Annotated in this window: 50 protein-coding genes, 2 tRNA genes and 1 riboswitch (1 of these 53 only partly in view); of the genes, 14 read left to right on the top strand and 38 right to left on the bottom strand. The window is 60.9% G+C overall.

All coding sequences use genetic code 11. From position 1 onward, the window contains the following. The 8 genes from K0H47_RS05970 to rnr all read right to left on the bottom strand — a co-directional run. A protein-coding gene (locus K0H47_RS05970) for a YgiQ family radical SAM protein (protein WP_026078089.1) crosses the window boundary here: on the bottom strand, positions 1–1,306 show its 5' portion. Its footprint begins 998 nt before the window's first position; 1,306 of the gene's 2,304 nt are visible here — the first part of the coding sequence; the start codon lies at positions 1,304–1,306; its stop codon lies off the left edge, out of view. Between the two features lie 99 nt (positions 1,307–1,405). Then, a complete protein-coding gene (dnaB, locus tag K0H47_RS05965; RefSeq protein WP_003217484.1) occupies positions 1,406–2,800 on the bottom strand; it encodes a replicative DNA helicase in 1,395 nt (464 codons plus the stop codon). Between the two features lie 135 nt (positions 2,801–2,935). Next, complete coding sequence (rplI, locus tag K0H47_RS05960; RefSeq protein WP_003171376.1) at positions 2,936–3,382, bottom strand: 50S ribosomal protein L9; 447 nt, start codon at positions 3,380–3,382, stop codon at positions 2,936–2,938. 18 nt (positions 3,383–3,400) lie between these two features. Further along, a complete protein-coding gene (locus K0H47_RS05955) occupies positions 3,401–4,288 on the bottom strand; it encodes a hypothetical protein (protein WP_063033381.1) in 888 nt (295 codons plus the stop codon). 36 nt (positions 4,289–4,324) lie between these two features. Continuing rightward, positions 4,325–4,555: a 30S ribosomal protein S18 gene (rpsR, locus tag K0H47_RS05950; RefSeq protein ID WP_002551829.1), complete on the bottom strand. Its 231-nt coding sequence runs from the start codon at positions 4,553–4,555 to the stop codon at positions 4,325–4,327. A 28-nt stretch (positions 4,556–4,583) separates the two neighbouring features. Next, positions 4,584–5,006, bottom strand: a complete 423-nt coding sequence (gene rpsF, locus K0H47_RS05945) for a 30S ribosomal protein S6 (protein WP_003217491.1) — start codon at positions 5,004–5,006, stop codon at positions 4,584–4,586. 314 nt (positions 5,007–5,320) lie between these two features. Further along, on the bottom strand, positions 5,321–6,076 hold the full coding sequence (gene rlmB, locus K0H47_RS05940; RefSeq protein WP_003217493.1) for a 23S rRNA (guanosine(2251)-2'-O)-methyltransferase RlmB: 756 nt from the start codon (positions 6,074–6,076) through the stop codon (positions 5,321–5,323). Continuing rightward, positions 6,073–8,706 carry a ribonuclease R gene (rnr, locus tag K0H47_RS05935; RefSeq protein WP_093202344.1) on the bottom strand — a complete coding sequence of 878 codons (2,634 nt, stop codon included), beginning with the start codon at positions 8,704–8,706 and terminating at the stop codon, positions 6,073–6,075. The genes rlmB and rnr overlap by 4 nt, the downstream gene beginning before the upstream one ends. A 224-nt stretch (positions 8,707–8,930) precedes the next feature. Between rnr and K0H47_RS05930 the strand changes: the two genes are divergently transcribed. The 4 genes from K0H47_RS05930 to K0H47_RS05915 all read left to right on the top strand — a co-directional run bounded on the left by K0H47_RS05930 (position 8,931) and on the right by K0H47_RS05915 (position 12,043). Beyond that, a tRNA-Leu gene (locus K0H47_RS05930) sits at positions 8,931–9,017 on the top strand. Positions 9,018–9,195: 178 nt separating this feature from the next. Continuing rightward, positions 9,196–9,282 (top strand) — tRNA-Leu (locus tag K0H47_RS05925). Between the two features lie 170 nt (positions 9,283–9,452). Next, on the top strand, positions 9,453–10,478 hold the full coding sequence (locus tag K0H47_RS05920; protein WP_063033383.1) for an extracellular solute-binding protein: 1,026 nt from the start codon (positions 9,453–9,455) through the stop codon (positions 10,476–10,478). Further along, a complete protein-coding gene (locus tag K0H47_RS05915) occupies positions 10,478–12,043 on the top strand; it encodes an iron ABC transporter permease (RefSeq protein ID WP_177069970.1) in 1,566 nt (521 codons plus the stop codon). The genes K0H47_RS05920 and K0H47_RS05915 overlap by 1 nt, the downstream gene beginning before the upstream one ends. Before the next feature lie 107 nt (positions 12,044–12,150). Here the strand turns inward: K0H47_RS05915 and K0H47_RS05910 are convergent, their stop codons facing one another. The 12 genes from K0H47_RS05910 to K0H47_RS05855 all read right to left on the bottom strand — a co-directional run bounded on the left by K0H47_RS05910 (position 12,151) and on the right by K0H47_RS05855 (position 26,510). Continuing rightward, positions 12,151–14,085, bottom strand: a complete 1,935-nt coding sequence (locus K0H47_RS05910) for a methyl-accepting chemotaxis protein (protein ID WP_063033385.1) — start codon at positions 14,083–14,085, stop codon at positions 12,151–12,153. A 139-nt stretch (positions 14,086–14,224) separates the two neighbouring features. Next, positions 14,225–15,514 (bottom strand): adenylosuccinate synthase, encoded by a 1,290-nt coding sequence (locus K0H47_RS05905; RefSeq protein ID WP_003217505.1) that lies wholly within the window; start codon positions 15,512–15,514, stop codon positions 14,225–14,227. Between the two features lie 54 nt (positions 15,515–15,568). Beyond that, the gene (locus tag K0H47_RS05900; RefSeq protein WP_219272175.1) at positions 15,569–16,756 is read right to left on the bottom strand and encodes an ATP phosphoribosyltransferase regulatory subunit; all 1,188 of its coding nucleotides are present in this window, start codon (positions 16,754–16,756) and stop codon (positions 15,569–15,571) included. Between the two features lie 301 nt (positions 16,757–17,057). Beyond that, positions 17,058–17,924, bottom strand: coding sequence for a protease modulator HflC (gene hflC, locus K0H47_RS05895; RefSeq protein ID WP_017478342.1), 867 nt, complete (start codon positions 17,922–17,924; stop codon positions 17,058–17,060). Beyond that, on the bottom strand, positions 17,924–19,102 hold the full coding sequence (gene hflK / locus K0H47_RS05890; RefSeq protein WP_177025908.1) for an FtsH protease activity modulator HflK: 1,179 nt from the start codon (positions 19,100–19,102) through the stop codon (positions 17,924–17,926). Before hflK ends, hflC begins: the two co-directional genes overlap by 1 nt. Positions 19,103–19,198: 96 nt before the next feature. Further along, positions 19,199–20,500 carry a ribosome rescue GTPase HflX gene (gene hflX / locus K0H47_RS05885; RefSeq protein WP_219272174.1) on the bottom strand — a complete coding sequence of 434 codons (1,302 nt, stop codon included), beginning with the start codon at positions 20,498–20,500 and terminating at the stop codon, positions 19,199–19,201. Positions 20,501–20,512: 12 nt separating this feature from the next. Then, complete coding sequence (hfq, locus tag K0H47_RS05880; protein WP_003217515.1) at positions 20,513–20,776, bottom strand: RNA chaperone Hfq; 264 nt, start codon at positions 20,774–20,776, stop codon at positions 20,513–20,515. Positions 20,777–20,870: 94 nt separating this feature from the next. Next, positions 20,871–21,842: a tRNA (adenosine(37)-N6)-dimethylallyltransferase MiaA gene (gene miaA / locus K0H47_RS05875; protein ID WP_219272173.1), complete on the bottom strand. Its 972-nt coding sequence runs from the start codon at positions 21,840–21,842 to the stop codon at positions 20,871–20,873. After that, complete coding sequence (gene mutL, locus K0H47_RS05870; RefSeq protein WP_219272194.1) at positions 21,842–23,740, bottom strand: DNA mismatch repair endonuclease MutL; 1,899 nt, start codon at positions 23,738–23,740, stop codon at positions 21,842–21,844. Before mutL ends, miaA begins: the two co-directional genes overlap by 1 nt. A gap of 14 nt (positions 23,741–23,754) precedes the next feature. Further along, complete coding sequence (locus K0H47_RS05865) at positions 23,755–25,188, bottom strand: N-acetylmuramoyl-L-alanine amidase (protein WP_202948682.1); 1,434 nt, start codon at positions 25,186–25,188, stop codon at positions 23,755–23,757. A gap of 3 nt (positions 25,189–25,191) precedes the next feature. Continuing rightward, positions 25,192–25,662 carry a tRNA (adenosine(37)-N6)-threonylcarbamoyltransferase complex ATPase subunit type 1 TsaE gene (gene tsaE / locus K0H47_RS05860; protein ID WP_063033391.1) on the bottom strand — a complete coding sequence of 157 codons (471 nt, stop codon included), beginning with the start codon at positions 25,660–25,662 and terminating at the stop codon, positions 25,192–25,194. Then, positions 25,650–26,510 (bottom strand): NAD(P)H-hydrate dehydratase, encoded by an 861-nt coding sequence (locus tag K0H47_RS05855; RefSeq protein ID WP_219272171.1) that lies wholly within the window; start codon positions 26,508–26,510, stop codon positions 25,650–25,652. Before K0H47_RS05855 ends, tsaE begins: the two co-directional genes overlap by 13 nt. 62 nt (positions 26,511–26,572) lie before the next feature. On the opposite strand from K0H47_RS05855, the gene queG reads away from it, so the two are divergent. Beyond that, on the top strand, positions 26,573–27,655 hold the full coding sequence (gene queG, locus K0H47_RS05850) for a tRNA epoxyqueuosine(34) reductase QueG (protein ID WP_063033392.1): 1,083 nt from the start codon (positions 26,573–26,575) through the stop codon (positions 27,653–27,655). Here the strand turns inward: queG and K0H47_RS05845 are convergent. Further along, positions 27,634–28,251 (bottom strand): trimeric intracellular cation channel family protein, encoded by a 618-nt coding sequence (locus K0H47_RS05845; protein WP_172834585.1) that lies wholly within the window; start codon positions 28,249–28,251, stop codon positions 27,634–27,636. The genes queG and K0H47_RS05845 overlap by 22 nt on opposite strands. Positions 28,252–28,456: 205 nt before the next feature. Then, positions 28,457–28,999, bottom strand: a complete 543-nt coding sequence (gene orn / locus K0H47_RS05840; protein WP_003217529.1) for an oligoribonuclease — start codon at positions 28,997–28,999, stop codon at positions 28,457–28,459. A gap of 106 nt (positions 29,000–29,105) precedes the next feature. Here orn and rsgA point away from each other — a divergent pair, with 106 nt between their 5' ends. Then, a complete protein-coding gene (rsgA, locus tag K0H47_RS05835; RefSeq protein WP_063033394.1) occupies positions 29,106–30,137 on the top strand; it encodes a small ribosomal subunit biogenesis GTPase RsgA in 1,032 nt (343 codons plus the stop codon). A 300-nt stretch (positions 30,138–30,437) separates the two neighbouring features. Next, positions 30,438–30,818 carry a type II toxin-antitoxin system PemK/MazF family toxin gene (locus K0H47_RS05830; protein ID WP_219272170.1) on the top strand — a complete coding sequence of 127 codons (381 nt, stop codon included), beginning with the start codon at positions 30,438–30,440 and terminating at the stop codon, positions 30,816–30,818. Between the two features lie 60 nt (positions 30,819–30,878). Here K0H47_RS05830 and motB read toward each other — a convergent pair whose 3' ends face one another. Next, entirely contained in the window at positions 30,879–31,901 is a 1,023-nt protein-coding gene (motB, locus tag K0H47_RS05825; RefSeq protein ID WP_063033395.1) for a flagellar motor protein MotB, read from the bottom strand. Between the two features lie 3 nt (positions 31,902–31,904). Next, positions 31,905–32,756, bottom strand: coding sequence for a flagellar motor stator protein MotA (motA, locus tag K0H47_RS05820; RefSeq protein ID WP_003217532.1), 852 nt, complete (start codon positions 32,754–32,756; stop codon positions 31,905–31,907). A gap of 166 nt (positions 32,757–32,922) precedes the next feature. Here motA and K0H47_RS05815 point away from each other — a divergent pair, with 166 nt between their 5' ends. The 3 genes from K0H47_RS05815 to asd are packed head-to-tail and all read left to right on the top strand — an operon-like array spanning position 32,923 to position 36,209. Continuing rightward, positions 32,923–34,458 (top strand): HDOD domain-containing protein, encoded by a 1,536-nt coding sequence (locus tag K0H47_RS05815; protein WP_219272168.1) that lies wholly within the window; start codon positions 32,923–32,925, stop codon positions 34,456–34,458. Positions 34,459–34,516: 58 nt separating this feature from the next. After that, positions 34,517–35,332, top strand: coding sequence for a thiosulfate sulfurtransferase (gene rhdA, locus K0H47_RS05810; RefSeq protein WP_219272167.1), 816 nt, complete (start codon positions 34,517–34,519; stop codon positions 35,330–35,332). A 16-nt stretch (positions 35,333–35,348) separates the two neighbouring features. Next, the gene (asd, locus tag K0H47_RS05805; RefSeq protein WP_063033398.1) at positions 35,349–36,209 is read left to right on the top strand and encodes an archaetidylserine decarboxylase; all 861 of its coding nucleotides are present in this window, start codon (positions 35,349–35,351) and stop codon (positions 36,207–36,209) included. Between the two features lie 144 nt (positions 36,210–36,353). Here asd and serB read toward each other — a convergent pair whose 3' ends face one another. Continuing rightward, positions 36,354–37,568: a phosphoserine phosphatase SerB gene (serB, locus tag K0H47_RS05800; RefSeq protein WP_003217536.1), complete on the bottom strand. Its 1,215-nt coding sequence runs from the start codon at positions 37,566–37,568 to the stop codon at positions 36,354–36,356. Between the two features lie 134 nt (positions 37,569–37,702). On the opposite strand from serB, the gene K0H47_RS05795 reads away from it, so the two are divergent. Beyond that, entirely contained in the window at positions 37,703–39,235 is a 1,533-nt protein-coding gene (locus K0H47_RS05795) for an AhpA/YtjB family protein (protein WP_063033400.1), read from the top strand. 188 nt (positions 39,236–39,423) lie between these two features. On the opposite strand, the gene K0H47_RS05790 is transcribed toward K0H47_RS05795, so the two are convergent. The 9 genes from K0H47_RS05790 to K0H47_RS05750 all read right to left on the bottom strand — a co-directional run bounded on the left by K0H47_RS05790 (position 39,424) and on the right by K0H47_RS05750 (position 48,676). Further along, positions 39,424–40,131: a membrane integrity-associated transporter subunit PqiC gene (locus tag K0H47_RS05790; RefSeq protein ID WP_026078082.1), complete on the bottom strand. Its 708-nt coding sequence runs from the start codon at positions 40,129–40,131 to the stop codon at positions 39,424–39,426. 177 nt (positions 40,132–40,308) lie between these two features. After that, positions 40,309–42,573, bottom strand: coding sequence for a DNA topoisomerase IV subunit A (parC, locus tag K0H47_RS05785; RefSeq protein WP_003217539.1), 2,265 nt, complete (start codon positions 42,571–42,573; stop codon positions 40,309–40,311). Positions 42,574–42,583: 10 nt separating this feature from the next. Next, a complete protein-coding gene (locus K0H47_RS05780; RefSeq protein ID WP_063033402.1) occupies positions 42,584–43,105 on the bottom strand; it encodes a TIGR02281 family clan AA aspartic protease in 522 nt (173 codons plus the stop codon). After that, positions 43,102–44,097, bottom strand: a complete 996-nt coding sequence (locus K0H47_RS05775; RefSeq protein WP_017478324.1) for an esterase-like activity of phytase family protein — start codon at positions 44,095–44,097, stop codon at positions 43,102–43,104. Before K0H47_RS05775 ends, K0H47_RS05780 begins: the two co-directional genes overlap by 4 nt. Further along, the gene (parE, locus tag K0H47_RS05770; RefSeq protein WP_219272165.1) at positions 44,097–46,001 is read right to left on the bottom strand and encodes a DNA topoisomerase IV subunit B; all 1,905 of its coding nucleotides are present in this window, start codon (positions 45,999–46,001) and stop codon (positions 44,097–44,099) included. The genes K0H47_RS05775 and parE overlap by 1 nt, the downstream gene beginning before the upstream one ends. Before the next feature lie 44 nt (positions 46,002–46,045). After that, entirely contained in the window at positions 46,046–46,654 is a 609-nt protein-coding gene (locus K0H47_RS05765) for a YqiA/YcfP family alpha/beta fold hydrolase (RefSeq protein ID WP_177025904.1), read from the bottom strand. A gap of 49 nt (positions 46,655–46,703) precedes the next feature. Continuing rightward, positions 46,704–47,519 carry a 3',5'-cyclic-AMP phosphodiesterase gene (gene cpdA, locus K0H47_RS05760; protein WP_219272192.1) on the bottom strand — a complete coding sequence of 272 codons (816 nt, stop codon included), beginning with the start codon at positions 47,517–47,519 and terminating at the stop codon, positions 46,704–46,706. Positions 47,520–47,618: 99 nt separating this feature from the next. After that, the gene (locus K0H47_RS05755) at positions 47,619–48,068 is read right to left on the bottom strand and encodes a DUF1249 domain-containing protein (protein ID WP_003209507.1); all 450 of its coding nucleotides are present in this window, start codon (positions 48,066–48,068) and stop codon (positions 47,619–47,621) included. Continuing rightward, positions 48,059–48,676 carry an NUDIX domain-containing protein gene (locus tag K0H47_RS05750; protein WP_063033405.1) on the bottom strand — a complete coding sequence of 206 codons (618 nt, stop codon included), beginning with the start codon at positions 48,674–48,676 and terminating at the stop codon, positions 48,059–48,061. The genes K0H47_RS05755 and K0H47_RS05750 overlap by 10 nt, the downstream gene beginning before the upstream one ends. A gap of 211 nt (positions 48,677–48,887) precedes the next feature. Between K0H47_RS05750 and K0H47_RS05745 the strand changes: the two genes are divergently transcribed. Then, positions 48,888–49,634 carry an RsiV family protein gene (locus K0H47_RS05745; RefSeq protein ID WP_063033406.1) on the top strand — a complete coding sequence of 249 codons (747 nt, stop codon included), beginning with the start codon at positions 48,888–48,890 and terminating at the stop codon, positions 49,632–49,634. Here the strand turns inward: K0H47_RS05745 and cytX are convergent. Continuing rightward, positions 49,603–50,892: a putative hydroxymethylpyrimidine transporter CytX gene (gene cytX, locus K0H47_RS05740; protein ID WP_219272164.1), complete on the bottom strand. Its 1,290-nt coding sequence runs from the start codon at positions 50,890–50,892 to the stop codon at positions 49,603–49,605. The genes K0H47_RS05745 and cytX overlap by 32 nt on opposite strands. Positions 50,893–51,028: 136 nt before the next feature. Further along, the gene (thiC, locus tag K0H47_RS05735; protein ID WP_008439122.1) at positions 51,029–52,933 is read right to left on the bottom strand and encodes a phosphomethylpyrimidine synthase ThiC; all 1,905 of its coding nucleotides are present in this window, start codon (positions 52,931–52,933) and stop codon (positions 51,029–51,031) included. 145 nt (positions 52,934–53,078) lie between these two features. After that, positions 53,079–53,184, bottom strand: a riboswitch (TPP riboswitch). Positions 53,185–53,380: 196 nt separating this feature from the next. On the opposite strand from thiC, the gene K0H47_RS05730 reads away from it, so the two are divergent. Beyond that, positions 53,381–54,820: a TolC family outer membrane protein gene (locus tag K0H47_RS05730; RefSeq protein ID WP_177071120.1), complete on the top strand. Its 1,440-nt coding sequence runs from the start codon at positions 53,381–53,383 to the stop codon at positions 54,818–54,820. Positions 54,821–54,938: 118 nt separating this feature from the next. Here the strand turns inward: K0H47_RS05730 and waaA are convergent, their stop codons facing one another. Both waaA and K0H47_RS05720 read right to left on the bottom strand, forming a co-directional pair. After that, on the bottom strand, positions 54,939–56,216 hold the full coding sequence (waaA, locus tag K0H47_RS05725; RefSeq protein ID WP_219272162.1) for a lipid IV(A) 3-deoxy-D-manno-octulosonic acid transferase: 1,278 nt from the start codon (positions 56,214–56,216) through the stop codon (positions 54,939–54,941). Between the two features lie 23 nt (positions 56,217–56,239). Next, positions 56,240–57,130, bottom strand: coding sequence for a LysR family transcriptional regulator (locus K0H47_RS05720; RefSeq protein WP_063033410.1), 891 nt, complete (start codon positions 57,128–57,130; stop codon positions 56,240–56,242). 102 nt (positions 57,131–57,232) lie between these two features. On the opposite strand from K0H47_RS05720, the gene K0H47_RS05715 reads away from it, so the two are divergent. Beyond that, positions 57,233–57,568 carry a multidrug efflux SMR transporter gene (locus K0H47_RS05715; protein WP_003209492.1) on the top strand — a complete coding sequence of 112 codons (336 nt, stop codon included), beginning with the start codon at positions 57,233–57,235 and terminating at the stop codon, positions 57,566–57,568. Positions 57,569–57,671: the final 103 nt, after the last annotated feature.

Genomic DNA, 57,671 nt, shown 5'->3' with positions numbered 1-57,671 from the left:
CGGTCGGGCCGCCGAGGTCGGAGATGACGCCGGTGAAGCCTGGCACCTTGTCGCGGATCTCTTCGATTTCGCGAATGATCGACTCTTCGGAACGGTTCTGGATGATCCGGCCTTCGTGCTCGGTGATCGAGCAGAAGGTGCAGCCGCCGAAGCAGCCACGCATGATGTTCACCGAGAAACGGATCATGTCGTAGGCCGGGATCTTTTCCTTGCCGTACGCCGGGTGTGGAACACGGGCGTAAGGCATGCCGAACACGTAGTCCATTTCTTCGGTGGTCATGGGAATGGGCGGCGGGTTGAACCACACGTCCACTTCGCCGTGCTTCTGGACCAGCGCGCGGGCGTTACCCGGGTTGGTTTCCAGGTGGAGCACGCGGTTGGCGTGGGCATACAGCACTGAGTCGCCACGGACTTTTTCCACGGACGGCAGACGAATGACCGTCTTGTCACGGGTCATGCGCGGGCTGGCCAGGATCTGTACGACCTTGGCCTCTTCCGGGTCTTCAACCGGGCCTTTTTCCTGCTCGATGGCGCAGGCCTGGGTGTCCTGGGTGTTCACGTACGGGTTGATGATCTTGTCGATCTTGCCCGGACGGTCGATACGGGTGGAGTCCACCTCGTACCAGCCTTCAGGCGTGTCACGGCGAATGAACGCAGTGCCGCGCACGTCGGTGATGTCTTCGATCTTGTGGCCCCACGACAGGCGCTGGGCGACTTCGACAATGGCCCGCTCGGCGTTGCCGTACAGCAGGATATCGGCGCAGGCGTCGATCAGGATCGAGTTACGAACGCGATCCTGCCAGTAGTCGTAGTGGGCGATGCGGCGCAGGGACGCTTCGATGCCGCCGAGTACGATCGGCACGTGCTTGTAGGCTTCCTTGCAGCGCTGGCTGTAGACCAGGCTCGCGCGGTCCGGACGTTTGCCGGCCATGCCACCGGGGGTGTAGGCGTCATCGGAACGGATTTTCTTGTCGGCGGTGTAGCGGTTGATCATCGAGTCCATGTTGCCGGCCGCGACGCCGAAGAACAGGTTCGGCTCGCCGAGCTTCATGAAGTCGTCTTTGGACTGCCAGTTGGGCTGGGCAATGATCCCGACGCGAAAGCCCTGGGACTCCAGCAGCCGGCCGATGATTGCCATGCCGAACGACGGATGGTCCACGTACGCGTCACCGGTGACGATGATGATGTCGCATGAATCCCAGCCAAGCTGATCCATCTCCTCCCTGCTCATGGGCAGGAATGGCGCAGGACCGAAACATTCGGCCCAGTACTTGGGATAGTCAAATAACGGCTTGGCTGTTTGCATGACGGTGACCGGTGTTGAGATGAAAAATCGCGGGCGCGGAATATAGCACAAATTTTGACCAATTCCGACCTTTGCAGTCGGAATTGGCGGGACGGCTTTTTACTCGTCTTCGAAGTTGTAGCTGCCCGGCGCCAGGTTTTCGAAGCGGGTGTATTTACCGATAAAGGCCAGGCGCGTGGTGCCAATTGGCCCGTTACGCTGCTTACCGATAATGATTTCAGCAATGCCTTTATGCTCGGTTTCCGGGTGATACACCTCGTCCCGGTATACGAACATGATCACGTCAGCATCCTGCTCGATCGCTCCGGATTCCCGCAAGTCGGAGTTGATCGGGCGTTTGTTCGGGCGTTGCTCCAGGGACCGGTTGAGCTGCGACAGGGCAACCACCGGGCAGTTGAATTCCTTGGCCAGGGCTTTCAACGAGCGGGAAATCTCGGAAATCTCGTTGGTCCGGCTGTCGCCGCTGGAACCCGGGATCTGCATCAACTGCAGGTAGTCGATCATGATCAGGGCAATGTCGCCATGCTCACGCACCAGGCGTCGGGTACGCGCGCGCATTTCCGAGGGGCTGATGCCCGCGGTGTCATCGATAAACAGCTTGCGGTCGTTGAGCAGGTTGACCGCCGAGGTCAGGCGCGGCCAGTCGTCGTCTTCCAGGCGACCGGCACGCACCTTGGTCTGATCGATGCGCCCCAGGGACGACAACATACGCATGATCAGCGATTCACCTGGCATCTCCAGGGAGTAAACCAGTACGGCCTTGTCGCTGCGCAACACGGCGTTTTCCACCAGGTTCATGGCGAAGGTGGTTTTACCCATGGACGGACGGCCGGCGACGATGATCAAGTCCGCAGGCTGCAGGCCGCTGGTCATGCCGTCGAGGTCGGTGTAGCCGGTGGACAGGCCGGTGATGGCGTTGTCGGTGTTGAACAGGGTATCGATACGGTCGATGGCCTTGGTCAGCAGGTCGTTGACGCTGACCGGGCCACCGGTTTTCGGCCGGGCCTCGGCGATCTGGAAGATCTGGCGTTCGGCTTCGTCGAGAATCTCTTCAGCGGTACGGCCTTCCGGGTTGAACGCGCTGTCGGCGATCTCGGTGGCGATGCCGATCAGTTGGCGCAACGTGGCCCGCGCACGGACGATCTGCGCATAGGCCTTGATGTTGGCGACCGATGGCGTGTTTTTCGCCAGCTCGCCCAGGTAACCCAGGCCGCCCACTTGGGACGTCTGGCCTTCCTTGTCCAATTGCTCGGCCAGGGTCACCACGTCGATCGGTGAGTTCTGGTCGGCCAACTTGGCAATGGCGCGGAAGATCAGGCGGTGGTCATGACGGTAGAAATCGCCGTCCGAGACTTGATCCAGCACGCGCTCCCAGGCGTTGTTGTCCAGCATCAAACCACCGAGCACGGCCTGTTCGGCCTCGATGGAATGTGGCGGCACCTTCAGGGCGGCGGTTTGCAGGTCATATTGCTCAGGTGCGGAGATATCGTTCATGGCCACTTGGAATAGTTGGAGAATCAGGGGCTACAGAAAAACAAAAGCCAGAAAAACAAAAGGCACGACCTGTGAACAGGATCGTGCCCGATGTTAACCGCCCGGCACGCGAGGTGCCAGTCAGTTAGGTGCTGCTTAAGCTGCTACCACAACAACGCGTACGGTTGCTTCGACTTCAGCGTGCAGGTGCACAGCTACATCGAATTCGCCAACGTTGCGGATGGTGCCGTTCGGCAGACGAACTTCGCTCTTCTGCACTTCAACGCCGGAGGCGGTCAGTGCATCAGCGATGTCGTGGGTGCCGATCGAACCGAACAGCTTGCCTTCGTCACCGGCGGTGGCAGTGATAGTCACTTCCAGCTCAGCCAGTTGGGCAGCGCGAGTTTCGGCCGAAGCTTTTTTGTCTGCTGCTGCTTTTTCCAGCTCAGCACGACGCTCTTCAAACGCAGCCAGGTTGGCAGCGGTTGCAGCGGTGGCTTTGCCGTATGGCAGCAGGTAGTTACGACCGTAGCCGGCCTTAACGTTCACTTTGTCGCCCAGGTTGCCCAGGTTGGCGACTTTTTCCAGAAGGATCAGTTGCATGTGAAAATCCTCTAACTTTTAACCTTCACCGTTCGCGTTATCGGCGTCTTTCGGCGCCAGACGACCGCGAAAATCAATCAGGCCGTCGACAATGGCCAAGACCACGAGTAACGGATAGATCAGCTGCATGAACAGCAACAGCGTCACGTACAACCCCACCAGCCAGAATCTGCCCAGTCGCTTTTGCGCCACCAGCCCATGAATCAGGGATAGCCCGGCGAATACCAGCGGTACGCTGCACAACGGCACCAACAGCGCCAGGCCAAACGTCGGCCCGACCACCATGAACGCCAGCAGCAACATCGCCGGTCCAGCGGGGATTCTGATACTGCGAAATTCGCGACCAAAACCACCCGGGTTATACAACAACGCCTGCCAGTAACGCCCAAGAATCAGGCTCAGCACGCTGACAATCTGCAACAGTGCCGCTATCAGGCCGGTCAGCATCGGTGCAACCACTGACGCGAAGCGCGCTCGCTCCTCTACCGATAACTGCTGGTAGAGATCCCCGAGGGCCAGCGGCAGGATCTTTATGATCTCCTGCGCCAGCGCCTCGATTTGCGGGCGGAAAGCCGCGCCAAGCGCCAGTGAATACACCAACCCCAATGCCACGCTGACCAGCAGCGTACGGACCCAGGACTCACTTGCGCGTAAAACCAACGCAAGGGTCGATGAACCGAGCAGTACCAGAAGTACCCGTGGATCATCGAATTTCAACCACCAGACCAAGGCCGGCAGTATTCCCAGGGCAAGAACGCCAAGGGCGTCCTTCAAACCGCGCCGCAGGAGCACAAGGCAACCTGCGGCAGCACCCAACCAATACAACAACGGCAATGCTGCACATCCAGCCACTACCAGAGTGGCCTGCACACGACCGCGCATGATGAACTCAGCTAAGGCGCGCATGCATTCAATCCCTTACTACTTGTCGACTGCCCGGTCTCAGCGGCCGTGGCTGTCGGTGTAGGCCAGCAGGGCCAGGAAGCGGGCGCGCTTGATAGCGGTGGCCAGCTGACGCTGATAACGAGCTTTGGTACCGGTGATGCGGCTTGGAACAATTTTGCCGGTCTCGGATACGTAGGCTTTCAGAGTGTTGAGATCTTTGTAATCGATCTCCTTCACGTCTTCAGCGGTGAAGCGGCAGAATTTACGACGACGGAAGAAACGTGCCATTTGATAGGCTCCTTAAAAGGTCCGTGGATTACTCGTCAGCGTTATCGCTGTTGTCGCTGTCATCACTATCAGCGCTTTCAGCGCCTTCGTGCTCAGGACGGTCGCGACGCTCACGGCGCTCACTGCGGTTTTCTTCAGCCTTGAGCATCTCGGATTGGCCGGTAACGGCTTCTTCGCGACGGATGACCAGGTTACGGATCACTGCATCGTTGTAGCGGAAGTTGTCTTCCAGCTCGGCCAGGGCCTTGCCAGTGCATTCAACGTTCAGCATCACGTAGTGAGCCTTGTGAACATTGTTGATTGCGTAGGCCAGTTGACGACGGCCCCAATCTTCCAGACGGTGGATTTTGCCGCCGTCTTCTTCGATCAGCTTGGTGTAACGCTCTACCATGCCGCCGACTTGCTCGCTTTGATCCGGGTGGACCAAAAAGATGATTTCGTAATGACGCATGAATGCTCCTTACGGGTTGTAGCCTGCCGCTCAAAAACGGTCAGACAAGGAGTGAATGACACTTATGGATCTTGCCGAAGGGAGGCACATGCGTGCCTGCCATGAAGGCAAGGGGCGCAATTGTAGAGAAGGGGGAGAAAGGGCGCAAGGTGATTGGTGATTATTTGAACAACGCAGAATCAAGGCAAACACAAAACAAATGTGGGAGCTGGCTTGCCTGCGATGACAATGGCACAGGCAACATCTCTGCTGACTGACACACCGCCATCGCGGGCAAGCCCGGCTCCCACAGGGTCTTGCGTCGCTCTTATGCCTTATTTCTTGGCTTTAGCCTTGGCGCCGCGCTGGCGCTGGGCTTCGAACAGGCAGACGCCCGTTGCGACTGAAACGTTGAGGCTGCTGACGCTGCCGGCCATCGGCAGGTGCACCAGGTAGTCGCAATGCTCGCGGGTCAGGCGGCGCATGCCCTTGCCTTCGGCACCCATGATCAGGATGGTCGGGCCGGTGAGGTCCTGGTCATAAATGCTGACCTCGGCCTCCCCCGCCGTCCCCACAACCCACAGGCCACGCTGCTGGAGTTTCTCCAGGGTGCGCGCCAGGTTGGTCACGGCCACCAACGGAATCACTTCCGCCGCACCGCAGGCGACTTTACGCACCACAGGCGTCAAGGTTGCCGACTTGTCTTTGGGCACAATCACCGCCAACGCACCGGCAGCATCCGCCGAACGCAGGCAGGCGCCGAGGTTGTGCGGATCGGTCACGCCGTCGAGCACCAGCAACAGCGGCGCGCCTTCGGTGCGATCGAGCAGCTCGTCGAGCATCGCTTCGCCCCATACCTGGCTCGGGCTTACGTCCGCTACCACGCCTTGGTGAACGCCTTCGACCCAGACGTCCATCTCACGACGCTCGGCCTGGCCGATGGCAACTTTGTTCTGATTGGCCAGCTCGACCAGCGCTTGAACGCGCGGCTCACTGCGGCCTTCAGCCAACCACACCTGCTTGACGCGTTTCGGGTGGTGACGCAGCAATGCTTCTACAGCGTGTACGCCGTAGATTTTTTCCAGACTCATGACTTGGCCTTAGGTTTGCGCGACCCGCCGCTCTTCGCGGGGGCCGAACCCGCTTTTGGCGGGCCTTTACGGTGTTTACTCGGCTTGCTCGACGGCTTTTCCGCCTCGCGGGACTTTCCCCCAGACGCCGCTTTACCACCGCTTTTGGCTTCGTTGAGCAACTGCTGCTTCAACTCGCGGCTCTTGCGCAGCTCGGCGTTTTTCGCCGCAGCATCGCTTGGGCGGTAGGCTTCGGGGGCCTTGTCCTTGGCAGACGAACGACGAGCAGGCTTGGCTGGCGCAGGCTCGGCGACCGCTGCTTTCGCAGGAGCACCTTTGCCTTTGCTGGCCGGCGCAGTCGTTTCGCCGCCACGTTTTTTACGGCCAGTCGGCTCCGCTGGCTTGTCGGGCATACCGAAGTCGATCTTGCGCTCGTCGAGGTCGACGCGCATGACCTGCACTTCCACGGTGTCGCCCAGACGGAAGCTGCGACCGGTGCGCTCGCCCGCCAAGCGGTGATGCACAGGGTCGAAGTGGTAGTAGTCACCCGGCAAGGCGGTGACGTGCACCAGGCCCTCGACGTAGATGTCGGTCAACTCGACGAACAGGCCAAAACCCGTCACGGCGGTGATCACACCCGGGAACGACTCGCCCACGCGGTCTTTCATGAACTCGCACTTGAGCCAGTTCACTACGTCGCGGGTGGCTTCGTCGGCACGGCGCTCGCTCATGGAGCACTGCTCGCCCAACTGTTCCAGGGCCGCTTCGTCGTACGGATAGATCCGTGCTTTCGGAATGGTCATGGCACCGGCGCGCTTGACGTGCGGGGTGTTCTGCTTGGAATGGATCACGCTGCGGATCGCCCGGTGCGTGAGCAAGTCCGGGTAACGGCGAATCGGCGAGGTGAAGTGGGTGTACGCCTCGTAATTCAGGCCGAAGTGGCCCTGGTTATCGGCGCTGTACACCGCCTGGCTCAGGGAGCGCAGCATGACGGTCTGGATCACGTGGTAATCCGGACGGTCCTTGATGCTCGCGAGCAGAGCCTGGTAGTCCTTCGGCGTCGGGCCGTCCTTGCCTTTGTGCAGGGACAGGCCGAGCTCACCGAGGAACGCGCGCAGCTTCTCCAGACGCTCCGGCGGCGGGCCGTCGTGCACCCGGTACAAGGCCGGAATCTCGTGCTTTTTCAGGAATTCTGCAGTGGCCACGTTGGCCGCCAGCATGCATTCCTCGATCAGCTTGTGAGCATCATTACGGGTGGTCGGGGTGATCGCGGCGATCTTGCGCTCGGAACCGAAGACAATCCGGGTTTCCTGAGTTTCAAAGTCGATCGCGCCACGCACGTGACGAGCGCCCAGCAGCACTTTGTACAGCGCATAGAGCTGCTTGAGGTGCGGCACGACATGGCCGTACTCACCGCGCAGGGCTTTGGCTTCGCTGGTTTTCGGCTGTTCCAGGATGGTGCTGACCTTGTTGTAGGTCAGGCGCGCCTGGGAGTGGATCACCGCTTCGTAGAACTGGTAGTCGGTCATTTCGCCGGTTTTCGAGATGGTCATCTCGCACACCATGGCCAAACGGTCGACTTTCGGGTTCAGGGAGCACAGGCCGTTGGACAGCTGCTCAGGCAGCATCGGGATGACGCGCTCAGGGAAGTACACCGAGTTGCCGCGCACCTGGGCTTCGTTGTCCAGGGCCGAACCAATCTTCACGTAGCTGGACACGTCGGCAATCGCGACGAACAACTTCCAGCCGCCGGAGAACAGGCGCAGTTTGCCAGGCTTAGCTTCGCAGTAGACCGCATCGTCGAAGTCGCGGGCATCTTCGCCGTCAATGGTGACGAACGGCAGATGGCGCAGGTCGATGCGTTTTTCTTTGTCTTTTTCTTCAACTTCCGGCTTGAGCTTGGCGGCTTCTTTGAGCACAGCCTCAGGCCAGACGTGAGGGATATCGTAGGTGCGCAGCGCAACATCGATTTCCATGCCCGGCGCCATGTAGTTGCCGACCACTTCGACGATATCGCCCTGCGGCTGGAAGCGCGCAGTTGGCCAGTGGGTGATTTTCACCTCGACGAACTGGCCGACCTTGGCGGCGCCATTGCGCCCCGGGGTGATCAGCACTTCCTGCTGGACCTTCGGGTTATCCGGCACGACAAAGCCGATGCCGCCTTCTTCGAAGTAACGGCCAACAATGGACTCGTGGGCACGGGACACCACTTCGACGATCACGCCTTCGCGGCGACCGCGACGGTCGAGGCCGGAAACGCGCGCCAGGGCACGGTCGCCATCGAACACCAGGCGCATTTGCGCCGGGCTCATGAACAGGTCGTCGCTGCCATCATCCGGGATCAGGAAGCCGAAACCGTCACGGTGGCCGGCAATACGACCGAGGATCAGGTCGAGCTTGTCCACCGGCGCGTAGGTGCCCCGGCGGGTGTAGATCAACTGGGCATCGCGCTCCATGGCGCGCAGGCGGCGACGCAGGGCTTCGAGTTGGTCTTCGGTGGTCAGACCGAATTCTTCAACCAACTGCTCGCGGCTAGCAGGCGAACCCCGATCGGCGAGATGCGCCAGGATCAGTTCACGGCTAGGAATAGGGTTTTCATATTTTTCCGCTTCACGAGCGGCCTCGGGATCGAGGGACTGCCAATCGGCCATTAGAGAGTTTTCACCTTGTCTATATGAGGGTTAGTTTGGCATACGCGTATTGAAACGGGAAATTTCAGGTGTCAACAAGCCCGTAAAAGCACTTTGTAGCCCTCGGAATGCACCTTGCGCGACCGCCCGCGAAATTTTCCAGGCTTTTTTGATAACTGGGCTTTACAGCGCAAAAAGTGGTCCGTATAGTGCGCGCCATCGACGACGGCAACGTTGACGATGCTGCCCAGATGGTGAAATTGGTAGACACGCCAGCTTCAGGTGCTGGTGACCGCAAGGTCGTGGAAGTTCGAGTCTTCTTCTGGGCACCAATTCCAAACTTGAGGTTTCAACCTTGAGTCTCACAAAAACCCGCGAAAGCGGGTTTTTGCGTTTCAGGTCTTTGATTTTTAACCATAAAGTTGATTTATAAAATCAAATCAGGGGTTTACAGATCAAAAAGCCCTCCGTATAGTTCGCTCCATCAACAGCGGCAACGTTGCTGATGCTGCCCAGATGGTGAAATTGGTAGACACGCCAGCTTCAGGTGCTGGTGACCGCAAGGTCGTGGAAGTTCGAGTCTTCTTCTGGGCACCAATTCTAAACTCAAGGTTTTAACCTTGAGTCTCACAAAAACCCGCGAAAGCGGGTTTTTGCGTTTCCGGGGTCTGAAAACTTCCAGACCGATTTGCCCCATGACCGCACCTGAGAAACTTTATCGTTTATCCTAGCAACGATTTGTTGCACTCAAGTGAGGAACACCCCGGATGATGATCCGCGATACCCGTCTCAAGACATCCCTTCTGCGTGGCCTGACCATCACTCTGCTCGGCCTGACCCTGCTCTCGCCCGCCGCCTATTCTGCCGACAAGGTTGCACTGACCTTGTACAACGGCCAACACAAGGAGGTCGGCGATGAACTTGCCAAGGCCTTCGAAGCCAAGACCGGCATCCACGTGAATGTGCGCAAGGGCAGCAGCAACCAGCTGGCCAGCCAGGTCGTCGAAGAAGGTGACCGCTCCCCTGCCGACGTGATCTACACCGAAGAATCACCGCCGCTGAATAAACTCGGCGAGCAAGGCCTGCTGGCGACCATCGACGCCAGCACCCTCGACGTTCTGCCCAAGGAATACGTGGCCGCCAACGGTGCCTGGATGGGCGTGACCGCACGCACCCGCGTCGTAGCGTTCAACCCGAAACTGATCGCCGAGAAAGACCTGCCCAAGTCAGTACTGGATTTCGCCGGCCCTGAATGGCAAGGCAAGGTCGGTTTCGTACCCACCAGCGGCGCATTCCAGGAACAGGCCGTGGCGATCATCAAGCTGCACGGTCGCGAAGCCGCTGAAGAATGGCTGACCGGCCTGCGCGCCTTCGGCAAGGTCTACAGCAACAACATGGTTGCGCTCAAGGCCGTGGAAAATGGCGAAGTCGCCACCGTCCTGGTGAACAACTACTACTGGTTCGCCCTGAAGAAAGAAAAAACCAACCTGGATTCGCAGCTGCATTACTTCACCGACGGTGATGCCGGCGGCCTGATCACCGTGTCTGCCGCTGCGGCGCTGAAATCCAGCAAGCATCCAAAGGAAGCCCAGCAATTGTTGGCCTTCATGGCCAGCGAAGAAGGCCAGCGGGTGATCACCAACACCTCCGCCGAATACCCGTTGCGCAAGGGCATGGAATCCAACCGCGGCCTCAAGCCTTTCAGCGAGCTGCAACCGCCGAAAGTCACCCCTGCCGACCTGGGCAACGCCGAAGAAGCCCTGGAACTGGAACGTGACGTTGGCTTGAACTGATGAACCCATCGCTCCCCGCCCCCGCCTTGCGCGGGGGTTTTACGCCGAGACGCAAACGCCCTTCGATCTGGTTGCTGCTACCAGTCCTGCTGCTGGTAGGCCTGAGCCTGTTGCCGCTGGCGTATGTCGGCCTCAAGGCCTGGCAAGCAGGATGGGCCGAGGCGGTGCATTTGCTGTGGCGGCCTTATGTGTTCGGACTGCTGCGCAACACCCTGGCGCTGATGGTCGGTGTGACCGTGGCCTGCGGCGTGATTGGCCTATCGCTGGCCTGGCTGCTGGAACGCAGCAACCTGCCGGGGCGGCGGATATGGGGAGTGATCCTGTGCCTGCCGTTTGCCGTGCCGGCGTTCGTCAGCAGCTTCACCTGGGTTTCATTGAGCGCCAATTTCGAAGGGCTGGGCGGGGCGATCCTGGTGATGACCCTGTCCAAATACCCGCTGGTGTTTCTACCGGTGGCGGCGACCCTGCGCAATCTTGACCCGTCTCTGGAAGAATCGGCCCGCACCCTCGGACTGAATCGCTGGGGCGTGTTCTTTCGCATCACCTTGCCGTTGCTGTGGCCATCGCTACTGGCGGGGGCGCTGTTGATTGCCCTGCACATGCTGGTGGAGTTCGGCGCGCTGTCGATCATCGGCCTGCAGACGTTTACCACCGCGATCTATCAGCAATTCGAGCTGGAATTCAGTAACGCCAATGCGGCAATGCTCTCGGCGGTGCTGCTGGTGATGTGCCTGACACTGCTCTGGCTGGAATTGCGGGTACGCGGCAAAGGCCGGCATGTGCGCACCGGCCAGGGCGCGGCGCGACATGCCGAACAGGTTCGACTCGGCAAATGGGCGGCGGTGGGGCAACTGTATTGCCTGCTCCTGGCGATCATTGGCAGCGGCATTCCACTGGGCATGCTCGGTTACTGGCTGGCCGTGGGCAGTTCAGCGGCATTTCCGGTTGCAGAGATCAGCGAGGCGCTGCTTTCTTCCTTGGCATTGTCCTTGGGCGGCGCCGCGCTTTGCCTGTTGTTTGCAGTGCCTGTGGGCTTGCTGGTGGTGCGCTATAAAGGCCAGCTCGCACTGTGGGCCGAACGCCTGCCATACCTGCTGCACGCCCTGCCCGGCCTGGTGATTGCGCTGACGCTGGTGTACTTCGCGCTGCATTACGTGCCGGCGCTGTATCAGACGTCGGCGTTGTTGCTGATCGCTTATGCGTTGCTGTTTTTGCCCCTGGCCCAGGCGCCGATCCGCACAGCACTGAACAAGGCGGCACCCCAGCTGGAAGAAGCGGCGAGAACACTGGGGGCGTCGTCGTTCAGTGCGTTTTGCCGGGTGACGTTGCCGATTATTTTCCCGGCATTGGGCGCGGCATTTGCGCTGGTCTTCCTGGATGCGATGAAGGAATTGACGGCGACGTTGCTGCTTAGTCCTACTGGATTGAACACACTGGCGACTGCCGTGTGGGCGCATACCTCGAATGTGGAATTCGCGGCAGCGGCGCCTTATGCCGCACTGCTGATTCTAGTGTCGGGGCTGCCGGTGTATCTGCTTACGACGCGGATGTATCTGAGCCGCTGAAATAGCTTTCGCGAGCAAGCCCGCTCCCACATTGCTCGCATTCCAGAAGTGGAACTCGGTCGAATGTGGGAGCGGGCTTGCTCGCGAAAGGGCCGCACCAGGCGACATCAAGCCCGGAACTGCCCCAAGCTCGCCTTCAACTGCGCAGCCAACCCATCCAGCACTTTGCCACTGGCTGTAGTCTCTACCACCGCCTGCGCCGCTCGCTCAGCCTGGGCATGAATGATCTCCACCCGCCCACGCACCGCATGCGCACCTTGCGCCTGATGCTCAGCTGCACGTGTCGCCAGGCCAATCGCTGCATGCACCTGCTCCACCGAGGCCTGCACCGACTGCTGCAGGCGCACGCTATCGCGCAATACCAGCAGACCTTCGCTGGCCTGGCGCCCGGCCTTGCCGATGGTCTCTACCGCCTCACGGGCGCCTTGCTGCAAGGCTACGATGTGGGCCTGGATATCTCCGGTAGAACTCTGGGTTTTGCTGGCCAGGGCTCGCACCTCATCCGCCACCACTGCAAAGCCACGCCCGGTCTCACCGGCCCGGGCGGCTTCGATCGCCGCGTTAAGTGCCAACAGGTTGGTTTGCTCGGCAATCCCGTGGATCACCGTCAACACCACCTCAATCTGCTCGCTCTGCTGCGCCAGGCGCTCGATCACCTTGGACCCGGCCTGCACCTGCCCCGCCAACGCCTCGATCAGGCTGCCGACTTCGGCTGAAGTACGTGAGTTCTCATCGGTCGCCTGGCGAATATCCACCACCTGCTGCAACGCCGCCTGCATCGCATGGCTTTCTGCCTGGGCCTCGTCGGCCATTTGCGACAGCGCCCGCAGGCTTTCAGCCACTTCATCACGCTGCAAGCCGGCGGCCGCATCGGCACCCGCATTGCGCAGGGTCATCGCGCCGATTTCCACGCCGGTCCGCTGGGCCACATCACCCGCCTCGCGCACGATGGGCTGCAACTTATCCACAAAGCGATTGACCGCCGAGGCCATATCGCCGATTTCGTCCCGACTGTTGATCTGCACGCGCTTGGTCAGGTCGCCCTCGCCTGCCGCCAGATCGTCCATTGCCGCAATCAGTAGCTTCAGCCGATTGACCACCCGGCGGCCGAGCACCACAGCAATCAGCAACAACACGCCAAAGCCAACAACCGCCAGGCCCATGCCGATGCGCCAACGCAAGGTGCCTGCCGCCTCTTGCACGGCATTGGTGGTATTGGCGGTCATCTGGCTGGCCGTGGCTTGTGCCGACTGCAAACGCGCGCCCATGGCTGCAGCGCTGTCCGCAGCGGCCCCCTTGAGACTGTCGCCCACTAACTGGTCACCGCTGGCAATCAGTGCAGCAAAACGCTTATCCAGCGCGGCCAGGTCAGTCTCTACTGCGGCGGTCGAAACCCCCATGCGGACCTTGCCGATCTCTACGCCATTGGGGCTGATGGACGCTTCGACGTAGAACACCGAGGGATCATTTTTCGCCGCGTCCAGCACTTTATCCAGGGCTCGTTCGCCTTTGCCCTTTTCCAGCAGCGCCTGGTTAATCGGGTTTTCACGGTTGAGGTAACGGGTCAGATGTTCGCCAGCCGCGTCGTCATACACCACAAACAACACGTTGGGATTGCGCTGGGCTCTGCGGGCAAACTCAGACAGCGTCGGCACGTCGCTGTCCCACATGGCGCGCGGCGCCACCGAGGCGAGCAGTTGCGCCATGTCGCTGGCAGAGTCCTGCAGGTCTTTTTCCAAGGTCGCACGCAGTTGCTTCTGCTCTTCCTGCAGGCGCGTGGAAAGCCCTGCCGTCAGACGCTGGCGAGTACTGGAAGACAGACTGTCCAGACTGGAGGTGACTTCCTTTCCGGCCTGAGCCAACTCGCCGGACAGTTTCTGGCTGTCGACGCCCAGGCGATTGCCCAAATCCGCTTCCAATGCAGTGACGGTGCTTCGCGTCAGGGCGACGGCCACCAGTACTTGCACCAAAAGAGCGATACCTAGGGTAACGAACACCGGCCGCAACAGCCGGCTTTGTAACAATGAGAGAACGGCAGACACTGGGAATCCCTCCACCACGGGTGCCATTAATTTGATAGCACCGCGAAAGAAAGAACCATAGCAAGGGCCGTGCCGTTTACCAGCCGGAAACGACAAAGGGCTCCCGAAGAAGCCCTTTGCTTTTTACATCAACAGCTTATTAAGCGAACGGGTGACGCAGAACGATGGTCTCGTTGCGGTCCGGGCCCGTCGAAATAATGTCGATTGGCGCACCGATCAGCTCTTCGACGCGCTTGATGTAAGCGCGAGCGTTGGCTGGCAGCTCTTCCAGGGTCTTGGCACCCACGGTCGATTCGGTCCAGCCCGGCACTTCTTCGTACACAGGCTGCAGGCCTACGTAGCTGTCAGCATCAGTCGGGGCAACGTCCTTACCTTCCGCATCTTTGTAGCCGATGCAGATGTTGATGGTTTCCAGGCCGTCAAGTACGTCCAGCTTGGTCAGGCAGATGCCCGAGATGCTGTTCACATCGATAGCACGACGCAGGATAACGGCGTCGAACCAGCCACAACGACGAGCACGGCCGGTAGTTGCGCCGAACTCGTGACCTTGTTTGGCCAGGTGCGCACCAACGTCGTCGAACAGTTCAGTCGGGAATGGACCCGAACCCACACGCGTGGTGTACGCCTTGGTGATGCCGAGGATGTAGTCCAGGAACATCGGGCCAACGCCCGAACCGGTCGCAACGCCGCCAGCGGTGGTGTTGGAGCTGGTGACGTACGGGTAGGTGCCGTGGTCGATGTCCAGCAACGAACCCTGGGCGCCTTCGAACATGATGTCTTTGCCAGCGCGACGCAGGTCGTGCAGCTCGGCAGTCACGTCCAGCATCAGCGGCTTGAGCAGCTCAGCGTATTCCTTGCACTCAGCCAGGGTCTTTTCAAACTCGATGGCTGGCTCTTTGTAGTAACCCACCAGCATGAAGTTGTGGTAATCCACCAGTTCACGCAGCTTGTCTTCAAAGCGCGGCATGTTGAGCAGGTCGCCTACACGCAGGCCACGACGTGCAACTTTGTCTTCGTAGGCCGGGCCGATGCCGCGACCGGTCGTACCGATCTTCAGCTCGCCACGGGCCTTTTCACGGGCCTGGTCCAGCGCAACGTGGAAGGACAGGATCAGCGGGCAGGAAGGGCTGATACGCAGGCGCTCGCGCACTGGCACACCTTTCTCTTCCAGCTTGGTGATCTCGCGCAGCAAGGCGTCAGGTGCAACCACCACGCCGTTGCCGATCAGGCACTGCACGCCTTCGCGCAGTACACCCGACGGGATCAGGTGCAAGACGGTTTTTTCGCCATCGATGACCAGGGTGTGGCCAGCGTTGTGGCCACCTTGGTAGCGCACTACGGCGGCAGCATGTTCGGTCAGCAGATCAACGATCTTGCCTTTGCCCTCATCACCCCATTGGGTGCCCAGGACTACGACATTCTTACCCATAACACTTGTCCTCATTCGCGCAAACTTGGTGCCGGCAGCGGCCGGCAGGAAAACTCAAGAAGCCAGTGGCGATAATTGCCAAAGCCCATTCTGCTGAATCAATTGCCGGTCGCAGTCCGCATCACGGGCGGCGGCCAATGGCTGCCCAGGCAAGGCCTGGACTACACGTTGACCCTCACTGCGCAACTGGCAAACCTGCTGCCAGAGTGCTGCGTCCGTACTGTCGGGCATCCAGATACCGCCAGACGGCAGCTCGACCTCAGCACGCCCCAGGGTCACCAGGGTTTTCAAATCAGTGGAAAAGCCGGTCGCCGGACGGGCACGACCGAAGTCGGCGCCGATATCGTCATAACGGCCGCCCTGGGCAATGGCTTGTCCAACACCCGGGACAAACACCGCGAACACCACACCGGTGTGGTAGTGGTAGCCGCGCAACTCACCCAAATCAAAATACAGCGGCAACTGCGGGAAGCGCGCAGACAACTGCTCGGCAATCGCCAGCACGTCATCCAGGGCCGCCAATACATCAGCTGGCGCATTCGCCAGACGATCACGGGCGGCGGTCAGCACTTCACGGCCGCCACACAGATCCACCAGCGCACGCAGCATGCCGGCCAGGTCAGCAGGCACGCCCGCCGTCAAGGCGATCACTTCATCGATGGCCTTGCGTTGCAGGGCATCGAACAACTGTTGTTCCACTTCACCCGACAAACCGGCCGCACGGGCCAGGCCGCGGTAGATGCCGACATGCCCGAGGTCCATGTGCACATCCGGCACATCGGCCAGTTGCAGCATGGCCAGCATCAAGCTGATGACTTCCACGTCGCTGCTCGGGCTGGCATCGCCGTACAACTCGGCCCCCAACTGGATCGGGCTGCGGGACGACGACAACGCACGCGGTTGAGCATGCAGCACGCTGCCGGCGTAGCACAGGCGGCTCGGCCCTTCGCGACGCAGGGTGTGCGCATCAATGCGCGCGACTTGCGGCGTGATGTCGGCACGAAAGCCCATTTGCCGGCCCGATTGCGGGTCGATGACCTTGAAGGTGCGCAGATCCAGGTCCTGGCCCGCGCCGGTCAGCAGGGATTCCAGGTACTCGATATGGGGGGTCACGACAAACTCGTAACCCCAGCTCTGGAACAGATCCAACACCTGGCGGCGCGCGATTTCAATGCGTGCAGCTTCTGGTGGCAGTACTTCTTCGATGCCATCTGGCAGCAGCCAGCGGTCTACCGTTGCCATTACGCCATTCCCCTATGATCCGGGCGGCCAGCCCTCGGGCGAGCCTTGAGTGAAGCAGAAAATACCCGGCCCCTGCATAAACCACGCGCAAGAGCGACGTGACGAACGACCAACAATCGGCCTCGTCGGGCACTTTCCTCGAAAAACCTGTGGCGCCTGCGGAGCAAAACCACAATCAAACATGCAGACGCAAAAAAGCCGGGAATTTCCCGGCTGCCGCATCATACACCCGTTTTCTGAAAGGATCACCCCGCCCGGCATTTTAGCCGCCCGACGGAGTGATTCTCAGACTACATGCGGGTTACTTGGACTTTTCCAGGTAGCGGAAGAAATCGCTACTTGGGTCCAGCACCATGACGTCGGTTTTGTTCGCGAAGCTTTCACGGTAGGCACGCAGGCTACGGTAGAACGCGTAGAACTCCTGGTCCTGGCCATAGGCCTTGGCGTAGATCGAGGCGGCTTGAGCATCACCATCACCACGAGCCTCTTCAGACTCGCGATAGGCTTCTGCCAACAGTACGCGACGCTGACGGTCGGCATCCGCACGGATCCCTTCTGCCAGTTCGTTACCCTTGGCACGGTGCTCACGAGCCTCGCGCTCACGCTCGGTGCTCATACGCTCGAACACGCTGCGGTTCACTTCCTTCGGAAGGTCGATAGCCTTGACCCGAACATCGATCACTTCGATGCCCAGTTCTTTTTCCGCCATCGTGTTCAACGAACGCGTGATGTCAGCCATCAGCGCATCACGTTCACCGGATACCACCTCGTGCAGGGTGCGCTTACCAAACTGGTCACGCAGGCCCGATTCCAGACGGCGCGACAAACGCTCGTCGGCAATCTGCTTGAGGCCGGAGGTCGCGGTGTAGAAACGCTCGGCATCCTTGACGCGCCACTTGGCGTAGGCGTCAACCATCACGGCTTTCTTTTCCAGGGTCAGGAAGCGCTGTGTCGGTGCATCCAGGGTCATCAGGCGGCCGTCGAACTTGCGCACCTGGTTGACGTAGGGGACTTTCACATGCAGGCCCGGCTGGACATCTGCCTGGACCACGCGACCGAATTGCAGCAACACAGCGCGCTCGGTCTGAGACACGATATAGAAGCAGTTCCAGGCAGCGATGACCACGACGACGCCCACAATCAGGGCGGTCAGCGATTTATTGCTCATCAACGACTCTCCCTGGTACGTGTTTGCTGTTGCAGCAAGTCAGCGGCCGCACGGGCGCTCGCTTCGTTGGCAGCAGCATTGGAACCGGTAGCCGGTGCGCTGGTGCTGCTACGACCACCTTCGATCATCTTGTCCAGCGGCAGGTACAGCAGATTGTTCTGCCCGCCCTTGCTGCCGGTCACGAGAACCTTGCTGGTGTTGCTGAAGACTTCCTGCATGGTGTCCAGGTACAGACGCTCACGAGTGACTTCCGGTGCCTTGCGGTACTCGGCCACCAGCTTGGTGAAACGATCTGCCTCACCCTTGGCACGGGAGACCACTTCGTCGCGGTAACCGTTGGCATCCTCAAGGATGCGCTGGGCCTGACCACGAGCTTCCGGCACGACGCCGTTGGCGTAGGTTTCAGCCTGGTTGCGCGAACGCTGCTCGTCTTCACGGGCACGGATCACGTCATCGAAGGCTTCCTGTACTTCACGCGGTGCGGCTGCGCTCTGTATGTTGACCTGGGTTACGGTGATACCGGTGCGATAGGTATCGAGGAACCGTTGCAGGCGCTCCTTGATCTCGCTGGCCATCAATTCACGACCTTCGGTCAGCACCTGATCCATTGCGGTGGAACCCACCACGTGGCGCAGGGCACTTTCGGTCGCTTGTTGAAGGCTGATTTCCGGCTGATCGACGTTCAGCACGAAGTCCTGCAGGTTGCTGATCTTGTACTGCACGGTCAGCGGCACTTCGACGATGTTCTCGTCTTCAGTCAGCATCTGGCCCTGCTTGGTGTAGGCACGCTCACGCGTGACGTTTTCCATGTACTTCTTGTCGATCGGCGGGAAGTAGATGTTCAGGCCAGGGCCGACGGTCTCGTAGTACTTGCCGAAGCGCAGCACCACGGCTTGCTCCTGCTCGTCCACCACATAGACGGCGCTGTACAGCCAGACGGCCGCCAGCACAACGAGGCCGATGCCGAGCAGGCCGTAACCACCGCCCTTGCTCGTACGACCGCCTTCGTCACCACCACCACGTTTTTTTCCACCACCGAACAACCCATTCAGGCTTTCCTGCAGCTTTCGGAAGGCCTCGTCGAGATCTGGTGGCCCCTTGCGGTCGCCATTATTGCGGCGTTTACCACCCCAAGGATCCTGATTATTCGAGTTGCCACCCGGCTCATTCCAAGCCATAGCGCTCTCCATCTGATAAAGCAAAGACGCACCCACGGCGCGCCGACCAATGCTACAGAATGCCTGTCACAGCGGCACAACCGCTTTCTCAGGCTTTTATTGCAAAGTGTGTTGTTCGATGAACTCCGTCGGCACAACACCTTCCCGACTGACCAGCCGATTCAGCTCCGAGCGCGGCAATCGAACGGCCAGCAAGCTGACACCTTCTTCGTCGTGTTCTTCTTTCTGTACCGCGCCCAGCTCGAAAAACTGTGCACGCAGTCGAGCAAAACGCTGAGGCAAGCGCAAGGTGCCAACAAACAAATCGCTGCCCAACAACTCGGCAATGGCTTGTTCAAGCAATTCCAGACCACTGCCATCACGCGCCGACAGCCAGACCCGCTGGGGCTTGCCGTTTTCGTCGCGCTGGATTTGTGGCTCAACGCCTTCAAGCAAATCGAGTTTGTTATAGACCTCGAGGATCGGCAAGTCCTGGGCACCAATCTCGCCCAGTACCACCATGACCTGTTCAATCTGCAACATGCGATCCGGTTCGGCCGCATCGATTACGTGCAGCAGCAGGTCGGAATTGCTCGACTCTTCGAGCGTAGACCGAAATGCCTCGACCAGCTTGTGGGGCAAGTGACGAATAAAACCCACGGTATCGGCCAGGACAATCGGCCCCAGATCGTCCAGTTCCAGACGGCGCAAGGTCGGGTCAAGGGTCGCGAACAGTTGGTCGGCCGCGTACACGTCCGATTTCGTCACGTTGTTGAAGAGCGTGGATTTGCCGGCGTTGGTATAGCCCACCAGGGAAACGGTAGGGATATCCGCACGCATACGGCCACGTCGCGATTGTTCGCGCTGGCTGCGCACCTTCTCCAGGCGGCCCTTGATCTGTCGCAGGCGCACCCGCAGCAGACGCCGGTCGGTTTCCAGCTGGGTTTCACCCGGGCCACGCATGCCGATACCGCCACCCTGACGCTCAAGGTGAGTCCAGCCACGAACCAGCCGGGTGCTCATATGGTCAAGCTGGGCCAGTTCTACCTGGAGCTTGCCTTCATGGGTGCGGGCGCGTTGAGCGAAAATATCGAGAATCAGACCCGTGCGGTCGATCACGCGACACTCGAAAACTCGTTCGAGGTTACGTTCCTGACTGGGCGTGAGGATGTGATTGAAAATCACCAGATCGGCCTTTTCGGCATGGACCAGGTCGCGCAGCTCCTCGACCTTGCCGCTGCCAATCAGGAATTTGGCGGTTGGCCGATGACGCGGCACGTTAAAAAACGCGACGGTCTCGGCGCCGGCCGAATTTGCCAACTCCTGAACCTCCTGCGGATCTTCGCGCGCCTCAGGGTCCTGTCCATCCAAGTGAACGAGGATTACTCGCTCACCACCACCGTGGCGCTCAAAGAACAAAGGAGACTCCTATCAGGCGTTACCCGGTGCAGGCTCGGCGTCACCCTGTTCTTCGGTTGCGCTAGGCAGACGAATCGGACGAACCGGCACTACGGTCGAGATAGCGTGTTTGTAAACCATTTGGCTTACGGTGTTTTTCAGCAAAATCACGAACTGGTCGAACGACTCGATCGTGCCCTGCAGCTTGATACCGTTGACCAGATAGATGGAAACCCCAACTTTCTCTTTACGTAAAGTATTCAAGTAAGGGTCTTGTAGCGAATGCCCTTTTGACATGTGCCGCACTCCTTTAAGGATCAATAATAAAAAATCGGAAAATAGATAGCTTATGGCCGTCACACCCCCAAGGATAGACGGCAATTGCAAGGACTCAGCTCAATATGGAGACCGTTCCCAAGTATTTCAAGGCGCGTGACAGATTGTCGCAATCCAGACTGTCCAACCAGTGTAAATCAGTCCAGCTGCGCAGCCATGTGAACTGGCGCTTCGCCAATTGGCGCGTGGCAATGATGCCGCGCTCCTGCATTTCGGCTGACGTCAGCTTGCCATCCAGATGATCCCAGACTTGGCGGTAGCCTACAGCACGTATCGAAGGCAGCCCGGGATGCAGGTCACCTCTTGAACGCAGTGCTACGACCTCCTCCACAAACCCCTGTTCCAACATAATTGTGAATCTTTGTGCAATTCGTTCATGCAACACCTGGCGATCCGTCGGAGCGATGGCCAGATTCGCCACAGTATAGGGCAATTGTGAGTGCCCCGAGGCGCCTGCTTCAGCACTTTGCGCAGTTTGTTTCAGCCTGTGTTCAGTCATGGTCTGGCCACTGACCCGCCAGACTTCCAACGCCCGCGTCAGCCGCTGGGGGTCATTGGGATGAATCCGCGCGGCGGAAACTGGATCCACCGCAGCCAACTGGTCGTGCAGGGCTTGCCAGCCAAGGCGCGCAGCCTCTTCTTCAAGTTCGGCGCGCACCTGGGCATCGGCAGGTGGCATGTCTGCCAGGCCTTCCAGCAAAGCCTTGTAATAGAGCATCGTGCCGCCCACCAGCAGCGGAATTTTGCCCCGCGCAGTGATATCGGCCATGGCCGCCAGGGCATCATTACGAAAATCAGCCGCCGAATAGCTCTCGCTGGGATCGATAATGTTGATCAACCGGTGCGGGTACTGGGCCAGCAGCTCTTTTGAGGGTTTGGCGGTGCCGATGTCCATGTCCCGGTAAACCAGTGCAGAGTCGACACTGATCAACTCGCATGGCAAGACCTTGGTCAGTTCGATGGCCAGGTCAGTCTTGCCGGCCGCCGTCGGGCCCATCAGGAAGATTGCGGGGGGCAAGGCACTCATCAACGACCGCGCAAGAACAGTTTATCGAGGTCGTCCAGGCCCATCTGGGTCCAGGTCGGTCGGCCATGGTTGCACTGGCCGCTGCGCTCGGTGTTTTCCATGTCCCGCAGCAAACCGTTCATTTCCGGCAGGGCCAGGCGCCGATTAGCGCGGATGGCGCCGTGGCAGGCCATGGTGCCGAGCAGTTCATTGATATGGGCCTGGATACGATCGCTGGTGCCGTACTCCATCAAGTCTGCCAGTACGTCAGCCACCAGCCGGTTGGCCTCGGCTTGCTTGAGCAAAGCCGGGATCTGGCGGATAGCCAGGGTTTCCGGGCCCAGGCGTTGCAGCTCAAAGCCCAGCTTCTGGAACACGCTGACGTGCTCTTCGGCACAATCGGCCTCGCGCTGGCTGACCGCCAGGGATTCCGGCACCAGCAGCGGCTGGCCGCTGAGGCCTTCGCTGGCCATGGCGATCTTCAAGCGCTCGTACATGATTCGCTCGTGAGCCGCATGCATGTCCACCAGCACCAGGCCATGGGCGTTTTCCGCAAGGATGTAGATGCCCTTGAGCTGAGCCAGTGCGTAACCCAGCGGCGGCACGTCACCCTGGCCTTCCGGCAAGGCGGCAGCACCCGACTCGGCACCGGGCAGCGGCGCGAAAAACTCGCGATAGGCTGCCTGGGTTTCGGCCACCGGCAACGCTGATTGCGGGCGCGGCGTGTATTGGTATTGATAACCGGCGCCAGCGCCTGAGCCAGGCGCGGTATAGCTCGGCTGGGCTTGCGGCGATTGCAGCAGGTTGGCCGCCAGGCTCATTTCGCCCTGAGGCCCGAACTCACCGGCTTCCGGCCCCGTAGGACGGACGATGGCCGTGACGATCGGCGCCGCCAGTTGATCATCCGGGCGCACATCGCCCAGGGCGCGGTGCAAGGTGCCATAGAGGAAATCGTGGACCATGCGACCGTCACGGAAGCGCACTTCGTGCTTGGTCGGGTGCACGTTAACGTCCACCACCGACGGGTCGACCTCAAAAAACAGCACGAACGTCGGATGCCGCCCGTTGAACTGCACGTCGCGATACGCCTGGCGCACCGCATGGGCCACCAGTTTGTCGCGCACCGCCCGGCCGTTCACAAAGAAGTACTGCAAGTCAGCCTGGCTGCGAGAGAACGTCGGCAACCCCACCCAACCCCACAACCGCAAGCCATTGCGCTCGATCTCGATCGGCAGCGCCTGCTCCAGGAACCCCGCGCCGCAGATAGCCGAGACGCGCCGGGCACGGGCCGCATCATCATGGGCCTCATGCAGGCTGAGGATGGTCTTGCCGTTGTGGCGCAGGTGGAAAGCCACATCAAACCGGGCCAGTGCCAAGCGCTTGATGACTTCCTGCAGGTGGTCGAATTCGGTTTTTTCGGCCTTGAGAAATTTGCGCCGGGCCGGGGTGTTGAAGAACAGGTCGCGCACTTCCACCGAGGTGCCCACCGGATGTGCCGCCGGCTGGACCCGAGGCGCCATGTCGCGGCCTTCGGTTTCCACCTGCCAGGCCTGGTCAGCATCGCGGGTGCGGGACGTCAGGGTCAGGCGAGCCACGGAGCTGATGGAAGCCAAGGCCTCACCGCGAAACCCGAGGCTCATCACCCGTTCAAGGTCTTCCAGGTCACGAATCTTGCTGGTGGCGTGACGGGCCAGGGCCAGCGGCAGGTCATCGGAGGAAATCCCGCTGCCGTCGTCGCGTACCCGCAGCAGCTTGACGCCGCCCTGCTCAACATCGACGTCGATGCGCCTGGCGCCGGAGTCGATGCTGTTTTCCAGCAACTCCTTGATCACCGACGCTGGCCGCTCGACCACCTCACCCGCCGCGATCTGGTTGGCGAGGCGCGGACTTAGCAGCTCAATGCGCGAGGTGTTGCTCAAGACTGTTTCGCTCATTATTGCGCCGCCAGTTCAGTGCCCGGGATGGTCAACACCTGGCCGACCTTCAATTCATCGGTCTTCAGGTTATTGGCGCTGCGCAAGGTTGCCGCCGATACCTGGAAGCGCACCGCCAGCATCGCCAGGGTGTCGCCCGGCTGGACGCGATGGTCACGCGGGCCTTGGGCGATCTTCCCGGAATCACGCAGCCAGGCGATGTAGGTGCCCGGCGGCGGGTTCTGCTGGAAGAACTGGCGAACACCGGCGCTGATGGAACGCGCCAGCGCCTGCTGGTGGCTGGCAGAGGCCAGTTTCGAGGCTTCGTTGGAGTTCGAGATAAACCCGGTTTCCACCAGGATCGACGGAATATCCGGCGACTTGAGCACCATGAACCCGGCCTGTTCCACCCGCTGTTTGTGCAGCGAGGTGACGCGACCGATATTGCTCAGGACTTTCTGCCCGACGTTCAGGCTGGAGGTCAGCGAGGCGGTCATCGACAGGTCGAGCAATACGCCGGCGAGCATCTTGTCCTTGTCATCGAGGGACACGTTGCCGGCCCCGCCGATCAAGTCGGAACGGTTTTCACTGTCCGCCAACCAGCGAGCGGTCTCGGAAGTGGCACCCCGATCAGACAGGGCAAACACCGAAGCACCAAACGCAGCAGCCGACGGGGCGGCGTCGGCGTGGATCGAGACGAACAGGTCGGCGCCCTTCTTGCGGGCGATTTCGGTACGGCCACGCAGCGGAATAAAGTAGTCGCCGGTACGGGTCAGCTCAGCGCGATAGCCTTTCATACCATTGATCTGGCGCTGCAGTTCGCGAGCGATGGCCAGTACCACGTCTTTTTCATGCTGGCCGCGCGAACCGGAGGCTCCCGGGTCTTCGCCGCCGTGCCCGGCATCGATAACCACAATAATGTCACGCTTGCCCGCAGGAGCCGGTGGCAACGGCGGCAATTTGACCTGGGGTTGCGACTGGTTGACCGGCACCGCAGGTATCGTCGCGACGCTTGGGGTAGGTGCAGGCGGCGGCGCGGCATCGGCGGCGTTGTCGAACAGGTCGACCACCAGCCGGTTGCCATACTGCGCGTTGGGCGCCAGCACGAAGCTTTTCGGCGTCACGGCCTTTTTCAGGTCGATGACCACCCGCAGATCGGTCGGCGTACGTTGGGCCGAGCGCATCGCGGTAATCGGGGTATTGGCCATGGCAACTTTCAACGGCGCGGCCAGGGTCGCACCGTTGATATCAATCACCAGGCGATCGGGCGCCGTGAGGGTGAAGACGCTGTGCTGAACCGGGCCAGACAGGTCGAATACCAGTCGCGTGTTATCCGGAGCCCGCCACAGGCGAACACTTTTCACCTGTGAGGCCGCCAGTGCATTGAAAGTCATTGCCGCAAGCAACACCCCTACGACAGTAACCAACGCGCGAAAGCGCATACCTAACCCCATCAATTATTTGAATTCCAATGCCAAGGCGGCGCACCACGACTCGCCGCGCGCGCTCTGGGACAACAACTTCAGCTGACGTCCGTGCTTATGCGGGGTAATGGTAATGGTCAGGTCCGGCTTTGGCAAAAAGCCTGTGCCTTTATCTGGCCACTCGATCAGGCACAGAGCGTCCTCATCGAAGTAATCGCGGATGCCCATGAATTCCAACTCTTCGGGATCCACCAGGCGATACAAGTCGAAATGGAAGGCGCGCAGCTCGCCGATTTCGTAGGGCTCAACCAAGGTGAACGTAGGGCTTTTCACAGCACCTGCGTGCCCCAACCCGCGAATGATGCCCCGGGACAGGGTGGTTTTCCCGGCCCCCAGATCACCTTCCAGAAAGATCAGGCCCGAGCCTTTCGTTACCTGGGCAATACGGTTGCCGAGGGCGACCATTGCATCTTCGTCGGCCAGGAAAAGGATTACTTCAGACACGGCGATTGCTCCTCCAGCAACTGACGAATGGCAGGAATCAGATCACTGGCGGCCAGCCCGCGACCGTAGGTACCTTGGCGATCACCGGCAGTGGCATGCAGCCAGACCGCCAGGCAAGCGGCATCAAATGCCGACATGCCTTGCGCCAGTAAAGCACCAACCAGGCCGGCCAACACGTCACCCAGGCCAGCGGTTGCCATCGCAGGATGACCCTGATCACAACGGGCAACGCGACCGTCCGGGCGGGCGATCAAGCTGCCCGCGCCCTTGAGGATCGCTACTGCATTGAATTTCTGACTCAAGGCGCGCGCCACGTTAAGGCGGTCGGCCTGAACCTCGGCTGTCGAAATACCCATCAAGCGGGCCGCTTCGCCAGGATGCGGAGTGATCACGCAGTTGGCCGGCAAGTTGACGCTGCCCGTCGCCAGCAGGTTCAAGGCATCGGCGTCCCAGACTTGCGGCTGCTTGGCGCTGGCCGCTACCGACAGCAGGCTTTTGCCCCAGGACGCCTCGCCCAAGCCCGGGCCGATGACGATCACGGAGATCTTTTCCAGCAAGCCCATCAACTGATTGGCCGAGTGTACGCCCACGGTCATGACTTCCGGCAGCCGCGCCAGCGCCGCTGCAACATGCTCACTGCGGGTCGCCAGGGAAACCATGCCGGCGCCGCTGCGCAGGGCACTTTCGGCGCTGAGCAAGGCGGCGCCGCCAAAACCACGGTCGCCACCGATCAGCAATAGATGGCCGAACTGGCCTTTATGGGCGTCCGGAGAACGCGCAGCGAGTTGCGGCAATTGGCCGGGCAACAGGTGCTGAACGTCGGGTATTTCGTGTTTTGTCTGCGGCATGCGTCTTCAAGCTCCGATGTCTGGCAGAATTATACGCATCTAACCTGCGGTTTCTCTTGTTCATGCCTGCTATTACCTACGACCTGCCCGCCCTCGCCCAATCGATCAAAGACTGGGGCCGCGAGCTGGGCTTTCAACAAGTGGGCATCAGCGGCCTGGACCTCGCCGAGCATGAGCAGCACCTGCAACGCTGGCTCGACGCCGGCTACCACGGCGAAATGGACTACATGGGCGCCCACGGCAGCAAGCGTTCACACCCGGAAGAACTGGTACCCGGTACTTTGCGCGTGGTCTCCCTTCGCATGGACTACCTGCCCGGCGACACACAAATGGCCCAATTGCTGGCCAAACCCGAAAAAGCCTACATCTCCCGTTATGCCCTCGGCCGCGACTATCACAAGCTGATCCGCAAGCGCGTGCAGCAACTGGCCGACCGGATTCAGGCACAGATCGGCCCGTTCGGCTTCCGCGCGTTTGTCGACAGCGCCCCGGTGCTGGAAAAAGCTATCGCCGAACAAGCCGGGCTGGGCTGGATCGGCAAAAACACCCTGGTGCTCAACCGCAAAGCGGGCAGTTACTTTTTCCTGAGCGAGCTGTTTGTCGACCTGCCATTGCCGGTCGACCCACCGCACACCACCGAACACTGTGGCCGCTGCACCGCCTGCCTCGACATCTGCCCTACCAACGCCTTCGTCGGGCCCTACGTACTGGACGCCCGGCGCTGTATTTCCTACCTGACCATCGAGCTGAAAAGCGCGATCCCCGAAGAACTGCGCCCCCTGATTGGCAATCGGGTATTCGGTTGCGATGACTGTCAGATCGTTTGCCCGTGGAATCGTTTCGCCCGGCCTACCGACGAAGGCGATTTCAAGCCACGGCACAATCTGGATAACGCAGAACTGGCCGAATTGTTCATGTGGGACGAGGACAAATTCCTCAGCAACACCGAAGGCTCGCCCCTGCGCCGCGCCGGCTATGAGCGCTGGCTGCGCAACCTGGCGGTAGGCCTGGGCAATGCGCCATCAAGCATTCCGGTGTTGGAAGCGTTGAAGGCACGCCGGGAATATCCGTCGGAACTGGTGCGCGAACACGTGGAATGGGCGCTGAACCAGCACGCCGAACGTCAGTGCACGTCGTCGTTGTAGACGAACTTGGGCATTTCCCAATGGAAGCGGATCGCCAACAGGCGCAATAGAAAGCCGCTGAACAGTGTCAGCAGGATCGATTGCTCGCTGGGCAGTTCCAGATAGATGCACAGCATGTAGAACCAGGCGGCGAGGAACGACACGCTGGCGTACAGCTCGCGGCGGAAGATCAGCGGGATGTCGTTGCAGAAGATGTCCCGCAGGATGCCGCCGAATACCCCGGTGATCACCCCGCTGACTGAAGCCACCAGCATACCGTGGCCCATTTCCAGGGCGGTCATGCTGCCGATCAGCGTGAAGGCCACCAAGCCCACGGCGTCCAGCGCCAGGAACAGCGAGCGCAGGTGGCGCATCAATGGAGCGATGAAGATCGTCACCAGGGCCGCGACAGAGGTCAGCACCAGGTATTCCGGGTGTTTGACCCAGGTCAGCGGGTAGTGGCCGAGCAACACGTCACGCACCGAACCGCCGCCCAGCGCCGTCACGCAGGCGATCAGCACCACACCAAACCAATCCATCCCGCGCCGCCCGGCTGACAAGGCGCCGGTCATGGCTTCGGCGGTGATGGCGATGAGGTAGAGCATCAACAGCATGATGGCGATCCTTGCAAAGAGGCGCGCAGTCTAATCATTTGGTGATGGCACCAAAAGGGGGCGAGCCCTCAAGAGCTTAAAGCTCTTCCTAATGTGGTGAGGGAGCTTGCTCCCGTTGGACTGCGCAGTAGTCCCATTTTTCAGGGCCGCTTCGCAGCCCAGCGGGAGCAAGCTCCCTCGCCACAACGGTTCTTCACCACGACTCAAGTCAGAACTTGATGAAATGCTTGCGGTAATGCTGCAGCTCGGCAATCGACTCGCGGATATCGTCCAGCGCCAGGTGGGTGCTGCCCTTGTGGAAGCTGTCTTTGACTTCCGGCGCCCAGCGCGCGGCCAACTCCTTCAAGGTCGATACATCCAGATTGCGGTAGTGGAAGTAACTTTCCAGCGCCTTCATGTGGGTATATAGAAAGCGGCGATCCTGGCAAATGCTGTTGCCGCAGATCGGCGACTTGCCCTTGGGCACCCACTTTTCCAGGAAGGCGATGGTTTCAGCTTCAGCCTCGGCCATGCTCACCCGGCTGTCGCGCACACGCTGGGTCAGGCCCGAGTTGCCGTGGGTGCGGGTGTTCCACTCGTCCATGGTGGCCAGCACCGCGTCGCTGTGGTGAATGGCGATCACCGGACCTTCAGCCAAGGTGTTGAGGTTGCTGTCGGTGACAATGGTCGCCATCTCGATGATGACGTCGGTGTCAGGGTTCAGACCGGTCATTTCCAGATCGATCCAAATCAGGTTCTGTGGGTTTTGCATGTCGTGGTTCCTTGGCACCTTGGCGTAGCTGCGCAGTTTAGCAGGCAGGGCGTGCTAGACTCGCGACCGTTTTACCTAACCTTTGCATTATCGACACGGAACACCAATGGCCAAACGCCAGCTTAACCGTCGCCAAAACTGGCGCATCGAAAAGATTCAGGGTGAACGCGCTGCCCGCGCCGCCAAACGTGAATCCTCCGCCGTAGAAGCGCTTGAGGGCGGCGACCTGGGCCCCGAGCAAACGGGCCTGGTGATCGCGCACTTCGGTGTGCAGGTCGAAGTCGAGGCCACAGAGGGCGATCACGCCGGCCAGGTGTTCCGTTGCCACCTGCGCGCCAACCTGCCTGCGCTGGTGACCGGCGACCGGGTGGTATGGCGTGCCGGCAACCAGGGCATCGGCGTCATCGTCGCCCAGTTGCCGCGTACCACCGAACTGCGTCGCCCCGACAGCCGTGGCCAGCTCAAGCCGGTGGCGGCCAACGTCGACATGATCGTCATCGTCTTCGCGCCACTGCCCGAGCCCCATGCCAACCTGATCGACCGCTACCTGGTAGCCGCCGAGCACGCCGGCATTCGCCCGCTGTTGCTGCTGAACAAGTTCGACCTGATCGACGAGCAGAACGCCACGGCGCTCAATGCGCTGCTGGCGGTGTACCGCACCCTCGGCTACCCGGTACTGGAAGTCTCGGCACATCACGGCAATGGCATGGAACAATTGCAGACTGAACTGGATGGACGCATCAGCGTGTTCGTCGGCCAGTCGGGCGTGGGCAAGTCGTCCCTGGTCAACAGCCTGTTGCCAGAAGTCGAAACCCGTGTGGGCCCGTTGTCGGAATTGTCCGGTCAAGGCACGCACACCACCACCACTGCACGGTTGTTCCACTTCCCGGGCGGCGGCGAGCTGATCGACTCCCCGGGCATTCGTGAATTCGGCCTGGGCCATGTGAGCCGTGCCGATGTGGAAGCGGGCTTTATCGAGTTCAACGACTTGATCGGCACCTGCCGCTTCCGCGACTGCAAACATGACCGCGAGCCAGGTTGCGCCCTGCTCAAGGCCCTGGAAGACGGCCGCGTGCAGCAGCAGCGAATGAACAGCTATCGCTCGATCATCGCCAGCTTGCCTGAGACCACTTACTAAGCTGCGAATCGGGGTCGTGCCATGCCTTGACACACATAAAGCATGGCACGGCCCCCCCGTCCCCATTGATTAAATCAAGTCAGCCATCAAGAATCCGCTGCAACTGGGCGGACCATGATGCAAGCCAGCTTGAATTCGATTTTCCCAATGCTCATACTCGCTCCGTCACCAGCGCAAGCTGGCAGGAGTCTGGATCCTTCTCGGGGTTGATCCAGCGGCGCAGAAGGGGCGAAGCAAGCTCCACTGCGTGTCGAATGAAGCCGCCTTCGGGCGGCTTTGCTTTTTCCGGGGAATCGACGATTGCCTCTCTACTACCATCCTAAACAAGGCGATGTTCTTCTATGCGACTTCACACGGGGCTTTGTGGCTCCTGAAATGCTGAAGATCCGCAAGCCTACTGCCACACACAAGCGCAAACTGTGCACAGTGGTCCCGATCTCCTCCACTGCTCCCGACATTCAGTACGACTGGCACCATTTATTGCGGATCAATCCACTGCACACCGATGGCTATAAAGCGCTATGGGTGAAATGCGACATGATCTACACCGTCAGTTTCGAACGACTGGACAAGCTGCACAGAAAGACCCGGACCACAGGGCGAGAGTATTTTGTACCGCGTCTGGGCGCAGAGGATATGCGAGGCGTGATTGACGGTGTGAAAGCTTATCTCCCCCTCTGATACATCGATCAAAAAAATGCCCCGAGAGTTCGGGGCATTTTTTAATTGTCGAAACAACACTCATGAACCAGTGGCTGGCTGAGTCGGGTCCTTCATTCCACCGTCATCAAACAGGTTCAGCTTCTGCCGCAGCTCATGGGCTGGCAGCGGCTCCTGCTCGGGCGGCAGTGCGTTCGGGTCTGCCGGCACTTCGCCCGGCGCGCCCTCACCCTGGGTCGGTACCGGTGGCGTCGCAGGCCGGTCACCTTCAATCGCACGCTGGGCTTTTTTGGTCAGCACGACGATATCGATGCGTCGGTTGATCGGGTTGAACGGGTCCTTGGGATCAAACAGCTGCGAGGAAGCAAACCCCACCACCCGTGCCACTTGTGGGTCCGGATAGCTACCTGCGACCAGTGCACGTCGCGCGGCATTGGCCCGGTTGGCCGAGAGCTCCCAGTTGCCAAAGTCGCCCTGCCCGGCATACGGCTTGGCGTCGGTGTGGCCGCTGATGCTGATCTTGTTCGGCACGGCCTTGATGGTGTCGGCCATGGCCAGCAGGATGTCTTCAAAGTACGGCTTCAACCGCGCGCTGCCGGAGTCGAACATCGGCCGGTTGGCGGCGTCCGTGATCTGGATGCGCAAGCCATCGGGCGTGATCTCGAAGGAAATCTGATCCTTGAACTTCAGCAGTTGCGGGTTTTCCTCAACCTTGGTTTGCAGCTCTTGCAGCAGCAATTCCAGGCGCTCCTGCTCGACCTGTTCGGCCATGCTCTCGACGGTATCGCGCTCGATCGGGATTTTTTCCTGAGGCGAGTCGGTCTTGATTTCCGGGTTGATGGTGCGCTCGGGCGCCAGTTGCGGCGAACCACCGAGGTCGATCACAAAAGGCGTGCCGCTCTCGGAGAAACCGATGGGGTCCTTGAAGTATCCGGCGATGGCGATCTTCTGTTCCGGCGTGGCGGTGGACATCAGCCACAGCACCAGGAAGAACGCCATCATCGCCGTCGCAAAGTCGGCGAAGGCGATTTTCCAGGCGCCGCCATGGTGCCCCGCAGCGAAGCGCTTGACGCGCTTGATGATGATCGGCTGGTTGTTTTCCATGGCTTAGCGACCGCGAACCGCTTGTTCCAGCTCAGCGAAGCTTGGACGGTGCTTCGGATACAGCACCTTGCGCCCGAACTCTACCGCCAGCGATGGCGGCATGCCGGAAGCCGATGCCACCAGGCACGCCTTGATGGCTTCGTACAGATTCACTTCTTCCTTGGCATCGTGGGCCAGGGACGTGGCCAGCGGGCCGAAGAAGCCGTAGGCCGCGAGAATACCGAAGAAGGTACCCACAAGCGCCGCACCTACGTGCATGCCGATGGCTTTCTGGTCGCCTTCACCGAGGGAGGCCATGGTGACCACGATCCCGAGCACCGCAGCAACAATACCGAAACCGGGCATGCCGTCGGCGATGCCGGTCACGGCGTGGGACGGGTGCTCCAGCTCTTCCTTGAGGCTGAACAGTTCCATATCGAACAGGCCTTCCAGCTCATGGGGCGCCATGTTGCCGGACGACATGATGCGCAGGTAATCACAGATGTAGGCGGTCATGCGCTCGTCTTTGAGCACTGCCGGGTACTTGGCAAAAATCGGGCTCGCCGCGGCGTCCTCGATGTCACCTTCAATGGCCATCATGCCTTCGCGGCGGCTCTTGTTGAGGATCTCGTAGATCAGCCCCAGCACTTCCAGATAGAAGGTGTGGGAGAAGCGCGAGCTGAACATGCCCAGCGACTTCTTGATCACGTGCATGGTCATGTAGCCAGGGTTGGCCTGCAGGAATGCGCCGAACGCCGCACCACCGATAATCAGCACTTCGAAGGGCTGGATCAGCGCCGCAATCTTGCCGTGGGAAAGGACGTATCCGCCGAGCACGCTCGCGATGACGACGATGATGCCGATAATTTTAGCCATAGGGGATGAGTACTTGCGCCGTCGGGTTCAGGGTCATATTCGCCAGAGTTGAAAACTCTTGTTCTACTTATCGGCAAATCTGCGCCAGACTATAGCCCGTTATGGCGAAAAACCAGTTCGGCCCGTCCCGGGCGTGTTGACCGTAAGTGATGATCGCGCCCCAATCATGGCAAATGAAACGACAGTCCCAACTCAAAAACCCACGACGCTGGCCGCTTGGATAAAGCGTCTGGACGATGTGCTCTTGCCTGTTCCACAGGCGAGTCACGACCGGGTCTGCAAGGCCATCGGCGACAACCGCAGTTCGTTGCGCGATATTGCAGAGTTGATGCAGAACAGCCCCGCGCTGGTGCTCAGCGTGATGCGCGAGGCCAACAACCAGGCCCACGGCAGCCTCGCGGAGCCCGCAGAAAACCTCGAAGTGGCGATCAATCGCCTCGGCCTCAAGCGCACCGAAGAACTGCTGCGGCGCCTGCCTTCCGTGCCACTGAATGAAATCCCCGTGGCCCTGCGCCAATTGCAGATGATCAGCCAGCACGCCTCGCAACAAGCCAGCGGCCTGTTCGCCAGCCGCCTGGCACGCCTGTGGCAAGACATTCATTGGGGCAGCCTGCTGTTCCTTTCGCCGCTGTGGCCGATGGCGATTGCCTATCCCAAACTGCTGGAAGCATGGGAACTGCGGGTGATCCACAAGGGTGAATCGGCCCGCATAGTCGAACAGGAACTGTTCGGCGTGCGCCTGCTGGACCTGTGCCTGGGGTTGACCGAAGCCTGGCGCCTGCCGATCTGGGTGTCCCAGGGTTATACGTTGCTGCTGACGGAACAGCGGTTGCTGGCCAAGGCGCTGCGCATTGCCCGCGAAGGCGAGCCGTTGCGCCAACAGCAGTTGCTGGATGCCGACCCGAACCTGCGCCGCTGGCTGAACCAGCCGGCCAACACCGTGCTGTTGGCCAACGGCCTGGCGTTGGCGGCACAGGAGTCGTGGACCTGCCCGCACACCCAACGCTGGCAATACCTCACTGCGCTTTATCTACAGCAACCGTTGGCCGAAGTGCAGCAGCAGTCTCACCAACACGCAGCGATCAGCGCCCGCACTACCCTGATGCGCGATCTTTGGCACCCGGCGCTGTCGCTGATCTGGCCCTGGGATGTGCAGCGCGTTCACCACGGCTTGCTGCCGGCACCGCCGCCCACCGCCGAATCCCTGGCGATCTGGCGCAAGCGCTGCACCGAATTGCTGGTGGAGCCGAGCCGCTTTGCCAACGCCATGCACCTGACCACCTGCGCCAAGGAGGCCCTGGTGGCCTGCGGCATGCAACGGGTGATGCTGCTGATGGCGGACAAAACCCTGAGCACCTTGCGCGTGCATCAAGTCGACGGCCTGCCCAAGGACGCCGACCACCTGAGCCTCGACGCGACACACAGCACCCTGCTGCAACGCCTGCTGGCCAAGTCCGCCCAGGTGCGCCTCAACCCTGAAAATCACGCCCAGTTCTCGGCGCTCTTGCCGCCGGAACTGCGCCGCCTGTTCAAAGGCGAACACCTGCTGCTGCGCTCCCTGAGCTGCAATGGCCGAGTGGTGATGCTGATGGTGGCCGACCAGGGTGGCGGGCCGTTCTCGGAAACCACCGTGCAAGCCTTCGGCAAAACCGCCCAATGCATCGAAAAGGCCCTGCACAGCTTTACCAACCGCAGCGCCTGAAGCTTGCGCTACAATCGCCCTCCTTTAGCGCCCAACTTTTATGCCCAGGAGACCTCACATGCCTGACTTCTCTGGCTTGCCGCTGGTCATCGAGCCCAGTGACCTGCTCGGTCGCCTTGATGCCGAACACCTGATCCTGGTGGACCTCACCAGCGCCGCGCGTTACGCCGAAGGGCATATCCCCGGCGCACGCTTTGTCGACCCCAAGCGCACCCAACTGGGCCAGCCACCGGCGCCGGGCCTGCTGCCAGGCAAGGCTGATCTTGAAAAACTGTTCGGCGAACTGGGCCACACCCCGGATGCCACCTACGTGGTGTACGACGACGAAGGCGGTGGCTGGGCCGGGCGATTCATCTGGATGCTCGACGTCATCGGCCACAAGAAATACCACTACCTCGACGGCGGCCTGCTGGCGTGGCTGGAAGAAAAATACCCGCTGTCCACCGAGGTACCGGCCAGCGCCGGCGGCCCGGTCAGCCTGACGTTGCATGAAGAACCCACCGCCACCCGCGAGTACCTGCAAAGCCGCCTCGGCGCTGCCGACCTGGGCATCTGGGATGCCCGCGGCCCGCTGGAATACTCCGGGGAGAAAGTCCTCGCGGCCAAGGGCGGACACATCCCGGGCGCGGTGAACTTCGAATGGACCGCCGGCATGGACAAGGCGCGCCAACTGCGCATCCGCCGCGACATGCCGCAGATCCTCGAAGACCTCGGGCTGACCCGCGACAAAGAAATCATCACCCACTGCCAGACTCACCACCGTTCTGGCTTCACCTACCTGGTGGCCAAGGCGCTCGGTTATCCGCGAGTCAAAGGTTATGCCGGTTCCTGGGGCGAATGGGGCAACCACCCCGACACCCCCGTTGAGATTTAAGGTTTAAGGACAGTTAATGAAAAAGCAGTTGTTCATCCTCAGCCAGTACTTGCTGCCCCACCACCTGCTGTCGCGTCTGGCCGGCTGCATTGCCGAATGCCGCGTGCGCTGGTTCAAGAATGCGTTCACCACCTGGTTCGCCAAGCGCTATCAAGTGGACATGTCCCAGGCCCTGGTTGAAGACGTGACCGCTTACGAGCACTTCAACGCCTTCTTCACCCGCGCCCTGAAAGACGGTGCCCGCCCGCTGGATCAAACGCCAGGCGCGGTGCTGAGCCCGGCCGACGGTGCTGTCAGCCAGTTGGGCCCGATTGAACATGGCCGGGTGTTCCAGGCCAAGGGCCACAGCTTCAGTGTGCTGGAATTGCTCGGTGGCGATTCGGCCGTGGCTGCGCCGTTCATGGGCGGTGATTTCGCCACGGTCTACCTGTCGCCGAAGGACTACCACCGGGTGCACATGCCACTGGCCGGTACCCTGCGGGAGATGGTCTACATCCCCGGCCGCATCTTCTCGGTAAACCAGACCACCGCCGAAAACGTGCCGGAGCTGTTTGCACGTAACGAGCGTGTTGCCTGCATTTTCGACACCGAACGCGGCCCGATGGCCGTGGTGCTGGTGGGCGCGATGATCGTAGCGTCGATCGAGACGGTATGGGCCGGCTTGGTTACGCCGCCGAAGCGCGAGCTGAAAACCTTCCGTTACGACGAGGCTGCCCGCGGGCCGATCCACCTGGAAAAAGGCGCGGAGCTGGGACGCTTCAAGCTGGGTTCGACGGCGATCGTGCTGTTTGGGCCGAACCAGGTGAACTGGTCGGAAGAACTGCAGGCGGGAACGCCGGTGCAGATGGGCCAGGGCATGGGTTTGCCGAAAGCCTGATTCAAGGCGATTGAAGATCAAAATGTGGGAGCTGGCTTGCCTGCGATAGCATCGGCGCGGCCCCTCTGAAAGAACGAGGCGCCTGCATCGCGGGCAAGCCCGACTCCCACATTGATCCGGTTCAGACCTTAAGCTTTGTGTCGTTTACAGCTGACCGTCGCGGTCGCGGAAGCCCAACAGGTACAACACCCCATCCAGCCCCAGGGTCGAAATCGCCTGCTTGGCCGATTGCTTGACCAGCGGCTTGGCGCGAAACGCCACACCCAACCCGGCAATCGCCAGCATCGGCAAGTCATTCGCCCCGTCGCCGACCGCAATGGTCTGCTCCAGGCGCAACCCTTCCTTGTGTGCCAATTCCCGCAGCAAGTCAGCTTTACGCTGTGCGTCGACAATCGGCTCTACCGCCACGCCCGTCACCTTGCCGTCCACCACTTCCAGCTCGTTGGCGAACACATAGTCGATGCCCAGCTTGGCCTGCAATTGCTTGGCAAAGTAGGTGAAGCCGCCTGACAGGATCGCGGTCTTGTAGCCCAGGCGCTTGAGTTCGGCGAACAGGGTTTCGGCGCCTTCGGTCAGGCGCAGGGACGCACCGATGGAGTCCAGCACGCTCACATCCAGGCCCTTGAGCAGCGCCAGGCGCTCCTTGAAGCTGGCACGGAAATCCAGCTCACCGGCCATGGCACGCTCGGTGATTTCCGAGACTTGCTCACCTACACCGGCAGCCTTGGCCAACTCGTCGATGACTTCGGCTTCGATCAGCGTCGAATCCATGTCGAACACCGCCAGGCGGCGATTGCGACGGAACAGCGAATCTTCCTGGAAGGCGATATCGACATTCAGCTCCTGGGCAACGCTCAGGAATTCGGCACGCAGGGCCTGAGGATCTGCCGGCTCACCGCGTACGGAGAACTCGATGCAGCCCTTGCCCTTGTCCGCTGGCGTGTCCAATGGCATGCGACCCGACAGACGGTCAATGTGGTCGATATTCAAACCGTACTGAGCCGTGATCGAACTGACACGCTGCAATTGCTCCGCCGTCACCTTGCGGGTCAACAGCGTCACGATGTGGCGCTTCTTACCCTGGCCGGCCACCCAGCTCTGGTAATCCTCTTCGGACACCGGTGTGAAACGCACCTGCTGATCCAGCTTATACGCCGTAAACAGGATGTCCTTGAGCACGGACGACGCCTGCTCGGTGCTGGGAATTTCCACCAGGATGCCGAACGACAGCGTGTCGTGAATCACCGCCTGGCCGATGTCGAGAATGTTCACACCACCCTGGGCCAGAACACCGGTAATGGCTGCGGTGAGACCCGGACGGTCCTCACCGGTGATGTTAATCAGGACAATTTCGCGCAAAGCGCACCCCCGAGCTGGAAAAAAACCGCATTCTACCCACTTTCAGTGACCATCGGGCACAGCCAGCGCTTTGCCGGTCTTGGGCCTGTCGCTATACTGCGCGTCAACTTCACGGACTAAAGAGCCGAGCTTAAGTGAACCGGCCCACGCCAGTAAAAACCGATAACTTCTTCCTGCTGATCTTCCGGGCACTGCGCCACCGCCGTGTACCGATCGCATTACGCATTGCCAGCCATAACGTGATCCTGGTCGCCCTGGCCCTGGTCATCTACGCCTGCGTGATGGGTTTGCAGTTCAAGCAGGCCATGCACGAGCAAGCCGACGCCCTGGGCGAGAGCCTGACCACCCAGACCGCCACCTCGGCGACTGAGTTGTTGGTGTCCAACGACATCCTCAGCCTCAACGTGCTGCTCAACAACCTGACCAAGAACCCGCTGGTGGCCCACGCCGCTATCTATAGCGTGGACAACCGGATCATGGCCGAAGCCGGGCAACGCCCGAAAAACGGCCTGCTGGGTGAAGCCGAAGGTCTGTACCAGAGCAATATCACGTTTCAGGACGTGAAGGCCGGCCAACTGCGCATCAGCCTGGACATGCAACAGTTCCAGCAGCCGATGACCATCAGCCTGCAAAGCATGGGCATCCTGAGCGCGATCCTGCTGGCACTGTCCCTGGCCTTGAGCCTGCGCCTGGGCCGGCATATCTCCACGCCACTGATGCAACTGCGCATCTGGCTGCGGGATATCGACGAGCACACCCCGGCCACCGACCGCCAGGACGAAATCGGCGACCTCGCCCGCCAGCTGCACACCAGCTTCGCGCCGGAGCCCGTGGTGCCCGAGGTTGAACCCGAGCCCGAGTTCGACGACACCGAGTACGAAGACGACGAGCCCGAGTTTGAAGTGCGCAACCTGCGCGACCCGAGCTTCGACGAGTCCGCACCGGTGGCGGGTCTCAAGCCGGCAGCCCGTCATGTGATCAAGGCCGAAGAAGACGAACTGGACGAAGAAGACCCATTCGCCGATCTTCGCGACAACTCAGCCCCAACGACCACCGTGCCGCAGCCGGCTCCTGTGCGCAGCACCCAGCCCCAGCACAGCGCCGTATTGGCCGTGCAGTTGGGTGCACAGGACCAGCTGCGCCGCTTGCCGCGGGCACGCCTGACCGAGTTGCTGGAGCGCTATCGTGATTGCCTCGACCAGGCGGCCTCGCTGTATCAGAGCGAGCTGCACACCCTGAACGATGGCAGCACGCTGATGCTGTTCCACAGCGAAGACAGCGGCGAAGACTACCTGACCAACGCCATCTGCTGCGGTGAGCTGCTGCGGGCCCTGGGCCATGCGCTGCAGATCGAAGTGGCCGACAGCGGCATCACCTTGCAGCTGCAATTGGGCCTGACGGTGGGCGATGATCTGTATGGCATGAGCCAGATTGATCTGCTGCTGACCGAGATAGCCCAGGACGCCCTGGCCTTGTCGCAACACAGCCGCAACCTGCTGCTGGTGGAACGCAAAATCAGTGACGACGTGCTGATTCGCCAGCGTGCGCGGATCCGTCCGATTGCCAGCCCTGAAGGTGCGTGCTGTGTGGAGCGGTTGATGGAGCCTTACCCGTCGATGCTTGAGCGCCAGCTGGCGCGGATGCATGAGACGCGGGCGAAGAACTAAAGAACAACGCTGAACCCCTGTGGGAGCGGGCTTGCTCGCGAAAGCGGTGTATCAGAAACACATTTGGTGACTGACACTCCGCTTTCGCGAGCAAGCCCGCTCCCACACTTGATCTGCGAACGACTCAGATCCCGCATAAACAAAAAGGCCCGCTCATCAGCGGGCCTTTTTGTTTGCCTGTACCCAGGTCAGAACCTGAACACTTCCATATCCGTACGAATCGGCACGGCCATCGGCATCTTCGGCTTTTCCGGTGCCGCAGCCTTGGGCTGCGCCGGGGCCTGTTTGCGTGGTGCCTCTGCAACCGCCGGCTGATTGGCCAATGGCTTGAGGGCGACGGACAGCTGCTCAGCCAAACGCTGCAGCAACACACCCTGGGCCTGGACCTGGGACGCGGTGCTGCCGGCGTGTTCTTCCTGCAAGTGCACGATGCGGTTATCCCGCACCTGGCCACGGCGGTCGATCAAGCGCCACTGCGCGTCGAGGATCGCGGGTTGCGAAACGCCCGAGTCCAGCCGCGTAATGGTCAGCAGCACCTGTACGTCCGGGGCAAAACCCAACGGCGCCGGGGCCAATACCACACGTTGGCTGTCCAGATGGCCCGCCACCTGGCGCAACATCAACTGATTGATGTCGGACGACAGGCTACCGGCCCAGCGACCATCGGTGGAACCTTGCAGGCTGCCGTCGTTCTGACGTTGCAGCAGGGTTTCACGTTGCAGGTAGTCGGCCACCACAACCGGGCCAAGCAATACTGCCATGCCGGCACTTTGTGCAGGCTGAGCCGGACTTCCACTGTCCAGCTGATACAGCGACACAGGTTGATGTGTGCTGCAACCCGCCAGGCCCAAAACGCCAGCGAGCAACAAAAATAAAGGAAGGCGCGGAGCAGTCATCATCCCATCCAGGTGGCTGCCACAAGGCGAACCACAATGTAATACTCAAAAATAACCTAAACGCGCTCAGCCACGCCGGCGCTGGAAAGGCCATATCATCCGTGAATATGCGCCATGACTCCAGCGCGAAAGCGTCGATCTACGGGTTAAATCGTAGATCGGGCGCTCTATATCGCGTTAAACCGGCGTTTCCACCAGTAAAGCGTCCACTCGCTGGAAGCCGCGCGGCAGTTTATTGCCGCGACGCCCCCGCTCACCCTTGTAGTGCTCAAGGTCGTCAGGGCGCAGTGACAACGTGCGCTTGCCGGCCTGCAACACCAGGGTCGAGCCTTCCGGGATCACGGCAATGTCGGTCACGTACTCTTCGCGACTGGCCACCCGCTCCCCGGGGATACCAATGATCTTGTTGCCCTTGCCTTTGCCCAACTGCGGCAAATCGCTGATCTTGAACACCAGCAGGCGCCCTTCGGTGGTCACCGATGCCAGCCAATTGCCTTCACGGTCTTCCACCGGACGCGGCAGGATCACCTTGGCGTTGTTCGGCAGGCTCAACAACGCCTTGCCCGCCTTGTTCTTGGCCTGCAGGTCTTCACCCTTGACCACGAACCCGTAGCCCGCATCGGAGGCGATGACGTACAGCGAATCATCGTCCGGCAGCAGCACGCATTCAAAATTCGCACCCGGCGGCGGTGTCAGGCGCCCGGTCAACGGTTCGCCCTGCCCCCGCGCCGACGGCAACGTATGCGCCGGCACTGAATAACTGCGCCCGGTGGAGTCGATAAACACCGCAAACTGGTTGGAACGCCCCGCCGCAGCGGTTTTGAAACCGTCACCAGCCTTGTACGACAGGCCGGTGGCGTCAATATCATGCCCCTTGGCCGAGCGAACCCAACCCTTTTCCGACAGAACGACGGTAATTTTCTCGTTGGGCAGCAGCTCGGTTTCGGTCAGGGCCTTGGCTTCGGCACGCTCGACAATCGGCGAACGGCGATCATCACCATAAGTTTCGGCATCTTTGATCAGCTCGGTGCGCACCAGCTTCTTCAGCTTGGCTTCGCTGCCCAGCAGGGCCTGGAGCTTGGCTTGCTCTTTGAGCAGCGCGTCCTGCTCGTCCCGCAGCTTCATCTCTTCCAGACGCGCCAACTGACGCAGACGGGTGTCGAGGATGTAGTCAGCCTGGATTTCGCTGAGCTCGAAGCGCGCGATCAGCTCGGCCTTCGGGTGCTCGGCGGTACGGATGATGTGGATCACTTCATCCAGGTTGAGGTAGGCGATCAACAAACCGTCCAACAGGTGCAGGCGGCGCTCGACCTTATCCAGGCGGAATTGCAGGCGGCGACGCACGGTCTGTACCCGGAACTCCAGCCATTCCACCAGCAGTGCCCGCAGGTTCTTCAACTGCGGCTTGCCGTCCAGGCCAATGATGTTGATGTTGACCCGGTAGCTGGACTCCAGCTCGGTGCTGGCGAACAGATGCTGCATCAGCACTTCGTGGTCGACCCGGCTGTTGGTCGGGATGATCACGATGCGGCACGGGTTCTCGTGGTCGGACTCGTCACGCAAGTCGGCGACTTGCGGCAGCTTCGACGGCTTGGCCTGCATCAACGCGGCAATCTGCTCCAGCACCTTGGCGCCGGACACCTGGTGCGGCAGCGCGGTGACGATGATGTCGCCGTCTTCGATGTGGTACACGGCGCGCATGCGCACCGAGCCTTTACCGGTCTGGTAGATTTTCAGCAGATCGGCGCGAGGCGTGATGATTTCCGCTTCGGTCGGATAGTCCGGGCCCTGAATGTGCTCGCACAACTGCTCGACCGTAGCCTTCGGCTCATCCAGCAAGCGCACGCACGCGCTGGCCACTTCCCGCAGGTTGTGGGGCGGTACGTCAGTGGCCATGCCCACGGCGATGCCGGTGGTGCCATTGAGCAGGATATTCGGCAAACGTGCCGGCAACACCAACGGCTCGTCGAGGGTGCCGTCAAAGTTCGGGCCCCAGTTGGCCGTGCCTTGGCCCAGTTCGCTGAGCAGCACTTCCGAATACCGCGACAAGCGCGCCTCGGTATAACGCATGGCGGCGAAGGACTTGGGATCATCCGGCGCACCCCAGTTACCCTGGCCATCCACCAGCGTGTAGCGATAGCTGAACGGCTGGGCCATCAGCACCATGGCCTCGTAGCACGCCGAGTCGCCATGGGGGTGGAATTTACCGAGCACGTCACCGACGGTACGCGCCGACTTCTTGTGCTTGGAGTCCGCGTCCAGGCCCAACTCACTCATCGCATAGATAATGCGCCGCTGTACGGGCTTCAGGCCGTCGCCGATATGCGGCAAGGCACGGTCCATGATCACGTACATGGAGTAGTTGAGGTAGGCATTTTCGGTGAAGTCAGCCAGCGACCGGCGTTCAACGCCGTCTAAGCTGTCTGCAAGGATGTCACTCATGCGGGCCTCATCATTGTTTGGTCTGGCGCAGCAGCAAGGTGCCGCTGCGCTGGGTAAATTCAAGTTGTTTCAAAGCACTCATGCCCAGCAATACCTGTTCGTCGCCCAATCCCGGTACCACTATGGCGCGCACGTCCTGAAGGACGATATCGCCCAGTTGCAGACGGCCCAGCTCGGTCCGGAAGCCTTGGGTTCGCCCGTTGGCCGTACTCACGCCAACCGGCATGCCGCGTTTAAGCCCGAGACGGTCGGCCACTTCGGCCGGAACCGCCACGTCGGTCGCCCCGGTGTCGAGCATGAACTGCACCGGCTGACCGTTGATCTGGCCAGTGGCGACGAAATGCCCTTGGCCGTTGCCCAGCAGTTTTACTTCGATGTAACCCTCGTGTTGCTCCGAGGTGACTACGGCATTGGGATTTTCCTGACGTGCTTCCCACTGCCCAAAAAATCGTGTGGCCAAAAACAGGCCGGCGCCCCAGGCCACGAACATCAACACCCGTCCGGCGCGCTTGCCGGGTGGCTGGGCGCTCATGGCTTGGCGCTCCAGCCACCGGCAGGGGCGGCGAAACGATAGACCATCGGCCGTTTTTCACCATCGGCGCGCGGCTTGAAATTATTGTCGATGCCGATCCAGGCACCGTCTGCGTCTACCACCAGGGCTTCAGCCAAGCCATACGCCTGGGCGTAACGCCGATTCGGCGTCAGCGCTTCATCAGCAAACGACCAGCACAACTCCACCTTGGCCGTGACCGCGTCCCGGCGACACACCTGAAACGCATTGCGCTCCAGGGTAAACAGCTTGCCATTGAACAGTGCCAGGTCGGCAAAGTCCTTGGACACCGCCTTGGCCCCCGGGAATTGAGCCGGCTGCATTTCCTGGCCGGCCTCACTCAGCAATACACAAGGGCCGTCGCAATCCCAGAGGGTTTGCGGGCGCTTGATGGAAATCAGCCCGCGCCGCTCACGTTCGGCCGCAAGCCAGATTTGATTGCCTTCAGGGTTCACCGCCAAGCCTTCGAACAACGCATTGAAGTGCAGCAACATGCCACTGGCCCGAGCCTCTCGCACCATGCCCGGGGCGATCTTCAGCCACTCAGGCTCACCGGTCACCGGCACTTGCAGCACCGCCGCGTGGGCTTCGCTGACGATGTAACGGTTGCCCGCCGCATCGCAGCTGATACCTTCAAAATCCAGGTCGCCACCGCGAATCAACGACGCCGCCTTGGTGCGTGAGCGCAAGCCAAAGGGCAAGCCGGATTCCGGCACCGGCGGCACATTGATCTTCACCGTTTCGGCCTGCCAGGTATCGGCACTGATATCGAGCCGGTAGATCTGGTCGTCGTCGCGGTCGGATACCGTCCACAACGCCTTACCGCATACAGCCAGGCCCGACAGGTTACCGCCGCGCATGCCTTCCACCGGGTGTTCCGACAACAGCTTCAGCTCAGCCGCAGGCGCTGCGGCCACCGAGGTGGCCGCCAACCCGCTCAACAACAGTATCGCCAGGGCGAAACCGCTGCGCATCAGCCCAGAACCTCGGCCAGGTTGCCCTTGGACTCCAGCCAGTTCTTGCGATCCGGCGCGCGTTTCTTCGCCAGCAACATGTCCATCATTTCCGAGGTAGCGGCGAAATCTTCTAGGGTCAATTGCACCAGGCGCCGGGTGTTCGGGTCCATGGTGGTTTCCCGCAATTGCGGCGGGTTCATCTCACCCAGGCCTTTGAATCGGGTGACCTGAGGCTTGCCGCGTTTCTTCTCGGCCACCAGGCGATCGAGGATGCCATCGCGCTCGGCTTCGTCCAGGGCGTAGAAAATCTCTTTGCCCTGGTCAATACGGTACAGCGGCGGCATGGCGACATAGACGTGACCGGCATCCACCAACGGGCGGAAGTGCTGGACGAACAGCGCACAGAGCAAGGTCGCAATGTGCAAACCGTCCGAGTCGGCGTCGGCGAGGATGCAGATTTTGCCGTAGCGCAACTGGCTCATGTCTGCCGCACCCGGGTCGACACCGATGGCCACGGCGATGTTGTGCACTTCCTGGCTGGCCAGCACTTCGCTGCCGTCGACTTCCCAGGTGTTGAGGATCTTGCCGCGCAGGGGCAGGATCGCCTGGAATTCCTTGTCCCGCGCTTGCTTGGCGGAGCCACCAGCGGAATCACCTTCCACCAGGAACAGTTCAGAACGCATCGGGTCTTGCCCGGCGCAGTCCGCCAGCTTGCCCGGCAGTGCCGGGCCCTGGGTGATGCGCTTGCGTTCGACTTTCTTGCTGGCCTTCAAGCGGCGGCCGGCGTTGTTGATCGCCAGCTCTGCCAGGGCCAGGCCCAATTCAGGGTGTTCGTTGAGCCACAGGCTGAAAGCGTCCTTGACCACACCGGAAACAAACGCCGCAGCCTCACGGGACGACAGGCGTTCCTTGGTCTGGCCGGAGAATTGCGGCTCCTGCATCTTCATCGACAGAACGAACGCGATTCGCTCCCAGACGTCTTCCGGCGCCAGCTTCACGCCGCGGGGCAGCAGGCTGCGGTATTCGCAGAATTCGCGCATGGCATCCAGCAGCCCCTGGCGCAAACCGTTGACGTGGGTACCGCCTTGGGCGGTCGGGATCAGGTTGACGTAGCTTTCCTGAACGCTGTCTCCGCCTTCCGGCAGCCACAGCAAGGCCCAGTCCACCGCTTCTTTATTACCGGCGAGGCTGCCGCAGAACGGCTCGTTGGGCAGGCGTTCGAATTCGCTGACGGAGTCTTCCAGGTAGGAGCGCAGTCCGTCTTCGTAATGCCACTCGACCTTTTCGCCGGTGCCTTTGTCTTCAAAGCTGACCAGCAGGCCCGGGCACAGGACAGCCTTGGCCTTGAGCACGTGCTTGAGGCGGCTGATGGAGAATTTGGGTGAATCGAAGTATTTCGGGTCCGGCGCGAAGTACACGCTGGTGCCGGTGTTGCGCTTGCCGACGGTGCCGATCACTTCCAGGTCGGTGGCCTTGTAGCCATCGGCGAAGGTCATCTGGTACTCGTTGCCGTCGCGCTTGACCTTGACCCGGACATGGTTCGACAGGGCGTTGACCACGGAAATACCCACACCGTGCAAGCCACCGGAGAACTGGTAGTTCTTGTTGGAGAACTTGCCGCCGGCGTGCAGCTTGGTGAGGATCAGTTCGACGCCCGACACCCCCTCTTCCGGGTGAATGTCCACCGGCATGCCGCGACCGTCGTCGGACACTTCCAGGGAATGGTCGGCGTGAAGGATGACTTGTACCGACTTGGCGTGCCCGGCCAAGGCTTCGTCGACACTGTTGTCGATGACTTCCTGGGCAAGGTGGTTCGGCCGACTGGTGTCGGTGTACATGCCGGGGCGTTTGCGCACCGGGTCGAGGCCCGAGAGGACTTCGATGGCGTCGGCGTTATAAGAGCTAGCGCTGGGAGTGGCCATGGGGTCTCGTCGTGAGTCGTTCGATTAAAAAGTAACCTGCGGTTTCACAATGCGGTGAAATCGAAGGATTGGTACTGATCTGCGCCAATGCCGGCAAAACTCAACAGCGCCGGTAACTGCTGGGCAAAGCCTTGGTAACCGTGGTCGCCACCGGCCTGGATGCGCAAGGCACAGGCCCGGTAATACTGCTGGGCGAGCCGATAATCCAGTGTTTCATCGCCGGTCTGCAACCACACCTGATAACGCTGGGGGTCCTGAGGTGCCGGTACTTCCAGCTCGGCCAAGGCTGCAACGTGATCGTGGGTCAGTTCCCAGGTCTCATCGGTGTAGAGGTTCTTCTGGGTGCCCAGGTATCCGTCGAACATCCGATGAGGGCTGACTGCCGGGTTGACCAGCAAGGCGTTGAGGCCATGGCGTTCGGCAAGATGGGTTGCATAGTAGCCGCCGAGGGAGCTGCCTACCAGCAGTGGCCTTCCGAGCTCACGGATAGCCGCCTCCAACTGGGGGATCGCCTGGCGGGGGTGATGATGCAGGGCCGGCACGCGCAACTGGTCGGCCAGACCGAGGCTGTCCATCACGGTGATCAACTGGCTGGCCTTGTTGGAGGCGGGAGCGCTGTTGAAGCCATGGATATACAAGATCGATGCGGACATTCCGGGTCCTCTGTGGGTCAGCCAAAGAGGCGCAGTTTACAGGGAAATCTCAATAGCCGTTGCTACCGTAATCCACCTGAAACGCAAAGCCCTGCACCCGCTCCACGCCGGTTTCCAACCGCCCGTCGGCATGCAACCGCAGCCAACGATACCCAGGCGCCTGCTCGCTCACCTTGAAATCCTCACTCCCTGGAGCGAACTGAATACAGGTAGAAGGCGAAGCCAACAAACGCACCCCATTACGCTCCCGGTCAATTTCCTGATGCACATGCCCCCAAAGCACCGCCCGCACCTGCGGGAACCGATCCAGTACCGCAAACAACGCCTCAGGATTACGCAAACCGATGGGCTCCATCCAAGCACACCCAATCGACACCGGATGATGGTGAAAACACACCAGATGATGCCGAGTCGGCGCCTCACTCAACGATTGCGCCAACAGCTGCAGTTGCTGGTCCTGCAAATACCCCGGCACCGAGCCGGGCACCGCCGAGTCCAGCAGGGTGATGCGCCAGTTGCCCACATCCACCACCGGCTCCAGCAAGGCACTGTTGATCGCCGCTTGCAGCATCACCTGCGGCTCATCGTGATTCCCCGGAATCCAGCGCGCTGGCGCTTCAATCTGCCGGGTCATGTCACGAAACGCCTGGTAGGACTCCAGCGTGCCGTCCTGGGACAAATCCCCGGTGGCCAGCACCAGATCAATCAGCGGCTGCTGCGCCAGCACCAACTCGATCACCCGTTGCAGGCTCTCGCGGGTTTTCATGCCCAGCAGCCCGCCGTCCGCCTCGGCAAACAGGTGGCTATCGGACAACTGCACCAGCAACGCCGAAGCGTCAGGGTTCAAGGCGGATACGCTCGGCAAGGCGTTCTCCCAGGGCGTGATCACAGGAATGGACATTTGAGGCGATTATGCTGGGGCAGGACACAAAGAGGAAACCCGTGAAGCGGACACAGTTCACATCTATCGAACGACTTCGAACTCGTGGCCCAGGGCCAGGCAGTGGCTCAACCATTCACCGAGGAACACATTGAGCTGTGCTTTCTCATCGGGCTGGTGCATGAACACATTGGGGTAAGGATAGATGCTGCGAAAGCGTCGTGCATGTTCGGCGCTGATCACTTCGGCCATGCGCGCGTCGTGGTACACCTGCACTTCCAGCTGCGGCACCGGCAGCCACGGCAGGCTGTGCTCCTGGCGCACCCGCAGGGTGGTGGTGTACGGGCAGTTCACGATCACTTCCAGGGTCAGCACGCCGAGCATCTGATCGCCGTGGGTCACGGCAATACGCCGCGCCTCGGGGGTGTGGCGCATATCCGGCAGCAGCCGCATGAGCCGTGCATAGTTGGCCTCGCAGGCTGCTTGCAGCCCGATCAGGTCAACCCGATATCGCTCCCGTGCCTTTACTGCCATAACCCCCTCACTTCCGCGCGATTAAGCGCAAGCCATTGCAGGGCAATAATGCTCGCTGCGTTGGAAATTTTACCGTCACGTACCGCTTGCAGGGCGTCTTCAAAGGCCCAGACGGTGACGCGGATATCTTCAGCTTCCTCTTCCAGTCCATGGACGCCACCGGCCCCGGCGCTTTCGCAACGGCCCAGGAACAAGTGGACAAATTCGGTGCTGCCACCCGGCGACGGAAAGTACTTCGTGATCGGCCAGAGTGCGGAGAATGTAAGGCCAGCTTCCTCTTCGGCTTCGCGGTGTGCAACCTCCTCCGGTTGCTCATCCTTGTCGATCAGGCCGGCAACCATTTCGATCAGCCACGGGTTGTCGGTACGGCCCATGGCGCCTATGCGAAACTGCTCGATCAGCACCACTTCATCGCGCTGCGGGTCATAGGGCAGCACACACACGGCGTCATGACGAACAAAGACTTCGCGATTGAGCTCACGACTCATGCCACCATCAAACTTCTCGTGCCGCAGCTTCAGCCGATCCAGTTTGTAGAAGCCCTTGTAGGCATTGTCGCGCTGAACAATCTCGACCTTGCTCGGCGTCGATTTCGCTGTGTCCGTCATATCAACCCTCGTTTATTGCCTTGCGGTATCGAGGCGGCCTCGACATCGCGCCATCCTAACGCGCTCGAGCCCCTTGATGCAGCCCCTTTCCGGTTGCCGGGATAGACGGCGGGCGTCAAACTCACTCTAATCAGCTTAGTGGCGAACTGACTGCCTTGTCGGGAGTCGAAGCTCCACATTTTCACCTTTCCTCGATTTATGAAGGACACACATGTCGCTTTTAAAAATCGCCTCCGTGGCCTGTATCGCCTTGACCCTGGGTGCTTGCCAGAGCCTGTTCCAACCGAGCTATCTCAAGCCGCTGGACACCACCGCCGACGCCTCCGAGCAGATCAAACCCGGCTGCAGCAGCCCGGATTGCCCGCTGGTCAATATCGACACCGTGCACTTCCCGTCCGAGCCGCAGCTGGACCAGATCATCGAGCAGCGCCTGCTGCAGATGGCCCGCACCTCGCCAGGCCAGAGCATGCCCGCCACCCTGAACGCCTACCGCGACAAGTTCTTGCGTGAGTCCCCTGACCGCAACAGCATGTACTTGCAGGCCAAGGTACGTGAGCAGCATGACGGACTGGTGATCATCGAAGTGTCCAGCTATCTGGACACCGGCACCGCCCACGGCGAGCCGGGCCGCGGCTTCATCAACTATTCACGCCTGCTGCACAAAGAGCTGAGCCTGACCGACATGCTGTTGCCGGGCCAGGAAGATGCATTCTGGAAGACCGCCAAAGTCGCCCACAACAACTGGCTGATCAACTCGCAGATGGACCGCGACCCGGAGTTCGTGAAGAACTGGCCGTTCCAGAAAACCCCGAATGTGGCGCTGACCAGCAATGGCGTGGTGCTCAAGTACAACGTGACCACCATCGCGCCCTACGCATTGGGGCTGATCGAGATGACCATCCCCTATGCGCGCCTGACCGGTGTGATCAAGCCTGAGCTGGTGCCCGCACGCCACTGAAGGCCCGGCCCAGGATGAAGTGCAACAGCCCTGCCAGCACCAGCGCCGGCAGGGTCGCGCCGACATCCGGGTACAGATTCGCCAGCAGGTGATAGGTGCTGATCCCTCCAAGCCACGCCAGCAATGCTGGCCAGCGCAGGTTGGCGGCAACCCCATGGCCACGGCGGCGCAGTATGAAGTGATCCACCAGCACCACGCCAAACAGCGGCGCGAACACCGAGCCGATCAGCAGCAGGAAGTTCTGGTACTGCGCCAACGGCGCGAAGCAGGCGATCAGCGTGCAGATAACGCCGATGGCCAACGCCAGGTGCTCGACTTTCAAGCGCAACAGAATCCCGCTGGACACCGCCGCCGAGTGAATATCGGCGAAGGCGTTTTCTGATTCATCCAGCAGGATCAGCAGCAGCGGAATCCCCAGGCCAGCCCCGGCCAATGCCAGCAGTAACGCATTCACTTCACCGCTCGGCGCAAACGCCAGGGTGTAGGCCACGCCCAGGCTCATCAGCCAGAAGTTACCGATAAAGAAACCCAGCGCCGTGCCGCCGAACACGTTTTTCGCGCGTTTGCCGAAGCGTGAGTAGTCGGCAATCAGTGGCAGCCAGGACAGCGGCATGGCGATGGCGATATCGAAGCCCACGGCGAATGGCATCGAACCGTCACCGGCCTGAGCCCAGAGTGCAGCCAGGTCGGCTTTGGCGAACAGGTTCCAGGTCAGCCACAGGCAGGCGGCCATCAGCAGCCAGATGCCCCATTTACGCAGGATCTGCCGCACAAAAGTCAGCGGACCGCTGACGGCGAGCAAGGTCGCGAGGGCGCCGAATACCAGGGTCCAGAACAATGGGCTGGTCAGCAGGCTGCCTTCGCTGAACGCGCGGGCGCCCAACAGGCTGGCGGCGTCGCGCATCACGATGATTTCGAACGAGCCCCAGCCGATCAGTTGCAGCAGGTTCAGCAGCGCCGGCAGGCTTGCGCCCTTGGTGCCGAGGCTGAGTTTCAGAGCGGCCATGGACGACAGGCCGGTGTCGCTGCCGATCACGCCGACGGCGGCCAGCAGCAGGACGCCGACCAGGGTGCCGAGGAAGATCGCCAGCAACGAGCCGGACAGGCCCAGGCCCGGCGCCAACAGCGCGCCGGTTTGCAGGACCATCAGTCCGATGCCCAGGGAAAACCACAAGGAGAAGAGATCGCGGGCGCCGAAGACGCGTTTGTCGGCGGGCACCGCGATGTCTGGGGAATAGGTGCTGGGTTGAATGCTCAAGGGTGTTATCTCAGAGGGACATGATCGTTCCCACGCTCTGCGTGGGAATGCCGCTTTGGACGCTCTGCGTCCGCTTTTGTGACGCGCAGCGTCACGGGATGCATTCCCACGCAGAGCGTGGGAACGATCATCGGGTTCAGACCTTTTTGTACAGCTGACTACCTTCCTGCTTGAACCGCTCCGCCTGCTCCGCCAGGCCCTTGGCCACGTCCACGTCCACCGCTTCAATGCGCTGGTTGGCCGCGTACTCACGCACTTCCTGGGTGATTTTCATCGAGCAGAATTTCGGCCCGCACATCGAGCAGAAATGCGCGACCTTGGCCGAGTCCTTCGGCAAGGTTTCATCGTGGTACGAACGCGCGGTGTCCGGGTCCAGGCCCAGGTTGAACTGGTCTTCCCAGCGGAATTCGAAGCGCGCCTTGCTCAACGCGTTGTCACGAATCTGCGCCCCCGGATGCCCCTTGGCCAAGTCCGCCGCATGCGCTGCGATCTTGTAGGTGATGATCCCGGTCTTTACGTCATCCTTGTTCGGCAGGCCCAAGTGTTCCTTCGGCGTGACGTAGCAGAGCATGGCGCAACCGAACCAGCCGATCATCGCCGCCCCGATGCCCGAGGTGATGTGGTCATAACCCGGCGCGATGTCGGTGGTCAGCGGGCCGAGGGTGTAGAACGGCGCCTCGTCGCAGCACTCCAGCTGCTTGTCCATGTTCTCCTTGATCAGCTGCATCGGCACGTGGCCCGGGCCTTCGATCATGGTTTGCACGTCGTGCTTCCAGGCGATCTTGGTCAGTTCGCCAAGGGTTTCCAGTTCACCGAATTGTGCGGCGTCGTTGGCGTCGGCAATCGAACCCGGCCGCAGGCCATCTCCCAGGGAGAAGCTGACGTCGTAGGCCTTCATGATTTCGCAGATTTCGTCGAAATGGGTGTAGGTGAAGTTCTCTTTGTGGTGCGCCAGGCACCACTTGGCCATGATCGAGCCGCCACGGGAGACAATGCCAGTGACGCGCTTGGCGGTCAGCGGCACATAACGCAGCAACACGCCGGCGTGGATGGTGAAGTAGTCGACGCCCTGCTCGGCCTGTTCGATCAGGGTGTCGCGGAACAGCTCCCAGGTCAGGTCTTCAGCGGCGCCGCCGACTTTTTCCAGGGCCTGGTAGATCGGTACGGTACCGATCGGCACCGGCGAGTTGCGGATGATCCACTCGCGGGTTTCATGGATGTGCTTGCCGGTGGACAGGTCCATCACCGTGTCCGAACCCCAGCGAATACCCCACGTCAGTTTCGCCACTTCTTCTTCGATGGACGAACCCAGTGCGCTGTTGCCGATGTTGCCGTTGATCTTCACCAGGAAGTTACGGCCGATGATCATCGGTTCCAGCTCGGTGTGGTTGATGTTGGCCGGGATGATCGCGCGGCCACGGGCGATTTCTTCGCGCACAAATTCCGGGGTGATGATTTTCGGCACGCTGGCGCCGAAGCTGTGGCCGGCGTGTTGCTGGTCCAGCAGGCCGGCGGCACGGGCTTCTTCCAGCTTCATGTTTTCGCGGATGGCAACGTATTCCATCTCGGCGGTGATGATGCCTTTGCGGGCGTAGTGCATTTGGGTGACGTTGGCCCCGGCCTTGGCGCGGCGCGGGTTCTTCACGTGGGCGAAGCGCAGCGCGGTCAGCTCGGCATCGCTCAGGCGCTGTTGGCCGAAGTGCGAGCTCAAGCCCGACAGGCGCTCAGTGTCGCCACGGGATTCGATCCACGGCGAACGCACATCGCCCAGGCCCTTGCGCACGTCGATGATCACATTCGGGTCGGTGTAGGGGCCTGAGGTGTCGTAGACCACCACGGGCGCGTTGATTTCGCCGCCAAAGTCGGTGGGGGTCACATCAAGGCTGACTTCACGCATCGGCACGCGGATATCCGGACGGGTGCCCTGGACGTAGATTTTTTGCGAGCGGGTAAACGGCTGCACGGAACCGGAGTCGACCTTGGCCGATTCGCTCAAGTGCACGGTGTTTTTTGATTTTTGGCTTTTTAATTCGATGCTCATCACGGGCTCTCCAACTATCCAGGTGGTGGATTTTTGTCGGAGCGAACCTGTGACGGATGGACGCACTGTGACAGTGCTGTGCTTGGCGCACGGGCTGTTCGATTGTCGAACAACATCCCGGACGAAGCACAAGAGGACTCGCCGGGTGACGAGAAATCTTGTTCCCTACGCAGGCGCTAACCTGATCAGGTTCAACGGGATCCGGTATTTACCGATCTCAGCCTTCCAACAAGGCACCCCGACAAGAACGCGGCCAGTCTAGACCATGGAGCAGGCAAATTGCCAATGACGGTGCATTCATCGTGATGAATGGCGTAATTACAGGATTGTTGTGCCGTGATAGCGCCACTACACTCGGTGACTGCTCAAGGTCTTGACGCCAGGAATGGGCCGCCTTAGCCTTGGGCTCAAAATTATCGCCGTAATATTTACTCTAGGGATCGCCTCATGCTGCGCAAACTTTCACTGGCTCTCGCCGTGTCTTGTGCGACCAACGGACTGGTCTGGGCAGCTGAAGCGCCCCTGACGACCAAAACCGACCTGGTCAGCGTCTACCAGGAAGCGGTGGACAACAACGCCGACCTGGCCGCCGCCCGCGCCCAATATGGCGCGCAGAAAGAAGTGGTGCCCCAGGCCCGCGCCGGCTTGCTGCCGAACCTCTCGGCCGGTGCCGACATCAATAATGTGCGCACCCAGCTGGACCAACCCGCCGCCACGGTCAACCGCGACGCCCATTCCTGGCGTGCGACCTTGAGCCAGCCACTGTTCCGCGCTGATCGCTGGTTCCAGTTGCAGGCTGCCGAAGCCGTCAACGAACAGGCTTCGCTGCAACTCTCGGCCACCGAACAGAACCTGATCCTGCAAAGCGCCGAAAACTACTTCGCCGTGCTGCGGGCCCAGGACAACCTGGCCTCGACCAAGGCCGAAGAAGCCGCGTTCAAGCGCCAGCTGGACCAGTCCAATGAACGCTTTGACGTGGGCCTGTCAGACAAGACCGACGTGCTGCAATCCCAGGCCAGCTACGACACCGCCCGCGCCAACCGGATCCTGGCCCAGCGCCAGGTGGACGACGCCTTCGAAGCGCTGATCACCCTGACCAACCGCCAGTACAACTCAATCCAGGGCATCGTGCACACGCTGCCGGTGCTGCCGCCGTCGCCGAACGACGCCAAAGCCTGGGTCGAAACCGCCGGCCGCCAGAACCTGAACCTGCTGGCCAGCAACTATGCGGTCACCGCCGCCGAGGAAACCCTCAAGCAACGCAAGGCCGGCCACGCGCCGACCCTGGATGCCGTGGCGCAATATGAAAAAGGTGACAACGACGCCCTGGGCTTCAGTAACCCGAGCGCATTTGGCCAGCCTTATCACGGTGACGTGTCGCAACGCACCGTGGGCCTGCAGTTGAGGATTCCGCTGTACAGCGGCGGCCTTACCAGCTCGCAGGTGCGCGAGTCCTATTCCCGTCTGGGCCAGACCGAGCAGCAGCGCGAAGGCCTGCGTCGCCAGGTGGTGGAAAACACCCGCAACCTGCACCGCGCGGTGAACACCGATGTGGAGCAGGTGCAGGCGCGCCGCCAGTCGATCATCTCCAACCAGAGCGCGGTGGAAGCCACGGAAATCGGTTACCAGGTGGGTACGCGCAACATCGTCGATGTGCTGGACGCTCAGCGCCAGCTGTACACCTCGGTGCGCAACTACAACAACAGCCGCTACGACTACATCCTCGACAACCTGCGGTTGAAGCAGGCGGCGGGCACATTGAACCCCGGGGACTTGCAGGATTTGGCGCGGTATTTGAAGGCAGACTACAACCCGGACAAGGACTTCCTGCCACCGGACCTGGCCAAGGCGGCTGCGGAGCAGTTGAAGGCTAACCCGGGTTATTAACGACACACATAACCCATGTGAGAGCTGGCTTGCCTGCGATTGCATCACCTCGGTTTGACTGATGTACCGAGGCGCCTGTATCGCAGGCAAGCCAGCTCCCACATTTGATTTTGTGTTGTCAGGGGTTAAGCAGTCTGCCCAACCCATCCAGCAAACGCTTCAACGCCCCCTGATTGGCGCGCATCACCGCCAGCCCCGCCTGCCCCATCTTCTGCGCGTCACGCGGCAGCTCGAACAAGCGCTGCACCGCCACCGCCAAACCCTCGGCATCGTCCACTTCCTGCAACGCGCCGGCGTCGCGCATCATTGCGCTGATTTCCAGGAAGTTGAACACGTGGGGCCCGCAAATCACCGGTTTGGCCAGCGCCGCCGGCTCCAGCGGATTATGCCCGCCCGTGGCGACCAGGCTGCCGCCGACAAAGGCGCTGTCGGCCAAGGCATACAGGAACAGCAACTCGCCCATGGTGTCGCCCAGCAACACGGAAGTCTGCGCCGTTACCGCCTCGCCACTGGAGCGACGCACCGTGGCGAAACCCTGCTGCTGGCACAGCTCGAACATCGGGTTGAAACGCTCTTGATGGCGTGGCACCAGAATCAGCAAGGCATTGGGATAACTGGCGAGCAACTGGCGATGGGCAGCGAGTACCACTTCATCTTCGCCTTCGTGGGTGCTGGCGGCGATCCATACCGGGCGTTCGCTGGCTTGCCATTGTTCACGCAACGCAGCAGCGCGCTCCAGCAGTTGCGGGTCGATGGCCAGGTCGAACTTGATCGAGCCGGTGACCTCGACCGTCTCGGGCCGTGCACCCAGGCTGCGAAAACGCTCGGCCTCGGTTTCGGTCTGGACGGCGAACAGGCTCATTTCCGCCAGCATCGGCGCCGTCAGCTTGGCGAAACGTCCGTAACCCTTGGCCGAACGGGCCGACAAACGCGCATTGGCCAATGCCACGGGGATCCCGCGCTTGGCGCATTGGTGTATATGGTTGGGCCACAGCTCGGTCTCCATGATCACCGCCAGTTTCGGCTGCACACGATCGAGAAAACGCTGGGCCGCACAGGGCAAATCGTACGGCAGGTAGCAGTGCTGGATGCGCGGTTCGTTGGCGAACAACGCCTGGATGCGCTCGGAACCGGTGGGCGTCATGCAGGTGACGGTGATCGGCAGCTGTGGATAACGCTCCAGCAGGCCACGAATCATCGGTGCGGCGGCGATGCTTTCGCCGACTGACACCGCGTGCACCCAGATCCCGCCAGGTTGCATCACCGGCAAGCCGTAGGAAAAGCGCTCACCCACGCGCTTGGCATAAGCCGGCGCCTTGCGTGAGCGCAGCCACAGACGTAAAGCCACCAACGGCAGCGCCAGGTAAAACAGACAGCTGTAGAGAGTTCTATTCATGGCGGCGGAGTTTATCGGCTTTTTCAGTCGATCGCCTGCAAGCACTCGGCAAAACGTTCGGCGAAGAAACGCGCGGCCGGGCCGAGGGGCTCATCGCGGCGCCACACCAGTTCCACCACCAGCGCCGGCGGGGTCCATTCGCTGTTCAGTTCAACCATCTGGTTCTGGTAGGTCGGGTACTGCACCACATGCCGCGGCAACCACGCCCAACCCAGGCCGCGGGCCAGCCATTCCGCCAACACGTAGAAACTGTCGGCGCGCCATACCTGCGGGCTCGCGGCCTCGCTGCCGGGGTAAACGCTGGTCTGCGTGGACATCAACAGTTGGCGATACTGCGCCAGCCGCTGGCAATCGACGAACGCTTCCTTGGCCATGGGATGCCCGACGCCGCACACGGTGACCATTTCAACGCTGCCCACCACCCGACGCTCCAGAGCTTCGGGGATTTGATCGTGATAGAACAACATCCCCAAGTCCGCCTTGCGCTCCACCAGCTTGCGCGCGACATCGCCTTGAGCACTGCTGGAAAGCTGCACCTCCAGATTCGGAAATTTTCCCGCCAATCTTTCCAGACTATTAAGCACCGGCTGATAGAGCATGGCTTCATCCTGGGCCAGGCGCAGGCAGGCTTCCTCCCCACGCATCAACGACAAGGCGCGGCCATTCAGGCGCTCGCACTGGCGCAAGACCTCCCGCGCCTCTTCGAGCAATACCGTGCCGGCCTCGGTCAATCGGGGTTGGCGGCCACTGCTGCGATCGAACAGACACACGCCCAGGTCTGCCTCCAACAGCGCAATCCCATTGCTGACCGCCGACTGCGCCCTGCGCTGGTCCCGCGCCGCCGCCGAAAACGAACGCTGCTCGGCGACACTTACAAACAGGCGCATTTGCTCAAGATTCCACTGCACGCTCATGGCTCAACCCATCTTTAAATCGGATAGGTAATGACTTTACCGCATCTGGTAAGTCTCTAGAATGCCGACCTAATCAAGCGACCCTGTACCGAGGATTTACCCATGAACGCCGCCTACTATTACCTGGCCATTGCCATCTGCTCGGAAGTGATCGCTACCGTTTCCATGAAAGCGATCAAGGGGTTCAGCACGCCGATCCCGCTATTGCTGGTGATCGTCGGCTACGGCGTGGCATTCTGGATGCTCACGCTGGTGGTGCGCACCGTGCCGGTGGGCGTGGCATATGCGGTGTGGGCCGGGATGGGCATTGTGATGGTCAGCATCGCTGCATTGTTTATCTATGGGCAGAAACTGGATATCCCGGCGATGCTGGGGATGGGCCTGATTGTGCTTGGGGTGGTGGTGATTCAGTTGTTCTCGAAAACGGCCGGGCACTGAGTGTTCACATGAGACTCAACTGAGGCTGAAACTCGCGGCCTCGTTTCACTCGACAGCTCCTACGGTGCGCCTGTCATTAGGGAGCGTTGGGGCGAAGATTCAC

It is taken from the genome of Pseudomonas sp. Xaverov 83, from assembly GCF_019352905.1.
GTDB lineage: Bacteria > Pseudomonadota > Gammaproteobacteria > Pseudomonadales > Pseudomonadaceae > Aquipseudomonas > Aquipseudomonas yamanorum.
This window is presented reverse-complemented; position numbering and strand designations above follow the sequence as displayed.

What these genes read in the sequence shown, in the direction of transcription:
- rnr (WP_093202344.1), bottom strand. Translation starts at nt 8,706, where the DNA reads ATGGCCGATTGGCAGTCCCTCGATCCCGAGGCCGCTCGTGAAGCGGAA.
- thiC (WP_008439122.1), bottom strand. Translation starts at nt 52,933, where the DNA reads ATGAGCATCGAATTAAAAAGCCAAAAATCAAAAAACACCGTGCACTTG.
- motA (WP_003217532.1), bottom strand. Translation starts at nt 32,756, where the DNA reads ATGGCTAAAATTATCGGCATCATCGTCGTCATCGCGAGCGTGCTCGGC.
- K0H47_RS05855 (WP_219272171.1), bottom strand. Translation starts at nt 26,510, where the DNA reads ATGCCGCAGACAAAACACGAAATACCCGACGTTCAGCACCTGTTGCCC.
- K0H47_RS05955 (WP_063033381.1), bottom strand. Translation starts at nt 4,288, where the DNA reads ATGCGCGCCTTAGCTGAGTTCATCATGCGCGGTCGTGTGCAGGCCACT.
- K0H47_RS05920 (WP_063033383.1), top strand. Translation starts at nt 9,453, where the DNA reads ATGATGATCCGCGATACCCGTCTCAAGACATCCCTTCTGCGTGGCCTG.
- parE (WP_219272165.1), bottom strand. Translation starts at nt 46,001, where the DNA reads ATGGCCACTCCCAGCGCTAGCTCTTATAACGCCGACGCCATCGAAGTC.
- K0H47_RS05915 (WP_177069970.1), top strand. Translation starts at nt 10,478, where the DNA reads ATGAACCCATCGCTCCCCGCCCCCGCCTTGCGCGGGGGTTTTACGCCG.
- K0H47_RS05715 (WP_003209492.1), top strand. Translation starts at nt 57,233, where the DNA reads ATGAACGCCGCCTACTATTACCTGGCCATTGCCATCTGCTCGGAAGTG.
- K0H47_RS05865 (WP_202948682.1), bottom strand. Translation starts at nt 25,188, where the DNA reads ATGGGGTTAGGTATGCGCTTTCGCGCGTTGGTTACTGTCGTAGGGGTG.
- asd (WP_063033398.1), top strand. Translation starts at nt 35,349, where the DNA reads ATGAAAAAGCAGTTGTTCATCCTCAGCCAGTACTTGCTGCCCCACCAC.
- rlmB (WP_003217493.1), bottom strand. Translation starts at nt 6,076, where the DNA reads ATGAGTCTGGAAAAAATCTACGGCGTACACGCTGTAGAAGCATTGCTG.
- K0H47_RS05905 (WP_003217505.1), bottom strand. Translation starts at nt 15,514, where the DNA reads ATGGGTAAGAATGTCGTAGTCCTGGGCACCCAATGGGGTGATGAGGGC.
- K0H47_RS05720 (WP_063033410.1), bottom strand. Translation starts at nt 57,130, where the DNA reads ATGAGCGTGCAGTGGAATCTTGAGCAAATGCGCCTGTTTGTAAGTGTC.
- motB (WP_063033395.1), bottom strand. Translation starts at nt 31,901, where the DNA reads ATGGAAAACAACCAGCCGATCATCATCAAGCGCGTCAAGCGCTTCGCT.
- rpsR (WP_002551829.1), bottom strand. Translation starts at nt 4,555, where the DNA reads ATGGCACGTTTCTTCCGTCGTCGTAAATTCTGCCGCTTCACCGCTGAA.
- K0H47_RS05900 (WP_219272175.1), bottom strand. Translation starts at nt 16,756, where the DNA reads ATGGCAACGGTAGACCGCTGGCTGCTGCCAGATGGCATCGAAGAAGTA.
- rhdA (WP_219272167.1), top strand. Translation starts at nt 34,517, where the DNA reads ATGCCTGACTTCTCTGGCTTGCCGCTGGTCATCGAGCCCAGTGACCTG.
- rpsF (WP_003217491.1), bottom strand. Translation starts at nt 5,006, where the DNA reads ATGCGTCATTACGAAATCATCTTTTTGGTCCACCCGGATCAAAGCGAG.
- K0H47_RS05790 (WP_026078082.1), bottom strand. Translation starts at nt 40,131, where the DNA reads ATGACTGCTCCGCGCCTTCCTTTATTTTTGTTGCTCGCTGGCGTTTTG.
- parC (WP_003217539.1), bottom strand. Translation starts at nt 42,573, where the DNA reads ATGAGTGACATCCTTGCAGACAGCTTAGACGGCGTTGAACGCCGGTCG.
- K0H47_RS05780 (WP_063033402.1), bottom strand. Translation starts at nt 43,105, where the DNA reads ATGAGCGCCCAGCCACCCGGCAAGCGCGCCGGACGGGTGTTGATGTTC.
- K0H47_RS05730 (WP_177071120.1), top strand. Translation starts at nt 53,381, where the DNA reads ATGCTGCGCAAACTTTCACTGGCTCTCGCCGTGTCTTGTGCGACCAAC.
- dnaB (WP_003217484.1), bottom strand. Translation starts at nt 2,800, where the DNA reads ATGAACGATATCTCCGCACCTGAGCAATATGACCTGCAAACCGCCGCC.
- hflC (WP_017478342.1), bottom strand. Translation starts at nt 17,924, where the DNA reads ATGAGCAATAAATCGCTGACCGCCCTGATTGTGGGCGTCGTCGTGGTC.
- K0H47_RS05765 (WP_177025904.1), bottom strand. Translation starts at nt 46,654, where the DNA reads ATGTCCGCATCGATCTTGTATATCCATGGCTTCAACAGCGCTCCCGCC.
- orn (WP_003217529.1), bottom strand. Translation starts at nt 28,999, where the DNA reads ATGCAAAACCCACAGAACCTGATTTGGATCGATCTGGAAATGACCGGT.
- hflK (WP_177025908.1), bottom strand. Translation starts at nt 19,102, where the DNA reads ATGGCTTGGAATGAGCCGGGTGGCAACTCGAATAATCAGGATCCTTGG.
- K0H47_RS05755 (WP_003209507.1), bottom strand. Translation starts at nt 48,068, where the DNA reads ATGGCAGTAAAGGCACGGGAGCGATATCGGGTTGACCTGATCGGGCTG.
- rplI (WP_003171376.1), bottom strand. Translation starts at nt 3,382, where the DNA reads ATGCAACTGATCCTTCTGGAAAAAGTCGCCAACCTGGGCAACCTGGGC.
- queG (WP_063033392.1), top strand. Translation starts at nt 26,573, where the DNA reads ATGCCTGCTATTACCTACGACCTGCCCGCCCTCGCCCAATCGATCAAA.
- hfq (WP_003217515.1), bottom strand. Translation starts at nt 20,776, where the DNA reads ATGTCAAAAGGGCATTCGCTACAAGACCCTTACTTGAATACTTTACGT.
- rsgA (WP_063033394.1), top strand. Translation starts at nt 29,106, where the DNA reads ATGGCCAAACGCCAGCTTAACCGTCGCCAAAACTGGCGCATCGAAAAG.
- K0H47_RS05815 (WP_219272168.1), top strand. Translation starts at nt 32,923, where the DNA reads ATGGCAAATGAAACGACAGTCCCAACTCAAAAACCCACGACGCTGGCC.
- K0H47_RS05775 (WP_017478324.1), bottom strand. Translation starts at nt 44,097, where the DNA reads ATGCGCAGCGGTTTCGCCCTGGCGATACTGTTGTTGAGCGGGTTGGCG.
- K0H47_RS05745 (WP_063033406.1), top strand. Translation starts at nt 48,888, where the DNA reads ATGTCGCTTTTAAAAATCGCCTCCGTGGCCTGTATCGCCTTGACCCTG.
- K0H47_RS05750 (WP_063033405.1), bottom strand. Translation starts at nt 48,676, where the DNA reads ATGACGGACACAGCGAAATCGACGCCGAGCAAGGTCGAGATTGTTCAG.
- waaA (WP_219272162.1), bottom strand. Translation starts at nt 56,216, where the DNA reads ATGAATAGAACTCTCTACAGCTGTCTGTTTTACCTGGCGCTGCCGTTG.
- miaA (WP_219272173.1), bottom strand. Translation starts at nt 21,842, where the DNA reads ATGAGTGCCTTGCCCCCCGCAATCTTCCTGATGGGCCCGACGGCGGCC.